Annotated in this window: 38 protein-coding genes and 3 pseudogenes (1 of these 41 cut by a window edge); 15 read left to right on the forward strand and 26 right to left on the reverse strand. The window is 62.9% G+C overall.

The window, feature by feature from the left end; genetic code table 11:
• The 10 genes from entS to ACT53T_RS18525 all read right to left on the reverse strand — a co-directional run.
• A protein-coding gene (gene entS, locus ACT53T_RS18480) for an enterobactin transporter EntS (protein WP_476162340.1) crosses the window boundary here: on the reverse strand, positions 1-288 show its beginning. It extends 1,008 nt beyond the left edge of the window; the window shows 288 of its 1,296 coding nt (coding positions 1-288); the start codon lies at positions 286-288; its stop codon lies off the left edge, out of view.
• A gap of 46 nt (positions 289-334) precedes the next feature.
• The gene (locus ACT53T_RS18485) at positions 335-7,513 is read right to left on the reverse strand and encodes an amino acid adenylation domain-containing protein (RefSeq protein ID WP_476162341.1); all 7,179 of its coding nucleotides are present in this window, start codon (positions 7,511-7,513) and stop codon (positions 335-337) included.
• 56 nt (positions 7,514-7,569) lie between these two features.
• On the reverse strand, positions 7,570-7,779 hold the full coding sequence (locus ACT53T_RS18490; protein WP_024882220.1) for an MbtH family protein: 210 nt from the start codon (positions 7,777-7,779) through the stop codon (positions 7,570-7,572).
• Entirely contained in the window at positions 7,772-9,436 is a 1,665-nt protein-coding gene (locus ACT53T_RS18495; protein WP_476162342.1) for a PepSY-associated TM helix domain-containing protein, read from the reverse strand. The genes ACT53T_RS18490 and ACT53T_RS18495 overlap by 8 nt, the downstream gene beginning before the upstream one ends.
• A 9-nt stretch (positions 9,437-9,445) precedes the next feature.
• Positions 9,446-9,730 carry a hypothetical protein gene (locus ACT53T_RS18500; protein ID WP_476162343.1) on the reverse strand — a complete coding sequence of 95 codons (285 nt, stop codon included), beginning with the start codon at positions 9,728-9,730 and terminating at the stop codon, positions 9,446-9,448.
• 2 nt (positions 9,731-9,732) lie between these two features.
• A complete protein-coding gene (locus tag ACT53T_RS18505) occupies positions 9,733-9,993 on the reverse strand; it encodes a hypothetical protein (RefSeq protein ID WP_476162344.1) in 261 nt (86 codons plus the stop codon).
• Between the two features lie 10 nt (positions 9,994-10,003).
• Entirely contained in the window at positions 10,004-12,214 is a 2,211-nt protein-coding gene (locus ACT53T_RS18510) for a TonB-dependent receptor (RefSeq protein WP_476162345.1), read from the reverse strand.
• 781 nt (positions 12,215-12,995) lie between these two features.
• Entirely contained in the window at positions 12,996-14,120 is a 1,125-nt protein-coding gene (locus tag ACT53T_RS18515; RefSeq protein ID WP_476162346.1) for an AGE family epimerase/isomerase, read from the reverse strand.
• A gap of 185 nt (positions 14,121-14,305) precedes the next feature.
• Positions 14,306-15,535 (reverse strand): HAD-IIIA family hydrolase, encoded by a 1,230-nt coding sequence (locus ACT53T_RS18520; protein ID WP_476162347.1) that lies wholly within the window; start codon positions 15,533-15,535, stop codon positions 14,306-14,308.
• Positions 15,536-15,589: 54 nt separating this feature from the next.
• A complete protein-coding gene (locus ACT53T_RS18525) occupies positions 15,590-16,480 on the reverse strand; it encodes a hypothetical protein (RefSeq protein WP_476162348.1) in 891 nt (296 codons plus the stop codon).
• Between the two features lie 310 nt (positions 16,481-16,790).
• On the opposite strand from ACT53T_RS18525, the gene ACT53T_RS18530 reads away from it, so the two are divergent.
• The 3 genes from ACT53T_RS18530 to ACT53T_RS18540 are packed head-to-tail and all read left to right on the forward strand — an operon-like array spanning position 16,791 to position 20,427.
• Positions 16,791-18,071 carry a glycosyltransferase gene (locus ACT53T_RS18530; RefSeq protein WP_476162369.1) on the forward strand — a complete coding sequence of 427 codons (1,281 nt, stop codon included), beginning with the start codon at positions 16,791-16,793 and terminating at the stop codon, positions 18,069-18,071.
• Positions 18,068-19,333, forward strand: a complete 1,266-nt coding sequence (locus tag ACT53T_RS18535) for a glycosyltransferase family 4 protein (RefSeq protein WP_476162349.1) — start codon at positions 18,068-18,070, stop codon at positions 19,331-19,333. The genes ACT53T_RS18530 and ACT53T_RS18535 overlap by 4 nt, the downstream gene beginning before the upstream one ends.
• Complete coding sequence (locus ACT53T_RS18540; RefSeq protein ID WP_476162350.1) at positions 19,330-20,427, forward strand: GHMP family kinase ATP-binding protein; 1,098 nt, start codon at positions 19,330-19,332, stop codon at positions 20,425-20,427. Before ACT53T_RS18535 ends, ACT53T_RS18540 begins: the two co-directional genes overlap by 4 nt.
• Positions 20,428-20,473: 46 nt before the next feature.
• Here the strand turns inward: ACT53T_RS18540 and ACT53T_RS18545 are convergent, their stop codons facing one another.
• Together ACT53T_RS18545 and ACT53T_RS18550 are read right to left on the reverse strand one after the other, a co-directional pair.
• A complete protein-coding gene (locus ACT53T_RS18545) occupies positions 20,474-21,826 on the reverse strand; it encodes an ATP-binding protein (RefSeq protein ID WP_476162351.1) in 1,353 nt (450 codons plus the stop codon).
• Positions 21,823-22,542 carry a response regulator transcription factor gene (locus tag ACT53T_RS18550; RefSeq protein WP_476162352.1) on the reverse strand — a complete coding sequence of 240 codons (720 nt, stop codon included), beginning with the start codon at positions 22,540-22,542 and terminating at the stop codon, positions 21,823-21,825. Before ACT53T_RS18550 ends, ACT53T_RS18545 begins: the two co-directional genes overlap by 4 nt.
• 1,069 nt (positions 22,543-23,611) lie before the next feature.
• Between ACT53T_RS18550 and ACT53T_RS18555 the strand changes: the two genes are divergently transcribed.
• Complete coding sequence (locus ACT53T_RS18555; RefSeq protein WP_476162353.1) at positions 23,612-25,648, forward strand: hypothetical protein; 2,037 nt, start codon at positions 23,612-23,614, stop codon at positions 25,646-25,648.
• 37 nt (positions 25,649-25,685) lie between these two features.
• Here the strand turns inward: ACT53T_RS18555 and ACT53T_RS18560 are convergent, their stop codons facing one another.
• Positions 25,686-25,940 carry a hypothetical protein gene (locus tag ACT53T_RS18560; RefSeq protein WP_476162354.1) on the reverse strand — a complete coding sequence of 85 codons (255 nt, stop codon included), beginning with the start codon at positions 25,938-25,940 and terminating at the stop codon, positions 25,686-25,688.
• Between the two features lie 382 nt (positions 25,941-26,322).
• Here ACT53T_RS18560 and ACT53T_RS18565 point away from each other — a divergent pair, with 382 nt between their 5' ends.
• Positions 26,323-26,673: a hypothetical protein gene (locus tag ACT53T_RS18565; RefSeq protein WP_476162355.1), complete on the forward strand. Its 351-nt coding sequence runs from the start codon at positions 26,323-26,325 to the stop codon at positions 26,671-26,673.
• A gap of 71 nt (positions 26,674-26,744) precedes the next feature.
• Here ACT53T_RS18565 and ACT53T_RS18570 read toward each other — a convergent pair whose 3' ends face one another.
• Positions 26,745-28,994, reverse strand: a complete 2,250-nt coding sequence (locus ACT53T_RS18570; RefSeq protein ID WP_476162356.1) for a hypothetical protein — start codon at positions 28,992-28,994, stop codon at positions 26,745-26,747.
• Positions 28,995-29,368: 374 nt separating this feature from the next.
• Between ACT53T_RS18570 and ACT53T_RS18575 the strand changes: the two genes are divergently transcribed.
• The gene (locus ACT53T_RS18575) at positions 29,369-30,100 is read left to right on the forward strand and encodes an AraC family transcriptional regulator (RefSeq protein WP_476162357.1); all 732 of its coding nucleotides are present in this window, start codon (positions 29,369-29,371) and stop codon (positions 30,098-30,100) included.
• Here ACT53T_RS18575 and ACT53T_RS18580 read toward each other — a convergent pair.
• Positions 30,097-30,345, reverse strand: coding sequence for a hypothetical protein (locus ACT53T_RS18580; RefSeq protein WP_476162373.1), 249 nt, complete (start codon positions 30,343-30,345; stop codon positions 30,097-30,099). The two genes, ACT53T_RS18575 and ACT53T_RS18580, sit on opposite strands and share 4 nt — an antisense overlap.
• Between ACT53T_RS18580 and ACT53T_RS18585 the strand changes: the two are divergent.
• The 6 genes and pseudogenes from ACT53T_RS18585 to ACT53T_RS18610 form a co-directional block, all read left to right on the forward strand.
• Positions 30,284-30,451: pseudogene (locus ACT53T_RS18585) on the forward strand (IS630 family transposase); the annotation flags it as partial. The gene ACT53T_RS18580 and the pseudogene ACT53T_RS18585 overlap by 62 nt on opposite strands.
• Positions 30,452-30,761: 310 nt before the next feature.
• On the forward strand, positions 30,762-31,601 hold the full coding sequence (locus ACT53T_RS18590; protein WP_472978045.1) for a glycine/sarcosine N-methyltransferase: 840 nt from the start codon (positions 30,762-30,764) through the stop codon (positions 31,599-31,601).
• Positions 31,585-32,466 carry an SAM-dependent methyltransferase gene (locus ACT53T_RS18595; RefSeq protein WP_476162358.1) on the forward strand — a complete coding sequence of 294 codons (882 nt, stop codon included), beginning with the start codon at positions 31,585-31,587 and terminating at the stop codon, positions 32,464-32,466. Before ACT53T_RS18590 ends, ACT53T_RS18595 begins: the two co-directional genes overlap by 17 nt.
• Before the next feature lie 78 nt (positions 32,467-32,544).
• Positions 32,545-33,906, forward strand: coding sequence for an MFS transporter (locus ACT53T_RS18600; protein ID WP_476162359.1), 1,362 nt, complete (start codon positions 32,545-32,547; stop codon positions 33,904-33,906).
• A gap of 174 nt (positions 33,907-34,080) precedes the next feature.
• A pseudogene (locus ACT53T_RS18605) lies at positions 34,081-34,398 on the forward strand (hypothetical protein); the annotation flags it as partial.
• A 249-nt stretch (positions 34,399-34,647) separates the two neighbouring features.
• Positions 34,648-35,058: a hypothetical protein gene (locus ACT53T_RS18610; RefSeq protein ID WP_476162374.1), complete on the forward strand. Its 411-nt coding sequence runs from the start codon at positions 34,648-34,650 to the stop codon at positions 35,056-35,058.
• 247 nt (positions 35,059-35,305) lie between these two features.
• Here ACT53T_RS18610 and mbnM read toward each other — a convergent pair whose 3' ends face one another.
• From mbnM to ACT53T_RS18665, 11 genes and pseudogenes are all read right to left on the reverse strand, one after another.
• Positions 35,306-36,610, reverse strand: a complete 1,305-nt coding sequence (gene mbnM, locus ACT53T_RS18615; protein ID WP_476162360.1) for a methanobactin export MATE transporter MbnM — start codon at positions 36,608-36,610, stop codon at positions 35,306-35,308.
• Positions 36,607-37,197, reverse strand: coding sequence for a methanobactin biosynthesis protein MbnC (gene mbnC, locus ACT53T_RS18620; RefSeq protein WP_400771015.1), 591 nt, complete (start codon positions 37,195-37,197; stop codon positions 36,607-36,609). The genes mbnM and mbnC overlap by 4 nt, the downstream gene beginning before the upstream one ends.
• Entirely contained in the window at positions 37,169-37,999 is an 831-nt protein-coding gene (gene mbnB / locus ACT53T_RS18625; RefSeq protein ID WP_476162361.1) for a methanobactin biosynthesis protein MbnB, read from the reverse strand. Before mbnB ends, mbnC begins: the two co-directional genes overlap by 29 nt.
• A gap of 84 nt (positions 38,000-38,083) precedes the next feature.
• Positions 38,084-38,179: a methanobactin gene (mbnA, locus tag ACT53T_RS18630; protein ID WP_157235562.1), complete on the reverse strand. Its 96-nt coding sequence runs from the start codon at positions 38,177-38,179 to the stop codon at positions 38,084-38,086.
• A 113-nt stretch (positions 38,180-38,292) separates the two neighbouring features.
• Complete coding sequence (locus ACT53T_RS18635; RefSeq protein ID WP_476162370.1) at positions 38,293-39,357, reverse strand: pyridoxal phosphate-dependent aminotransferase; 1,065 nt, start codon at positions 39,355-39,357, stop codon at positions 38,293-38,295.
• Positions 39,358-39,790: 433 nt separating this feature from the next.
• On the reverse strand, positions 39,791-40,384 hold the full coding sequence (locus ACT53T_RS18640; protein WP_476162362.1) for a DUF4189 domain-containing protein: 594 nt from the start codon (positions 40,382-40,384) through the stop codon (positions 39,791-39,793).
• 147 nt (positions 40,385-40,531) lie between these two features.
• A complete protein-coding gene (locus ACT53T_RS18645; protein ID WP_476162363.1) occupies positions 40,532-41,029 on the reverse strand; it encodes an RNA polymerase sigma factor in 498 nt (165 codons plus the stop codon).
• A gap of 910 nt (positions 41,030-41,939) precedes the next feature.
• Complete coding sequence (locus ACT53T_RS18650) at positions 41,940-44,492, reverse strand: TonB-dependent siderophore receptor (protein WP_476162364.1); 2,553 nt, start codon at positions 44,490-44,492, stop codon at positions 41,940-41,942.
• Between the two features lie 401 nt (positions 44,493-44,893).
• Positions 44,894-45,625, reverse strand: a complete 732-nt coding sequence (locus ACT53T_RS18655; protein ID WP_476162371.1) for a FecR family protein — start codon at positions 45,623-45,625, stop codon at positions 44,894-44,896.
• A gap of 60 nt (positions 45,626-45,685) precedes the next feature.
• Positions 45,686-45,841 (reverse strand): annotated as a pseudogene (locus tag ACT53T_RS18660) (FecR/PupR family sigma factor regulator); the annotation flags it as partial.
• A gap of 106 nt (positions 45,842-45,947) precedes the next feature.
• A complete protein-coding gene (locus tag ACT53T_RS18665) occupies positions 45,948-46,448 on the reverse strand; it encodes an RNA polymerase sigma factor (RefSeq protein WP_476162365.1) in 501 nt (166 codons plus the stop codon).
• 1,143 nt (positions 46,449-47,591) lie between these two features.
• Here ACT53T_RS18665 and ACT53T_RS18670 point away from each other — a divergent pair.
• From ACT53T_RS18670 to ACT53T_RS18680, 3 genes are all read left to right on the forward strand, one after another.
• The gene (locus ACT53T_RS18670; protein ID WP_476162366.1) at positions 47,592-48,014 is read left to right on the forward strand and encodes a putative toxin-antitoxin system toxin component, PIN family; all 423 of its coding nucleotides are present in this window, start codon (positions 47,592-47,594) and stop codon (positions 48,012-48,014) included.
• Positions 48,011-48,286 carry a toxin-antitoxin system HicB family antitoxin gene (locus ACT53T_RS18675; protein ID WP_166146063.1) on the forward strand — a complete coding sequence of 92 codons (276 nt, stop codon included), beginning with the start codon at positions 48,011-48,013 and terminating at the stop codon, positions 48,284-48,286. The genes ACT53T_RS18670 and ACT53T_RS18675 overlap by 4 nt, the downstream gene beginning before the upstream one ends.
• A gap of 36 nt (positions 48,287-48,322) precedes the next feature.
• The coding region (locus ACT53T_RS18680) for a recombinase family protein (protein WP_476162372.1) at positions 48,323-48,474 on the forward strand (152 nt) is incomplete at its 3' end.

The following is a 48,474-nucleotide window of genomic DNA, read 5'->3' on the forward strand; positions in this document are numbered from 1 at the left end:
GAAGCCGAGGCCGCAGGTTCCGCGCGCGAAGAGGATGAGCTTGCGGCGGTCGTGGCGATCCGCCAGCACTCCGCCCGCCAGCAGGCCGACGAAAGCCGCGCCGCCGCCGAAAGCGACGACGAATCCGGCGGCGGCGGGCGAGCCTGTCAGCCGCAGCGCCTGCACGGGAACCGCGACGGTTAGCAGGCCGAGCGCGAACAGCGACAGCGTCCGCGCCACGAACACCGCACGGAAGTCGCGATTGTCCCGCAACAGGCTGAAATCGATCAAAACGCGAGATCGGGTCATAGGCGTCCAATCACCGAAATTCGAGGAGAAGAAAGCGCGCGAAAGGTCATCGCGCGCCCCGCGTCGCGTCGATCGCGAGGAGAATCTCGTTCAGCGCCGGGCCGAGCTCCCGCAGCATGCGCGGCGAGATGATCTCGGTATGCGGACAATCGAAGGAGACGACGTTCAGCGCGCCGACATAGCGCCGCCAGGTTTCTCGGACATCCATGCCTTCCGGCAGAGTGCGCAGCGCGACGAAGAGCGTCGCCTCGCCCTCGTAGCGAGGGGTCTTCGCGGAGGCGAGCAGCCGGACCGAGTCCTCGTAATTGGCCATGATATGGCCGAACATCTCGGCCTTCTCGCGCGCGAGGGCGGAATCGAGCGCCTCTTGCGAAGCGTCCATGAACAGCGCCTTCTCGCGCTCGATCTCCTCTTCGCCAGCCGCGTCGAGCGGCTTGCTCCAATCCTGGATTTCCGAAGGGTATGTGTCGAGCAGGCCGAGGAAGGCGATCTCCTCCCCTTCGGCCGAAAGTCGCGCCGCTATGGCCTGCGCCACGACGCCGCCGAGCGAATAGCCGAGCAGCCGATAGGGACCATGCGGCTGATTCTCGCGCAGCGTCGCGAGATGCCGATCGCAGACCTCCTCCATATTGCGGCAGGAGGCGATCGGCCCCGAGGGCCGCGGCGATTGCAAGGCGATCACTGGCCAATCGCCGCGCAGATAGCGGGTGAGCGCGCCGAATTGCCAGGAGAAGCCCGAGGCCGGATGGATGCAGACGAGCGGCGCCCCCTCGCCCGCGCGCAGACGCAGCGTCTCGGCGAAGCCGGCGCGGCGATCCTCCTCGCGCCGCTCCGCGAATAATTCGCGCGCGAGGCTCTCGACGCTCGGCGCGGCCATCAGCTGGCCGACCGAGACCGAAACCTTCATCTCGCGCTGAATATCTGCGGCGAGGCGCATCGCCAGCAGCGAATGTCCGCCGAGCGCGAAGAAATCATCGTCCGCGTCCAGCTGGTCGACGCCGAGCGCGCGGGCGAAGAGCTCGGCGAGCGCCATCTCGACGCCGGGAGTCGGCTTGCGTCCGTGGCGGCGCGGCGCAGCCTCCGGCTCCGGCAGCGCCCTGCGGTCGAGCTTGCCGCTGGCGGAGAGCGGAAATTCCGGCAGGCGCAAAATAGCGCTCGGCGTCATATGCGCAGGAAGCCTCTGCGCCACAGCGCGGCGCAGCGCCTCGACATCGATCTCGGCGCCCGCGACCACATAGCCTATGAGCCGCCGCTCATCGGCGCCGGCGAGGCCGATTGCCGCGGAGGCGCGCGCGACGACAGCCGCCTGCTCCACGCCCGGCTGCTCGCGCAAGACGCTCTCGATCTCGCCGAGCTCTATGCGCTGGCCGCGAATCTTGATCTGATCGTCGCTGCGCCCGAGATAGTCGAGCGCGCCGTCCGGCCGCCGGCGGACGATATCCCCGGTGCGATACATTCGCTCGCCATCGGCCTGCGGATCGGCGACGAAGCGGCTCGCCGTCAGCGACGGCCGCCGCAGATAGCCCTCGGCGAGCTGGACGCCGGTCAGATAGAGGTCGCCCGCGACGCCGATCGGCGTCGCCCGCAACCAGGCGTCGAGAACGCGCGCGCCCGTGTTCCACACCGGCCGGCCGATGGGAACGCCGGCGGTCTCGAGCGTCTCGAGCGCGGCGCCGAAGGCCGGCTGATAGGTCACGTCCACCGCCGCCTCGGTCGGACCGTAGAGATTGTGCAGCGGCGCGCCGAACAGCGCCCCGAAGTGTTCCGCCAGCTCCCGCGACAGCGCCTCGCCGCTGCAAAAGACGCGGCGCAGACTCGCCGCCTCGGCGGCGCGCGCGGCGTCGGTCGCCGCGACGAAGGCGGCGAGCATGGAGGGAACGAAATGCAGCGTGGTGACGCGATGCGCGCGGATGAGCCGCAGAATCTCCGCCGGATCGCGATGCGCCTCCGGCGGCGCCATGACGAGAGCCGCGCCGGCCATCAGCGGCCAGAAGAATTCCCAGACCGAGACGTCGAAGCTCGACGGCGTTTTCTGCAGCACGACGTCGCCGGCGCCGAGGCCATATTCGTGCTGCATCCACAGCAGCCGGTTGACGATGGCGCGATGCGAGACGACGACGCCCTTCGGTCGGCCCGTCGAACCAGAGGTGTAGATCACATAGGCCGGATCATCGGGCGTGGCGGGAGAGGCGAAGCACGGCTCCTCCGCTTCGTCGATCTCGGGCGAGCGGTCGAAGGCGAGCAGCGGCGCGAGCCCCTCGAACCGACCGCGCGACGCCTCCTCCGTGACGATGAGGCGCGGCGCTCCGTCCTCGACCATGTAGCGCAGACGCTCGTCGGGATAGCTCGTGTCGAGCGGCAGATAAGCGGCGCCGGCCTGCTGCGTCGCCATCAGCGCGATCGCCAGCCGGGCCGAGCGTGGCAAAGCGATCGCCACGAGATCGCCGCGCCCGACTCCGGCCGCGGCGAGGCGCCGCGCCAATCGCGCGACCTGCCGACGAAGCTGCGCATAGCTCAGCTCATGATCGGCGTCGATCAGCGCGGGCGCGCGAGGCGTGCGCCGCGCCTGCGCCTCGAGCAAGCCGCAGAGCGTCGTCGCCATCGTCCCGACGCGCGTGTCATTGACGGCCGCGATCGTCTCCCGCTCGTCCAGCGTGAGCAGATCGAGCGAAGCGAGCGGAGCTTCCGGCGCGTCGACGAGCTGCTCGAGCAGTCGGACGATGCGGCGGCCGAGACGTTTAGGCTCGACGACGCCCTCGCGATATTCGAGCCGCAGCTCCAACTCCCGGCCCGGCTGCGCCATCAGCGTCAGCGGATAATGCGAATAGCTGCGATTGCGCGCGCCGACGAGGCGCAGGCCAGCGAAATCCTGCGCATAGAGACCGACGTCCTCTGGATAATTCTCGACGACGAGCAGAGCGTCGAACAGCGTCGAGACGCCGGCGATGCGCTGGATCTCGCCGAGCCCGAGCCCGTCATGCTCCATGAGGGCGATCTGCCGGCTCTGAAGCGCGGCGAGCTGCCCGGCGAGCGGCAGATCGGGCCGCAGCCGCACGCGCACGGGCAGCGTGTTGGTGAAAAGCCCGACATGCGCGTCGAGCCCGGCCTCCGCTTCCGAGCGGCCGGAGACCGGCGCGCCGAAGACGACGTCGCTGCGACCCGTCATCGCGCCGAGAAACGCTGCGAAGACGCCCTGCAGGAGAGTGGCGAGGGTCGATCCGCGCCGGCGTCCGAACGCCTCCAGCTCCTTCGCCAGACCGGGCCGCAGAGCGAGCGGCAATTCACGCGTCTCGCCGAATGCGGCAGTGGGATCGAACAGCAAGGTCGGCGCGGCGCCGTCGAGCGCCGCCCGCCATGCGGCGCGGGCGGGCTCGGGGTCGCGCGCGGCGAGGCGGCGGACGACGCTCGGATAATCGGGAAGGATCGGCGCGACCGCAGCGCCGGCGTAGGCGGCCAGAAGATCGCGCAGCATCACGCCGGAGGACCAGCCGTCGCCGATGAGATGATGGCAGACGAGGAGAAGCGCATAGCGCTCTTCCACCAGCGGAACCAGCACGGCGCGCGCCAGCATGCGGCGGCCGCCGCTCTCTGCGAGGAGGTCGCGGGCCAGCTCCTCGCGCTCGATTTTCTCGAGCGCGGCGGCCTGCTCCCGCGGACCGAGCTCCGTCAGCCGACGCTCGCTCCATGGCCAGCGGCGCAGCGCCTGCGGTCCCTCGACGAGCGGCAGAATCTGGAACGCTTTGCCCTGCTCGACGTCGAAAATCGCGGCGAGCTGCGGATGGCGGCGCAACAGCGCCTCCAACGCGTCGCGCAGCCGACCGACGTCGAGCGGCCCGTCGAGAGTGAAGCGCGAGACGGCGTTGTAGCGGCTCGCGCTGTCCTCGAGCCGGGCGTGGAACAGCAGCCCCTCTTGCAGCGGCAGCGCCGGCAGGACCGCGCCGATCGCGCCATGGCGCGCCCGCAGCGCCTCGAGCGTCGCCGCATCGGCGCCGTCGTCGCGGAGCGTCGTCGCGCTTTCCTCGGCGAGGCGCAGCGCGGCCGCCATCGCGGCGATGTTGCGCCGCTCGAAGACGTCCCGCGGCCGCAGCCTATATTCGCGCCGGCGCAGCGCGGCGCAGAGGCCGATGGCGGAAATGCTGTCGCCGCCGAGAAAGAAGAAATCATCCTGCGCGCCGACCGTCTCGAGGCGCAGAATCTCGATGAAGAGCTCCGCGAGCAAGGTCTCCCGTCCGGGCGCCGGCGGGCGAGCCGTCGGCGCGTCCACGGACGGGTCGGGCAGCGCCTTGCGATCGAGCTTGCCGCTCGCGCCGAGCGGGAAGGCCTCGAGCACGACGATGGCGACCGGCGTCATATAGGCCGGCAGGCGCCGCGCCAGAGCGGCGCGCAGCGCATCCGCGTCGAGCGCGCGCCCAGGCGCATCCGGCGTCGCATAGGCGACGATCTGGCGCGCGTCGCCCTCCCCCGTCGCCGCGCCGAAGAGCCGCGCCACCGCCGCCGCGCCGCCGACGCCGGGCTGCTCGAGCAGCGCGCTCTCGATCTCTCCCAATTCGATGCGCTGGCCGCGGATTTTGAGCTGATCGTCATTGCGGCCGAGAAAATCGAGAACGCCGCCCGGCAGCCAACGGGCGATGTCGCCGGTGCGATACATTCGTTCGCCGTCGCCGTCGGGATCGGCGACGAAGCGGCTCGCCGTGAGCGATGGCCGCCGCCAATAATAGTGGGCGAGCTGCGCGCCGGTCAGATAGAGATCGCCGGCGACGCCGATCGGGACCGGACGCAGCCCCGCGTCCAGCACGCGCAAGCCGCAATTCCAGAGCGGGCGTCCGACTGGCACGCCGACGCCTTCCGCCATCTCCAGCGCCGCGCCGAAAGCCGGCTGATAGGTCACTTCCACCGTCGCCTCGGTCGGGCCGTAGACATTGTGCAACGGCGCATGGAACGTCCGCTCGAAAGCGTCGGCGAGCTCGCGCGACAGCGGCTCGCCGATGCTGAAGACGCGCCGCAAGGTCGTCTTTTCTCGTTCTGCGCCCGGCGTCGCGCGCGCGGCCGCCACAAAAGCGGCGAGCAGCGAGGGCACGAAATTCAGCGTCGTGACGCGATGCGCGCGAATGACGTTCAGAAGCTCCGCCGGATCGCGATCGATATCTGGCGACGCCATCACGAGGCGCGCGCCCGCCATCAGCGGCCAGAAGAATTCGCCGACCGAGACGTCGAAGCTGCAAGGCGTCTTCTGCAGCACGACGTCATCGCTGGCGAGGCGATATTCGTGCTGCAGCCAAAGCAGGAGATTGACCACCGCCCCATGCGGAACGACGACGCCTTTCGGCCGCCCCGTCGAGCCGGACGTGTAGATGACATAGGCCGCGTCTTCCGGCGAAGGCGAGGCGACACGCGCATAGGAGGCATCCGTTTCGATGATGGCCAGCGCATCGAAGATCAGCAGCGGAGCCATCGTCTCGAAGCGCCCGCGCAGAGCGCTATTGGTGATAATGAGCCGCGGCGCCGCATCCTCGACCATGTAAGCGAGCCGCGCGTCGGGATAGCTCGTGTCGAGCGGCAAATAGGCGGCGCCGGCCTCGAGCGCCGCCATCAGCGCCAGGCTCAGATGCACCGAGCGCGGAAGCGCCACGGCGACGCGATCGCCGCGAACCACTCCCGCCGCGGCCAGAGCGAGAGCCAGCCGCGCGACCTGGGCGCGCATCTCGTGATAGGCCAGCGCATGTCGGCGATCGATCAATGCGGGCGCGTCCGGCGTGCGTTCGGCCTGCGCGTCCAAGAGGTCACACACAGAAACCGCCGGCGTTGCGCGCCGCGTGTCATTGACCGCCGCGATCAGCGCTGTTTCGCTCTCCGTCATGAGCTCAATCTCGCCGATCGCCGTTTGCGGGCTTTCGGCCAGCCGACGCGCGAAGCGCGCGAGCCGCTCGGCATGGAGCTCCAGCTCGCGCTCCTCGTAACGCGCGCCATTGGCGACGAGATCGACGATGAGCTCGCGCTCGGCGAGATAGAGGTCAAATTCGATATCCTCGATGGGGCCGGACGCGAGCTGACGCGTGATCCCTTCGACACCCGCGAAATCGAGGCGATAGTCGAACATTTTGAAATTCAGCAGCGGCCCATGGAGCGCGCGTCCAGAGGCCAGGAAGCTAAGATCGCGCCGCAGCAGCTCGGCCTCGTATCGCTGATGGCGCCGCACCCTGTCCAATTCGCGCCCGAGCGCGGCCGCGACGTCGAGGAAGCACATATCCGCGTCTATCGAGATCTGCAGAGGCAGGACATTCACAACCGGCCCAATCGCATGCAATGCGACAGACCCCATGCGCCGCATGAAATGCGCGCCCACCGAGAGACGCGCCGCGCCGGTCATGCGGCGCAGATAGACGGCGACCGCAGCCATCGCCATCACGCCGACGGAAACGCGCCTGGCTGTCGCATGCGCGGACAGAAGCGCGGTCGTTCGCGCGTCGAGCACGATCCGTTTGCGCAATGGGAGCGTGAATTTTCCGTCCGCCGGCGCGCGCCGCGACGACAGAGTGACGGCCTGCGGCAAATCGCGCGCATGCTCCACCCAAAATCGCCGATCTGCGGCTTTCGCCGGCGAGGCGTCATAGGCCGCATATTCCTTCACAACTTCGGCGAAGGAGACGAAAGGTGATGCCGACGGCTCCAGCCCGCGACGCAGCGCGGTGTAGATTTCGCTCACGCGTCGCGCTATCGCCGTGAAACCATATCCATCGACCGAAAGATGGTGATAGCGCTGAAACCAGAACCAGCGTTCGGCGACGGGAGCCGCCCCCTCCCCGCCGAGACGAAACAACATGTGCCGGTAGAGCGGCGCTTCGCCCGCGAGCGTCCGAGGCGTCTCCAGATCATCGCGCATCAGGCGCCACGCGGCGCCGACCGGATCGGCTTCGCCCGTCAGATCGACGAGCTCCGGCTCCGGCAGATCGAACGCCTGCACATTGTTCGGCACGAGCTGCGCAGGCCCCTCCTCCGTCTCGACGAAGCGGGCATGGACGAGATCGGCCTCCGCGAGCCCGAGACGGACCGCGGCGCTGAAGCAGGCGACGTCCAGCCTGCCGCTCAGCTCGACATATTGCGCGACGACATAAGCGTTGGAGGCGACGGCGAGCTGTTCCGCCATCCAAATGCCGGGCTGCGCCGCGACGAGAGGAAGCGTCTGCGCAGCCGCGAGCGGCCGCTCTGGAGCGATGTCTGCGAGCACGATCTGTCCTTTGAAAATCGAAACGTCACGAAGCAAAACAGGCGCGAAAAGGCGCGTCAGCCGGCCTCTGCGCGTGGGCGCATGTCGATCCAATGATCGTCGACATATTGCATGCATTGCAGGCGCGTTCCCGGACCGAAGACACGGCGCCATCCTTTCGGATCGGCGGAAAAATCCGGCCACAGGCTGTATTGCGCGCGTGCGTTGACGAGAACGACGAAGCTCAGCCGCTCGTCGTCGAATGGATTGATCTGCGCGTCATCCATGGATGTCGTCTCCTTCACCGGCGCCGACCGCAGCGGCGCGTCTGCTCGAAGAAACTGGAATTGGGGCGCATGGGGACAGCTGCTGCCGCCGTCGCGCCGACCACACGCTGTCCGTCGGTCCGAGCTCTGCGCGGCGCGCCGTCGCGCGCGCGAGCGACGCAAAGCAGAGCGCTGCGCCCAAAGCGACGATATCGACACCGGCGCTGGTCGGATCGGCGGCCGCCCACGGCCCGAGCCCGGGCGCCGCCACGGCGACTGCGCTGGTGATGGGAAGCGAGAGAGCGGCGATCGCCGCGACATAGGCCAGCTCCACTCCCGCGCGCGCGGCGCCGCGCAGAAACGCAAAGGCGACAGCGCCGAAGAAGACAGCGTGATAGACCCAATGTCGCCACGCCTCGAGGTCCTCGACATGGCCGTAGAGCCATTTGGTGGAGACGATGGCGAAAGAGAGCGCGCAGACGCATCCCAAACACACGCCGATCGACGCCGCCGCCATGAGGCGCGAGGCCGTCGTCTGCACGACCTGCTCCCCATGGCGGCGCGCGGTCCGCCGACGCGATTCGATCCACAAGAGATTGCCGGAATAAAACAGGAAGGCGCCGGCGAGGCCGAGAAAGAAATAGGCCCAGCGCACGGGCTCGCCGCCATAGCTGCCGAAATGCAGCGCGAAGAAAGGCGACACGGCGGCCGTCCAGCCGCTCTGCTTCTCGGGAAGATAGTCGACATTGACGAGCTCCCCGGTCGCGCCACGCACGACGGCGAAACCGCCGCCGCGCGAAAGGAAGCGCGGATCCTCGCCGACGGCGCGCACGAGCGCGCCGCGCGTGCCGGCGTCGCGATATTGCAGGCTCGTGAGCGAGAACTCTGGCGACACGACCGCGACGGCGGCCATCAATTCGGCGACAGCTTTCATCGGCGCCGTCTGCTCGTCGCGCTTCACCCCTGCAAAGGGGCCGGTCGAGCGCATGATCGCCGGCAGCCTGCCATCATAGACGACATGGTCCAACGCGTCATAGATCGGCTCGTGCAGGCCGAACACGACCACCGTCAGCGCGATGACGAGATGGAAGGGGAAGCTCGCGACGCCGACGAGATTATGCACGTCGAGCCACATGCGCTTCAAATTCGAGGTGAGACGCAGCGCGAGAAAATCCTTGGCGAGCGAGGGCAGAACCAGGATGAGGCCGGAGACGAGCGCGACGGCGTAGACCGCACTCACGACGCCCATCACCGTCGTTCCAGTTTCGCGATCGAGAGGAAGGCCAGCAGTGCGATGGATCGCATCGACGAATCCGCCGACGCCAAAAACATTCGAGCGTTCGATGCGCAATTCGCCATCCGCGCCGAGCGTCGCCGACCAGACGACCTCGTCATTGCGGCTCTTGCGCCAAGTCAAACGGGCCGGCTCGTTGGCCGTCGCGAGACGAAGCGTGAAGTCCTTGGTCGCCTCTGGTCGCGCCGCCAATGTCATCTCGATGAGACGATCGGCGTTCTCGGTCGAAATGGAGCCGCCGATCGGCGGCGAGGCCCAATGAGCGAGCGGCTCCTCGAAGACGGTGAGCGCGCCGGCGTAGAAGCAGACGAACAGCAGCATGCCGGTCACGACCCCGGTCCATGTGTGAACGCTCTTGTAGAACCGCAGGATCTCGCCGCGCATGTCCCGTCCTCAGTGCAGAAGCCGCCGACAGAGATAGAGGCCGCCGAAAGCGAGAAGATTGGCGCCGCCGAGCCACAAAAAAGCGGCGCGACCGCTGCGGAAGAGAAAGACGAGGCTCGCGACGCCGAGCCAGATCGGCGCGACGAGCCACATCACGAACTGATATTTGTTGCGCGCCTCGAGGCCGCCGGGGCCGGCGACGGCGAACAGCCCGGCGAACGCGATCGCCAATGTGAAGCCGAGGACCGAGCCGACGAGGCTCTTGCTCAGCCAATCAGGACGATGCTCGGCCACGGCTATTTTCTCCCTCCGAGACCCACGAGGCTCGACCATGCGATCAGCAGCGGCATCAGCGCGGCGAGCGCCGTGAAGAACGCCGTCGACGACTCGAGGCGAATTCGCCAGACCATCCAGGCGGCGAGAAGAAAGGCGGCGGCGAAAAGGCCCGGCCGTCTCCACCGAGCGCGCGTCAGCAATTGCCGCGGCGACGCGACATAGAGGCAGGCGGCGCCTGCGACGACGAGAGCGAGAGCCGCCGAATGGATGAACGCCGCCATTTTTCGCCCCTCAAAAATCGACGGTCGCGGAAAGGAGAACCGTTCGCGGCGCGCTCAAAATGACGATGCCGTCGGCGAAATAGGACCCGGCCCAATAATTGTGATCGAGCAGATTATTCGCATTGGCGCGGAAGGTGACCTTCTTGTCGAGGAGCTGCGTCGAGTAGCGGAGGCCCGCATCGAGACGCGCCCACTCGGGAATTTTTTGCGTATTGGCCGAGTTGACGAATTGCGCGCTCGTGTAGACGACGCGTCCTTCGAGCGTCAGGCCTGGAACGAAGGGCGTGTCCCATTCGCCGCCGACATTGACCTGCCATTTGGGCGTTCCATAGGCGGTCTTGCCGTCGAGCTGTCCATTAGCCGTCTTGGTGAGCACGCCGATCGCGTAGGCCGCGCCGCCGAGAATGCGCACGCCTTCGACGATCTCGCCGAACACATTCCATTCGACGCCTTGATTGCGCTGGCGTCCGTCGGAATTGTAGACATTGCCGCTCTTGATGAGGCTCGGCTTCTCGATCTCGTAGAAGCTCAGCGTGTTGGCGATCTGTCCCGCGTCCCATTTGACGCCCGTCTCGATCTGCCGCGACTTATAGGGCGGAAATATCTGATTATAATTCGCGGCCGCCGTGTCGGTGACGCGGTCGCCCTGGGTCAGACCCTCGATGTAATTGGCGTAGAGCGACATGGGCATCGGCAAAGGCTTGATGATGAGGCCGAAAGCGGGCGTCACTGCGCTCTCGTCGTAATAATTCGTCTCGGCGCCCGTCGTCGTATTGTAGCTCTTCGTCTGAACACGCTGCGCGCGGAGACCGAGAATGAGCTGCGCCCGATCGTCGAAAGCGGAGAGCGTATCGGCGAGAGCGACGCTGGAGAGCGTCGTATCGGTGGACTTCGGCGCTTCTCCCGGATCGCGCGCGATGAGCGGCGTGACCGGAAAGTAGATGCTCGACACATAGGCAGAGCTGCGCTGAAATGCCGAGCCTATCTTCGATTCGAGATTGGCCGCGCTCAAAGACAATCGATGGCCGATGTCGAAAGTGCGGAAATCGGCGCGCAAGCCGCCTTGAAACGAAATCGTGTCTGTATAGCCGCGCAGATCGATCGACGTTCCGCTGTAGCGGCCGAGGACATTGACATTGGTCGCGACGGTCGAGTTCGTCAGCCCGTTGAAGCGCGCGTCGATCGCGCCGGCGCTCGCGAACAGAGTGACATTGTCGGCGAGATCATATTCCACGCGCCCCATGGCGCCGGAATTGTTCATTCGGCCGGAGAGACCGCGGAAAATATTGTTGCTGGAATCCGGCGCGGCGGCGACGCCGGTTCCGGTGAAGCTCGCCATCATCGGCACGCCGCCGCGCGCGATTTCCTGGTTGAAATAGGCGTCGAGCGCGATGCGCAGCTTCTCGCCGCGATAGTCGAGCGCGAGCGCCTCGAGCCCACGTTCGCGCGATTGGTAGTCGAGCGTCGTGTCGCCGCCACGATAGGCGCCATTGAAGCGAACGCCGAAGGCGTTGTCCTGGCCGAAGCGCCTGCCGACGTCGATATGCGTTCCGAATTGCGAGTTCGACGTATAATCGGCGGTGACGCTCGTCACGGGCGTGTCGCCGGCCTGCTTGGTGACGAGATTGATCGATCCGCCGACGGCGCCATAGGGAGCCATGCCGCTCAACAGCGCCGCCGGTCCCTTCAGCACCTCGACTCGCTCCAGAAACTCCGTCGGCACGCGGCCATCCGGCGCGACGCCATAAAGTCCGTTGAGCGCCGTCTCGCTGACGAGGACCGAAAAGCCACGAATGCGGAAATTCTCGCGAACCTGACCGGAAGAGACGGTGAAGCGCACCGAAGGATCATTCTCGAGCACGTCGGAGAGCGTGCGCGCCTGCTGGTTCTCGATGAGCTTCGAGGTGTAGCTCGTCATATTGAAGGGCGTATCGAGAAAATCGCGATTGCCGAGCATGCCGAGACGCGCGCCGCGCGCGGCCTGGCGTCCCGCATATTCCTTCGGCAGATTGCCGAGCTCGGCCTGCGCGGGCGCGGCAAAAAGCGAAGGCGCGGTCGATGGCGTCACGGCGACGGAACGCGAAGGCGCATGCCTCTGCGCCGGCGCCGTCGCGGCGCGTGCGCGCGTCTGCGGGACGCGCGCCGCAGCTGCGCCCTGGCGAACGACAGGCCGCGGCTTCTCCTTGGGCGCGTCGACCGCTACGGCTGGCAAGGAGGTCACGGGCTCTGCATGTGCAGCCGCATCGGCGCCGAGACAAAGCATCGCTGCTGCGCTCAGAAGCTTCGCCTGATGGCTTCTTTTTTCTGAGCTCGTTTTCGATCCGGCGCGCTCTAGTATATCGCCAGCGCAAGTTATTGTCATTTGTCGTCTTCTATATTTGAGTGACGCTATTGGTAGGAACTCTATTTTAAATGTATAATCGCGGTCAATAATCTAAGCGGTCATTTGGATGCATTGTAATAAATGAATAATATCATGTATTTTCATACATTTGGTTTGCCCGCCCGGGTCACAATTTGGATGTTTGGAATTGTTACACTTATAATCTAGCCGCATCGGCGCGCCGCGCTCGACGGACGCCTCCGACGGCACGTCCGCGGCATGCCTCTCAGCTGCCCGTTCAAGGCCAACGGCTCGCTCTGGGCAGGCATGCGGCCGGAACGAAAGGGCTCTCAGCTTTGTGGATGGCAGCTTCCGGGAGCGGACATGGGTCTCCTCCTCACATTGTCTTGCAGCAGTGTTCCGGCCGCGTCATAGCGCGTCGCCTATACGACGCGATGGCGCCGACGCGCCTGTGGAATTCGTAGCACGCGCCCCTCGTGTCACGCCGTCTCATCAGCGATAGAACAACGTTCCAACTATCGACCGCGCCGCGCCTCATTGGCGATTGGTCGTCGCTGTGCAGACGAAATGCCGCCGATCCGCGGTGGGACGTGGTAATGCTCCGACGTCCATGCCACAGCTTCCGCTCGAGCTCTCCTTGCTTGAACCGCGCCCCTATTCAATCGCTGTCTGACGCTCGGATGGCGCAACAAATATGATATAGCGAACTCGCAGGCGCAAAATCCACTTTGGCGGAGCCATAGGCGTCGAACTCGTCGATCCAGCTTCCCGACGTGGCGGGTTCGAGGAATCGAGCACGCATCGCATCCAGAAAATCGCTCGCCATCGGACCATCGCACCTCCGATATTTCGACCGCATTACATGGGCGGCCTTTGCAGCCTCGGCATAGAACCAGAGCCGAGTCGAGCGATCCGCGGCTCCGCCGACCGTCGCGCGAGCGTAAATTCGGCCGTCTGCGCCGACGCCGCTGCGCAGCGCGGTTTCCCATAGCCGCGCCACAGTCGATGTCTGATTGAAATGTCGAAGCTCCTCGTTTTGCTCGAGCAACCATATCCACTCGAAATGATGACCAGGCTCGAACGGAAAATGCGGGCCGTCGAGAGGACGCCAAATTTCGTCGAAAAATTCGACCAGAATGGACTCTTCAGCCTGAACGAATCGACTGAAGAAAATGTCTCGCACCGCAATGGCTCGTTCCAGATACGCCGAGCGCTTCGTCGCATCGAAGAGTGAGAGCAATGCTTCGAACAAATGCATATGCGAGTTCTGACGGCGCGGGCTATCGCTCGCCGGAAGGGTCTCGACATAGCCGCCATGCTCGGAAGCCATGCCGTGATCCAGAAAGCTCAGCGTCGCATCGGCGAGCGCGATATAGATGGAATCTCGCGTCGTCTCATATGCCTTCGCGAGAGCGAGCAGAATGAATGCATGCGTATAGAGATCACGACGACCATCGACGATGGCGCCGTCGCGCGCCACGGAAAAGGCCCAGCCGCGAGCGCCGTCGACTTCATAATAGCGTTCGATCATCGCCGCGCCCGCGCGCGCGACCAACTCCGCTCCCTCCGCGAACCAGCCTGTTCGATGCGCAACGCTGTAAGTATAAATCTGACGCGCTTGCACCATGGCTCGTCTGGGCGTCTCGAGTAGCGGCGCGCCTGTGAGCGAAAGACGTTCGACGAATGAGCTCGTGCGTTCATCCCAGCCATTCGAAGCCCACAGCGGAAGCGCTTTCTCCTTCAGCCACGCACGAACCGAGCTCGGCTCTTCGGCGCCAGTCATATCGTATCCTTTGAGAGTGTGTGTTCGAAGGCAAAGACGTGGCGCAGCCGCGACGCCTCGGCGTAGGTCGACAGAATCACAGGTCGACGCCGGCTCGATGCAAGTCGAATCCGCTCACCGGCGCCGACCTCATCGGGCGCGCCTCGAAAGCGATTTCGCGAGCCGCTCCCGTCGAAGTCCCATCATCATGAGCGCGCGCGAGCGCAATGAGCCGCTATCCGCTCGATCTCCCATCGGATCGACGCATAGAGATCGCCGCCCGGAAACAAGCGCCCACGAATTCCTGCGCGCCGCGCCGCCTCCATGTCGCTTTCCTTGTCGCCGACGAGAAGGCTCGCACCCATGTCGATCGGCCACTCGGACGACGCCCGCAAAATCATGCCGGGATTGGGCTTCCGATCGGGATGATCAGTATGTCGCCATTCAGCGTGGACGGCGTCCGGGTGGTATGGACAGAAATAGAATGCGTCGATGTGAGCCCCCGCCGCAGCGAGTTGCGCGGACATGGCGGCGTGAAATCTGTCGATATCCGCTCCACGAAACAGCCCGCGCGCAACTCCGGCTTGATTGCTGACCACGATGGCGAAAGCTCCCGACTCGTTCACGCATCTGATCGCTTCGACGGCCCCCGGAATCCACTCCAAGTCCTCGACGCGATGGCAATAGCCCGCATCGCGATTCAGCACGCCGTCACGGTCGAAAAAAACCGCAGGTCGGCGCCTGTCGGCGAGATCTCTACGGGCTTTGTCGAGCGATTCCGGCGTTCCGATATCGATAAAATATCCTTCGAGCTCATCCCCGAGAATAGCGCGCGCCGTGGCGAGCCGCGGATAAACGTCCGACTCGATCGAGCAGGGCTCGCTCTCGACAAACGTCAATATCTCTCGCCGAAACACGCCCACTCCGGCATTGATCGACGCCGGTCCCGAGACGCGCTCTTTTTCATGAAAGGCGACGACATAGCCATCTTGCAATTTCACGCTGCCGTAGCGGGTTGCGTTCGACTCTCGTCGCAGCGCGAGCACGCCGAGAACATCCGGCCTCTTCTCCAGACCGGCCGACAGGCGCCGGAGGTTGATGTCGAATAGCGTATCGCCGTTCGCCAACAGAAATACGGGATCGAGCAAGTGCGCGGCATTTTTCAAAGCGCCCGCCGTTCCCGCCGGCGTGGATTCGACCACGATTCGCACGGACGCGCCGCGAATGGAACGCCCTTGATAGCGCTCGAGGACGCTGTCGTGCAAATGTCCAGCGAGCAGAAGAATGTCATCGAAGCCGTGGCGAATGATCTCGAGCAGCAATGCATCGAGAAACACAGTGTCCCCGTCGATCGCCATGAGTGGCTTTGGCGTCGTGGATGCGAGCGCGCCGAGCCGCGTTCCTTTGCCGCCGACCAATATCACAGCCTGCCTCATCGTCATGACCTCATGAACCCCGCATCTAGGCGCCGGTCGGCGAATGGATCCGCTCTATCTGAAAAGCGAATACGAATCCCCGCGCTTGTAGACTCTCGCTCGGGCCGCTCTGGAGAACTCCTTCCAGGCGCCGGCAAACACGTCGTGAGAGGGAAGGGTGATCGCCCCGGCCCAATGGGCGAGATAGATTTCCTTGCCTTCTGGATCGAGCGGCTTACCATTCGAGAAGGTGATCCCCGGGGCCTTGTAGTAGTTCTCGTGGGAGGCGTTCTCGACGCAATGAGGCAGCAGCGCCGTCTTCAGCCCTCGCCGATGCACCACGAAATTCATCAGCGGTTGCGCGAACAATTGGCCTCGCTTGCGAACCTCGTGGAAAATGTCGATGTCGGCACGAATCGTCTCGAGAACGTCGGACAGACTCAGAAAGCGGCTCGACGTAACCCAAAACCCATCATTGAACAGCAGCGCGCCGTCCAAGAACGCGTGCTTCTTTTGGTTCTCGTTGTAAACATAGTCGAAGCTCGGCGACGCGACGATGAATTCTCTCTCGCCGCTTTCGAGGCGACCGAAGACCGTCCGCAAGTCACGAAAAAGAATCACATCGACGTCGACATATGCGACTTCGTCGAGCGCGAGCGCGAGCGCCTGCAGCTTGCGAAGCCGACGCCGATGGGAGTTGAATATTCCAGGATAGAGCTCGTGCGACAGCCGATCGATTTCCGCGGGCTCGCTTTCGACGATTGTCGCGCCATAGACGTCGGCGGCCCGTCTGGTCAGTGAGATATTGTCGTCATAGGGAATGAGATAGAGCGGCAGCGCGGCGTTGGTGTCACGATAGCTTTCCAGAAAGGGAAGCAGCCAGTCGATCACCTTGTCATTGGCGACGATCGCGACTCCATACCGACGCTCGTCGGACGGTGATGAATCGAACCCGGCTCCAGTCATCTATTGTCCCATGTCCGTGCAGTCGTCCGTATCGAAGCTTGCGCGTCGCGAGCGACCTATATTTGTTCGAATCGGCAGCCCTGCGCAACTCGGAGGCATCGCCTTTGGCGCATCGGCTACTATCTATATTCGAACCTGAGCGGAAGCATAAAGTCCAGCATATGGCGAAACAGGGCCTTTTCTTTGAACGGTCTGTATTTCGATAAAATGTCAATTTCAAATCGAATTCGAAATTATTCGGAAATACCTCTCCTCGACAAAACCGCTAGGAGGGGCTGGGCGCTGTCGCGAGAAAGGCTTCTTGAACGGCATGTCGCAATTCGGGCGAATAAAAACTCCCAGCTTCAGTCCGTCGAGCCACCGCCGTCGACTCGATGGGAGAACGGTCGCTATCGTTCATCCGGCTTGGTCCTCGTGCGGCTCTTATCGAGTGATCGTCAGCCAGGCCATGGCGTATCGCGCGCTCGGGGCGCGCGTCGTGTCGATTGCCGTGATGGATGCGCCGACGGCCGACGCACCGTATGGAGAGCGATGGCCGCGGTACATCGCCGAGAGCGCCGATTTGCCTGTCGACAAGCGCTATTTTTCCGGCCCGCCGACGCGCAGCTGGGCGAGCTTCTCCTTGCTCAAAAACGGTTGGTGGCCGCTGATCCATGGCGATCAGGCGTCGTGGCTCATCGAGCTTTGCAAGCGCGCCCCTTTGCCGGAAGGGATCGGCGACGAGAGGATCGATCTCGTCCACGCCAATCACTTTTTCACGCTCCCCTTGGTGCGCCGCATGCTTCGAAACCGTCGAGCGCCCGTGGTCCTGGAAACCCATGACGTCCAGGCGGCGCAATTCATATTGCGCAATCGTGACGGCTTCTTCGTGCCTCCATATGTCCGTTTCCCGGATCTTCTCGCGATCGAGCTCGAGTGGATGCAAAAGGCGGATTATTGCGTGCACCTCAATCGTGAGGAGCACGAGACCTTCCAACGACTGCTTCCGAAAAAACGCCATGCGCTCATATATCCGGCTGTGCCGCCAGCGCGACCGTCGCGCGGAGGCGACAGGATTTTGACGGTCGCCAGCGGGCACTACCCGAACTACCTCGGAATCAAATGGCTGCTGGAGGAGGTGCTTCCTCTCGCGCCCGGCGTTTCGATCGACATCGTCGGGGACGTCGACGAAGCGGTGAGAAAGCGCGACAAGTCACTTTTCGACGCTCATCGGCATCTATTCCGAGGGCGTGTCCCGCAGATCGAGTCGGCATACGAGCAAGCCGGCTGCGTGCTGCTCCCGACATTGGAGGGATACGGGCTTTCGATCAGAACGGCGGAAGCGCTATCTAGCGGCGCTCCCTTGATCGCGACGCCGCTCGCGTTTCGCGGCCTGGACGCCGGCGTGCAAAGGCTTCGCAATGTCACGGTAGCAACGGACGCCCCGAGCTTCGCGGCAGCCCTACGCGCCGCTCACGCCCGCATCGAGGATGGCGTCAGGACGACGGACAGCCGCGCGAGCGACACGCGGCAATTCTTCGACACGGTATTCGGCTTCGACGTCTATGTCGACGCGCTCGCGGAGATCTCTGCAATGATGTTGACCGCATGAACGAGCCAGCTTTCCGACCCCGCATGAGCCCCTCGGCGCTTTTCGGCAAGGAGGTGGCGATCGTGCATCCTGCATGGCATTCTTGTGGGAGCTATCAGTCCATTCTCGGTCAAGTCGAGGCGTATCGCGCGATGGGCGCGAATGTGTCGATGGTCGCCGTCAGCACCGATCCCGGATTCACTCCAGAACGTTCTTGGATCTGGCGATCATATATCGAATCGACGCCCGAGCTCGATCGCGACGCGCGCTTCTACGCCGGAGCGCCGTTGAGCGCTCTTTTCCATCCGAGCTTTCTTCGTAACGCCGTTTGGCCCTATGCGCACGGCAATCAAGCGATTATTCGCAGGGCTCTCGCCGAGCGATCACGGCTTTCGGAGAGGCTCGACAGCCTGTCATTCGACATGGTTCACTGCAATCATTTCTTTCTGATGCCCGTCGCCGAACGTCTCGCGAGAGGCGGCTCGCCGATCCTTCTAGACAGCCATGATCTGCAAGCCCGCCAGTTCATGCTCATGAACCAGAAGATTCCGTGGCTGCGCCCGCATGCGAGCTACGAGGCGATGCTCGCGGTCGAGCTCGAGAGCATGCGAGGCGCCGATCTGCTCTTGCATGTGAACATCGAGGAGCATGAGGTATTTTCAGAACTTTTGCCAGAGAAGCGTCATGCTTTGCTCTATCCGGCGGGGCCGGAGGCGCCTCGCGGACCAGGCGGCGACGACATAGTCGTCGTGGCGAGCAACAACACGGCCAATGTCGAAAGCGTCATGTGGTTCCTTCGGGAAGTTGCGCCAAAGGTCCCGGACATCGATATCAAGATCGTCGGCAACATAGATACTGGAGTGCGCTCGGCGGCGCCGGAGGAATATAGGCGCTATCGTGACTGGTTCGTCGGGCGGGTGGATGATGTGCGGCGCGTATATGAGAATGCGCGACTCGTCTTGCTTCCGATGGTCAATGGCTTTGGCCTTTCGATCAAGACGCTGGAGGCGATGGCGAGCGGCTTGCCGTTGATTGCGACATCCGCCGCGCTGCGTGGCATGCAAGACGACGCGTTGGCTCTACGAGACGTGACGATCGCCGATGATCCGGAGTCGTTCGCGCGCGCGCTGAATCGAAAAGCTCGCGAGCCCCGTCGGACGGAAGCGCAGCGGCGAACGAGCGGCGTGAGAGCCTATTTCGACGCTCATTTTTCACAAGCTGTCTATCGCCGCAACCTCGAGGCGTTGGTCGAATCGCTTCTAGAGAACGGACGTCGGCCATGAAGCCGTTCAGCCTCGGCGCGGACGCCGTTCCACGCGGAACGCGAGTTGGCGGTCTCGCAGCGGGCGCGACGATTCGCTCCCGGGCGCCCTTGCGCCTGGGCTTTGGCGGCGGCGGCACCGACCTTTCGCCTTTTTGCGACCTGCACGGCGGCGCAGTGTTGAATTGCACCATCGATCGTTACGCATATTGCTATTTGAGCGCGCGCGACGATATGAAGCTGGTGCTGGACGCTCGTGATAGAGGCGTTGTCGAGACCCACGCATTCGGGGAGCCGATCGATTGCTCCGGCAAGCTACGGCTGCATCGAGGCGTATATAATCGGTTTCTGCAGGACGGCTTCCTGTCACGATCTCGCGGCGTCACGATCGTGACGACGACGGATGCGCTCGCGGGATCGGGGTTGGGAACGTCGTCGGCCCTCGTTGTCGCCATTTGCGAAGCGATGCGGGAATATGCCGAAGCGCCTTTCGGACTGTATGAGCTGGCGCATCTGGCCTTCGAAATCGAGCGTCGGCAGCTTCGACTGGCGGGCGGCAAGCAAGATCAGTATTCGGCGGCGTTCGGCGGCGTCAATTTCGTCGAGTTTTTCGAGCAAGATCGTGTGATCGTCAATCCGCTCCGCGTTCACAGGAATATTCTGCTGGAGCTCGAAGCGGCGCTCGTCATTTGCTTCACCGGGCTGTCTCGCGAATCGGATACGATCATCCAAGCGCAGATCAACCGGTTGAACTCGAATGACGAGGACGTCATCGCAGCGATGACGGCTATGAAGGCGGCGGCTTACGAGATGAAGGCCGCGTTGCTCGCCGGAGATTTGTTCGCTTTCGGAGATATGTTGAATCGGTCTTGGCGTTTCAAGAAGAGCACGGCGGCGACGATTTCCAATGATCGTGTCGAGCGGCTCTTGCAAGTCGGGCTCGGGGCCGGCGCCTTCGCCTGCAAGGTGTCGGGAGCGGGCGGCGGCGGCTTTCTCATGTTCATGACGGAACCCGAGAGCAAAACGGCCGTCATGCACGCCCTGAACGTCGCGGGCGGCGAGGCGACGCCAGTGCGACTGACTGGAGAAGGAGTGGAGGTCTGGACACGCCCCTGAGGCGCGGCGAGCTCGGCGGCAAATGGCGTTTCATGCTTTCGAGCTTCTAACGCGCGAGGCGCGCGTCTGCCGCTGGCCGCGCAAAGGCGCTGGATGGGAAGATGATTCGGGCGATGAGGCCATTCGGCTCGCGTTGGCGCAGCTCGATCTGCCCTTGATGAGCTTCGACAATTTCTTTGACGATAGAGAGCCCGAGGCCCACGCTTCCCGATCGGGACGAGCGCGAGGCGTCGAGTCGCACGAAAGGTTGGAGGATATCCTCGATACGATGCATGGGCACGCCGGGGCCGTCGTCGGCGACATCGATGACGACGCGGCCGCGCTCGATCGATGCGGAAACAATGACCCGGCCGCCGAAATGAAGGCCGTTGTCGATCAAATTGGTCACGGCGCGGTGGATCGCATTCGGCCGACAAAAGAAGGGAATTCCTTCGCGGCCTTCATATTGAATATTCGCTCCGGTCTCTTCGAATTCGTCGCATAGAGTCGAAAGGAGCGCGCCCAGATCGAGCCATTCCTTTTCTTCCTCGTGGAAGGCGCCGCTGAGAAACGAGACGGCGGACGTCACCATCGAATGCATCAAATCGATGTCACGCAGAAGCTTGGCTCTGACGTTCTCCGCCTGTCCCGCCTGAAGCTGCAGGCGCATGCGCGTGAGCGGGGTCCTGAGGTCGTGGCTCACCGCCGCGAGCACGCGCGTGCGTTCGCGTAGCGACCGCGTGATGCGCTCCTGCATGAGATTGAACGCCCGCGCCACACGTCTTATCTCGATTGGCCCTTCTTCGTCGATCGACTCCATGACGATGTCGCGACCGAAAGCGTCCGCCTTGTGCGCCAGTCGACGCAAGGGGCCGGTCACTCGCCACACCGCCCAGCCGGACATTGCCGCCACGGCCACGCAGAGGAATGAGAGAGCGCTCATGAGCGGAAGGGTCAATTTAAAAAACTGGTCGGCTTTCGGATCGCCGGCCAGAACCTCGAGCATTCTCCCCTCCAACGGCAGCAGAACTTGAATATCTGTCGCCGGAACGTCAGAGCCGCAGGATCGAACCGTGAACGTCCCCATGACGTCGCCGAATTTCGATTGCAGAGCCGATCGAAGCTTCTGCGCGTCTTGGCCGAGGCTATCGCAGGGCCGCGGCGTTTGCGTCATCTCGATGGAGAAGTCGCTTCGTCGGGCGCCTGCGGCGATAGCGGCGCGCGCCTCGTCCGGCGCGCTGCGCATCGTCTCGACGAATGTGGCGATGCGATAAGCGGTCGGCCATGGCCATGGCGGCGGCGGCGGCGTCGGATCGAAGATCGAGAGCAGAAGGATAAAGAGAAGGATGGTCGTCGCCGAGGACAAGGCGATGATGGAAGCGATTTGGCCGAGCGTCGTCGCGAAGAAGCGCCGCATCATTCGATCGAAACCTCGGGCTGAAAGGCGTAGCCGTCCGTGCGAATCGTGCGGATGACCTCGGCGACCGAATCATCATGCGCTAGCTTGCGCCTCAGGCGACTTACAAGAAGATCGACGGATCGCGGCGCTATGGCGAAACCCTCGCCACGCGAAAGATTGATCAGCTCTTCTCGTGAGAGGACGCGGGACGCGTTCTTGCAGAAAACCAGCAGCAGATCGGCTTCGGCGCCGGTCAGAGGCACGCGCAGTCCTGCGGGAGAGCGCAGAAAACGCCGCTGCGGATAGAAAGCGAAGCCTGAAAAGCGCAGAACGAATTCCGCGCCCACAGTGCGAGGCCCTGCGGCGCTCAGCGCAGGTCGCCGGAGCACGGCGCGAATTCGTGCGAGCAGCTCGCGAAGATCGAAGGGCTTGCTGACATAATCGTCGGCCCCGAGCTCCAAGCCGACGACTTTGTCCACCGGCTCGTTGAGCGCAGTCAGCATAATGATGCGCGGCCCCTCCGTCGACCGCAGGCTACGGCAGAGCTCAAATCCATCCATGCCGGGAAGCATGACGTCGAGGAGCACGAGATCCACATCGCCGCCCGACAGAATTGGTTTTGCTTGCTCCGCACTGTCGCACACCGAGGCGACGAAGCCCTTCTCTTCGAGAAACGCTTTCAGCAGATCGCGTATGTCGAGGTCGTCCTCGACGATGAGTATGTGGCTTTTGTTCAATGGTTCATTGCACTCCTGGAACCATGCGTCCTCGAGGAGCCGCCGCATCGGGATAGGCGCTATTTCATCGAACGGCAATGCTCCAGCATGTGTCGATTATGACACATTGCGTTAAGATATAAAAATGACGTTCGCTTAATTGAGACCTGCGGCTGCCCGGCTTCTTACGCCGCCGATGACGGGAGTCGCAGCGACGTGCGGAGAGGCCACGTCGGCTTCAATGTAGAAGGCGCTTCGATGTCGGCCAAGCATCGGGTCGGACGCATGCCGGAAAAGCCCAAAGAAGACCTCTGGAACGACGTCACAAAAATATTGGTAATGGCTGGGCAAAGGGGATGGACATTTCGTGAGGATCGGGCGGCCAGCGCCGCGCTCCAAATTTCGCGCGCAGCGGCTCTAAACTTGCTCAGCGCGAATTGCCACTTCCTCGTGCGATGCACGAGGCGGCAAAATTCGCGCCCATTGAATGACTTCCGAGACGTCTAGCGTCGTGCGGCTTGGCGCGCCGCCGGCGACGCGCGCGTTCGCCCCGGAGCGTCGCGGCGTCGTCGCACGAGCGCCGAATACGCGCTAATCGAATTTCTTTGCGCCAAGCGTGTACCAAAATCCGCCGACGGCTGCCGGGGACACGAACAAGAGCCTCAGATTGTCGGGCGCCGATTGGAACAACGCCACGGCTTCGGCGCAGGAGCTTCGGAGCGCGGGACATTTCGTCTCCACTCCGGCGCTCTTGTCGCACGCCTCCAGATGAATAGTCTCGCCGGGCACAGAGCACTTCAGGATGACGATTTTCGCGGCGCCGGAAGGCGTGTCGGCTATGCCGCTCGAAGAAAGAAGACATAGGAGGCCGAGCGCGGCCAAGCCGCGCATACCGATATGAACACCAATCATTTTTGCCCTCTGGCGCGAAATTCGGGACGCGACGCCGCCCCGGCGGGCAGCCTAGAAAAGTGTCGCGACGTCGACAACGGCTTTTTTGTCCGACACAGCGGCGACACGACCGGTGATTTGCGCCTCGCGCTTTAGCCGCTATCTTGCGGCCGGTCTCACGAGAAACGGGCGCGGTCGCATGTGGCGAGATCGACTTGACGCATTCTGGGATGGACGACGCGGCTTCGCCATTCTCTTTTGCGATGACGAGGAGAGCGGCGCGCCGACCCTGCGGCCAGATATAATCGTTCTTTCGGCGCCCGATCCCGAATTCGCGGGCGCGACGCTGCTCGACCGGCTCGACGCGCGGCGGCTTCGCGGCGGTCATTGCGTGCTCGAGCTGCCGCCAGATCATTCGCATGTCAGCCTGCGCGCGCCGGACGGCGCGGAGCTGCGCGTTGCGCTGCGGGGCGCCGACGCCCCCTTCGCCGGCGGCGAGATGCGTCTGCTGCTCGTCGACGCGCCGGAGACGGCGGGCGACGAGCCGGCGTCCTTCCGCGCCGTCTCGGCGCCGGCGCGCGGCGACGTCGAGCGCGCGACGCGCGGGCCGATCGCCCGCTCCGGCGCGCGGCTCGTCTGGGCGCTCCGCGAGCGCCGTCACGTCGGGCGGCGCGACGGCGTCGCCGCTCTGCTGCAGCTCTGGGCCGCGCAGCGCGTCTTTCCCGCGCAACAGAGCCGCATCGTGCTCGAGGCGCTGGAGCAGCAGACCGTCCGCGGCGCGCCGGCGCTGAAGGCGCCTTTCGCCATAATGGAGAATTGGCTGCGCGAGAACGGCGCGCCCTGCCCCGCCTTGCGCCTGCGCTGTCCGGGCCCCTTCGACCGCGACGTCTCGCTGCTCGCGCGCACCAGCGTCGTGCTGGCAATGCATCAGCGACGACGTTTGCGGGAATGGGCGCACGAGCAGCGCGCCGCGGGCGAGCCCATAATAGAGCCGCTCGATTTCGCCGACATTCGCCGCGCGGTGGGCGCCGCGGACGAGCGTCCCGAGGCGGTGGAATCCGACCAGAGCATCGTCGTCCACAATCTCGCGAGCATTCTCGCCGCCGGCGACGGCGCCGCCTTCGACGGCGTGTCGGCGACGCGATGGGCGGAAGAGGGCGAAAGGGGCCTGGTGCTCGATCTGCACTTCTTCGGCGCCTCGCTCGGCGACGACATCGGAATCGTCGGCGCCGCCGCCGACGCCTGCGATCTCGGCGTCGTTCCAGACGATCCCGGCGGCGCCGCCTTCGCGCGCCTGTTCCGCGTCGAGAGCGACGGGCCGCGGCCGCGACGGGTGGCGGAGGAGGACCGCCTCCTGGACGAGATCCTGCGCCTCGCCGCGGATCGAGAGCAAGACGCCGGCCTCGCCCGCGCGCCGTCCGAGCGAAGGACCAACGCCGAGGGCCGTCGCGAGGGTTTCGTCTCCGGCATGAACGCCGCGCTCGCCGCGGCCGCCTATCCAGGCCGGCTCCATGCCGCGCGGCAATGGGACATGCTCGAGCCGATCGCGATGGCGGCCTTCGCCCGTCTCTGCGCCGAGGCCGACGCGGAAGGGCGGGCGACCGTCTCGCGCCTCGGCGGCTATGACGCCTATCGGGCCGATCCGTCGCTGATGGAGGCCTGCGTGCGCGCTCCGCGGCTCGCGCGGGCGGGCGACGAAGCCGGCTTCCGCGCCTATTGCGGCGGCGCGCGGGCGTTGCCGCCGCGTTTCCTCGCTTTGTGCCGCGCGAGCGGCCTGATGGCGGCGACGGCCGGCGCGGCGGCGCAAAGCCGCCTTCTCGAGTTGTTGCTCGCTCATCCCGCGGTCGCCGCTCACGCCATGGAGACGCGCATCGAGCTCGACGACGCGCGCGATCTGGAGCGCGTCGACGAGATCGCCTTGCTGCTGCGCGACGAGGCGATGTTGGAGCGAGCGGCGATCTATTGCGACGATCTGCAGCTCGACGAAGAGGCGCGCCGACTGCGCGACTATGTCATTCGCCGCCGCGCCGGCGAATGGACGCCATTGGCCGAGACGCAACGCCTCGCAGTGGTCGTCGACGAGGCCAACGCCTATTGGCGCCGGCTCGACATGGAGCGCGCGGCTCCGATCGAGACGGAGCCGCGCGCCGTCGCGGCGGCGCCGAAATCCGACGGCATCCTCGCCACAATGCGGAATTTCCTGCGTTTCGGCGGCGCCAGGGGGCCGGGAGGCTGAAACAGTCAGAAGCGAGCCTATGACGCAGAAGCTCACATTATGCCTGGTCGGACCGCGCGGCGGCGGCAAATCCGCCGCGCTCGCGACCTTCACCGACTGCATCGTACAAAACGCCCATGGCTATCCGGCCGAACTGCGGCCAGCGGCGCAGTCCATCACGCGCGCCGCTTTCCACGGGCTCGATTCCGAAGCGTCGCGGCTCGATATTCTCGATGCCGGCGCCGACGAGTATCAGCGGCTGCGTCGCGATTTCGCCGAAGGCGGCGCGCCGACCGACGCGACGCGCCTGCACGAATATTTCTTCCGCATGACGCTGAACGGCGAAGCGTCGCCGCCGCTCGCCGAGCGAAAGCCGGCTCTGGCCAGGATCATCGACGCGGCGGGCACCGCCTCCATCGCCGACGAAACGGCGCCACAAGAGGCCTCGCGCGAGCTGCGAGACGATTTCGTCAAGAGGCTCGCGGAGGCGGACGCCATCATCCTCGTGCTGCCGATGACGCGCTTCGAGGACAGCGGCTGGGTCGGCAATCTCGCCCGCCTCATCGAGCGGCTGGCCTTCGCCGCCGATTGCCGCGCCAAACGCGTCGTCGTCGCCTTCTCGCACTATGAGCGGCTCTTCGTCCGGCTCGGCCCCAGCGCCTTCACCTACGCCTGCGATCCCGCCGTGGCGCTCCATGTGCTGCGCGGCGCGCTACGCGCCTCGTCATGGAGCGACGGCCTGCGCGCTGGAGGCCTCCGGCCGCGCGGCGGTGCGCTTCACCGTGTTCTCGGCCCATGGATTCGTGAAGGGCTTTCAGAACCCGAACATCGATCCGCACATTCGCGGCGACCAGCGCTTCCGCCGCGCCGGCGTGGACGGAAGACGCGGCTTAAACGAATTCTGGCGGCCCTTTCTGACCGCCGATCCGTTTCTCTACGCGGCCTTCGATCTCGAGAACGCCTTCATGTTCTCCTTCGCGCAGATCGACGCATCGACGCTCGCCGGACGTTCGCCTTCGATGCGAAATTCACCCCCCTCGCCCTGATGCGCTTTTTGAGGCGCGCAAAACGCCTCGAAGGAGACGCGCGGCGAGCGTCTCGCTCGGGGCCGAAGCGTCTATTCGGCGGCCGCTTCCTCGCTCTCGGCCTCGACGGACGAGGCGGCGCGCAGCGTCAGATAGCGGTCGAGCGCGCTGCGCCGGCGGCGCCAGTAGCCACGCCCCGATCCGTCCCCGGCGCCGAGCTCGGCGGTGAGCGCGGCGACCTCCGCCGCGACGGAGCCGCGCGACGCGCGCTTCAGCGCGAGCGAGAGCTTCGCCTCCACCTCGGCCAGCGTGCGATTATCGAGCAGGTAGACGCCCTTGCGGTCGAGGCTCGCCACTCCCTCCCGCACCAGCCGGTTCAGCAGGCCGACGATATTGCTGCGCACGTCGATCGGCAGATCGGCGATCTCGGCCGCGTCGAAGGCGCTGCGGCCGCCCGGGCGCGGCCGCGAGAGCCGCAGCAGCGCCTTCATCAGGCGCAAACTCGCGGCCTCGCCGTCGCTGTCCGCGACATCGAGCGCGGGCAGAGCCGGCGCCGGCGCGCGCGACTGCGATTCGCGCGCCTTGAAGATTTCCGACAGCAGCTTCATCACGAACATGAAGGCGTCCTGCGCCACGGCCACGCCGATCGCCATGGTCGCGTCCGGCGTGAGGCCGACGAAGGCCTCGCGCGCCAGCTCGAAGCGATTGCGCTGCATGCTGTGCGTGCGCAGGAAGATGTCGCTGCGCTCGAGATGGCTTCGCACCTCCGCTTCCGTGAGGCCGGCCGCCTTGGCCATCACGATGCAATCGTCGACGATCTTCTTGGCGTCCTCGAAGCCGCCGGCGGCGGAGGCCGTGTCGGCGTCGGCCGCGTTGCGGATGCGCGCGACGATGGCGCTCATCTCGCCGCGAATCTCGCCGTCGAGCGAGCATTTGCGCTCGAATGCGGCGCGGCCGGCGATCGTCTCGTCCCGCGTCGTGAGCCGGTCGCGCGTCTCGACGCTCGCGGGCTCGCAATCGAATTCGGCGGCGACGCCGCCACGCTCGACGCCTGCGGCCCGCATGGCCTCGACGATCGCCTCGCAGGCCGGCTTGGCCTCACGAATCCGCGCCCAGCTCGGATCGGCGCGAATGAGATCGCGCGCGAGGGCGAGGCGGCGCGCGGCGCTCGCGATATCGGCGGGCTCCTCCCCCGTCACAGCGGCGGCGGCGTGCGCGGAGGGCGCGCTCTCCGCCTTCTGCCGCAGCGTGACGATCTGCGCCGCGAGCATGTCGCGCCGCCGGATCGCCTCGTCGCGACGACCGGTCGGCGCCGCGAGCGTGTCCTGTATCGTCTGAATGCGCTTGCGCGCCGCATTGGCCTTGCCGCGATGCGACTCGCAATTGGCGCCGCAGGCGGCGCCGAGCCCGTCGAGGCCCTTCGACGCGTCGACGGCGAGCTGGTCCTCCTGGCGCGCCGTCGAGGTGAGCGCGACGATCTCGTCCTGCTTGGCGCGGATGATCGGCTCGAGGTCGGCGGCGGCATGCTCGAGCGCGGCGAGCCTTTCGCGCGTCTCCGCCAATTGCCGCGCTGCCGCCTGCGCCTCCTCGATCTCGAAGGCGCGCTTGCGGGCGACCTCGGAGGCCGCGCGCAGGCGCTCCTCACGACCTTTCTCCAGCCCGTCGCGCAGGCGCGCCGTGGCGTCGTTGGCCGCCTGCAGCGCGGCCTCGAGCGAATCCTGATAGGCGCGCATGCCCGCCGTCGCATTGAGGCGCGCCGTCTCGGCGTCGTAATCGGCCGCCGCCGCCTCGGCGGCCGGCAGCAGCACGTCGGCGGCGAGCGCCATGGGCTGCAGCTCGGCCACCATCTTCTTCGACGAGAGCCGGAATATGTTCGTGTAGTAGTAGGTGAAGGAGAAGAAGGCCGAGATGGAGAAGACGAAGAGATAGACGATCGCCGTGACGCTCGTCTTGACGAGCATTCGCTCGCCGAAGATCTGCCGCCGCGCGATCAGCGCGCCGAGATCGGCGCCGAGCGACCAGCTCGTCGCGGCCAGCATGACGAGTATGGCCGATGTGCCGATGATCGCGCCGACGACGCCGACGAGGTCGCTCGACTCGCGGCGCATAATGTCGATCATGCCGCTCGATGTCGTAAAGAACACCCAGCAGAACACTGGAACGACGACGATGGCGGCGACGCGGCCTATGTCGATCGACGGCGGAGCGGCGAAAAACACGCGGATGCGAGCGAGCGCGCGGCGCAGCGGCTTCTGCCGCTCTTCCGTCACGAGCGCTGTTTCATCTGGCTCAGGCGCCGCCGCGACGACGGCGTCCGGTCGAATCGAATTGACGTCGGCCATGCCCGACTCCCTCGCGCGCTCCGCATCTGCATCGAAGCCAGACTTAGCATAGAGCCGGGAATGCTTGAACGCACCGGCGCGCCCGCGCCGTTCGGCGCTGTTTCCACGCCCATTTCGAGCGCGGGATGGTCCTGGGCGCGGCGTCGCCTGCTCGTCGATGTACGAGCAGGATGGCCGACAGCGGATCGCCCATGAGCAGCCGGAGCGCAAGACCGCCGGTCACATACTCGGATAGCGATGCGCGGGGGCGACGCGCGACAACTCCAGGGAGGCGAGGAGCGGATGAATCCAGCCGTTGCCGAGCGAGCGATGGCGAGGCAGGACACAAGGGGCAACCTCATCGGCGCGATGCAATACGATCCTGGCGTATTCGATTGAGCGCCGGCGGCGACGGCTTCGACATCCGCACGCCGGCAGAGACCTATCATGCTGGAATGACGCTTGCCGCGCACCGCCATCGTTGGGGCCAGCTCGTCTTTGCGAACGCAGGCGTGATGCGCGTCATGACGGAGGCCGCCGCTTGGCTCGTTCCGCCGACGCGCGCGATCTGGCTGCCGGCCGGCGTTCAGCACGTCATCGCCGTGCAGGGCGAAGTCGCCATGCGCTCGCTCTATATCGATGCGCCGCGCGCCGCGCCGTTGCCCGAAGCCCCTCGTATGTTGGAGGTCGCTCCATTTCTTCGCAAGCTGATTCTGCATATCCTCACGATCGGGATGCTGGCGCCCGAGCATCCCGAACACCACCGGATCGCGGGCTTGCTGATCGACCTGATGCTGGCTGCGCGGCATGAGGATCTGATGTTGCCCCTGCCGCGCGACGCCCGCGCTATGCGGCTTGCCGAACGCTGGCGGCAAATTCCCGGCGACAGTCAAGATCTGGCGGCGCTGGCCATGGAGGTCGGCGCCAGTCTGCGCACGTTGCGGCTGTTTCCGAACGCAACCGGCTTGACGCTCGAAGAGTGGCGACAGAAAGCGCGGATGATTCATGCGATTGGGCGCCTTGCCGCCGGGGTAAGCGTCACGGATACTGCACTGCATTGCGGCTATCAGAGTCCCGCCGCCTTCACCCGGCAGTTCGGCGTTTCACCGGGTCGATATCGGGTCTAGCGACCCAAGACTGGCTGGTTCTGATCGGTGATCCGCAGGCCTGGCTCGCCGACATCCTCGCGCGCATCGGGCGATCGGCGCGATGAATTGCTGCCGTCGAACTGGCGCCAAAAGGATAAAGACGCGCCGGCGCATACAGCCTGTACATGTACGTCAACAATGTCTTTCACGTCACGACCATAGAGCGCATCGCTGAATGCGGCCGAAAACGTCTGGCAATTTCTGCGCGAGAGCTGGTTGTCCAACCGAGTTTTCAAATCCTACGAGGATATCGTCTATCATTGTTGCGCCGCCAGGAACAAGCTCATCGATCAGCTGTGGCGCATCACGTCCATCGGGTGCCGAGTTTGACCCATGGGCTTTGATTACAGAAATTTGGACTAACAGAATCTCGGTCGCGCTTTTCGATGCACGTTGTCCTCCGAGGATAATCGTCGCCAGCGCTTCGAGTGGCAATTCCAACAATCGGCCGAGTTCGCTATTCGAAGCCTCGTGCGGCGAACACGTCGTCGCCCATATTCAGCCTTACCGTGACCATTACTCCGCGCACAATGGCGCCGTTTTGCCTATCGACACGCGATAGCGCCCGATTCGTTCGAGAGATTGAATATGCCCGATCGCTGCACGATGCGCCGAGGCGGGCGCCGAAAGGAGAGCGACTATGACGCACGTACCCGTCACGGAATCCGCGTTACAGAATTTCGGTCACAATCCGCTGTCAGTGCGTGACACTGACCACTATGAGCAGGAATATATCGAGGCCTTCGTCGAAAAATGGGACGAGCTCATCGATTGGGACGCGCGAGCGCAGAGCGAAGGCGGCTTCTTCATCCAAGTGCTCGCGGCCGAAGGCAAGCGCCGAGTCCTCGATGTTTCTACCGGTACGGGATTTCACTCTGTCCAGCTCTTACGAGCGGGATTCGACGTGACGAGCGTCGACGGCAGCGCGAATATGCTGATCAAGGCATTCGAAAACGCGAAACGCCACAATTTGATTTTGAATACGATTCAGGCCGATTGGCGCTGGCTGAACAAGGCCATTCAGGGCAAATACGACGCCATCGTCTGCCTCGGCAATTCCTTCACCCATTTATTCGACGAGATGGACCGTCGCCGCGTGCTGGCGGAATTCTACGCGGCTCTTAGATACGACGGCATGCTGATTCTCGATCAGCGCAACTATGACGCCATTCTCGACGTCGGTTATGACAGCACGCATAAATACTATTATTGCGGCGATCGCGTTGTGGCGGAGCCCGAACATATCGACGCCGAACTCGCACGGTTCCGATACGCCTTTCCCGACGGGCGCGAATTCCATCTGAACATGTTCCCACTTCGCAAGAACTATGTCCGCAGGCTCATATCGGAAGCGGGATTTGCGCGCGTCCGCACCTACGGCGACTTCCAGGAGCAATATGGTGAGCACGACCCCGATTTCTTCATCCATGTCGCGACCAAAAACGCTCCCCGCGGAAACGGAGATGGCTCAGATGAGTAACGCGCAAAGAGTCACGCGAGCTGTCGAAGCCTACTACGACAGCAAAGACGCCCACGCATTCTATCTCCACATCTGGGGAGGAGAGGACATCCATATCGGTCTCTACGAATCCGCGACCGACACGATCGCGGACGCCAGCCGCAGGACCGTCGCCGCTATGGCGGATAGAATCGTCACGCCGCTCGATGAAACGCATACGGTACTCGATATCGGTTCCGGATTCGGCGGCGCCGCGCGCTATCTCGCGACGCGGTTCGCCTGCCACGTCGTCTGCCTGAATATCAGCGAGGTGGAAAATGAGAGAAACCGGGCGACCAATCACGAAAGAGGCGTCGGCCATCTGATTTCCGTTCGCCACGGCGACTTCGAACACATCCCAGCGGAAGACGCCAGCTTCGACCTCGTCTGGTCACAGGATGCGATTTTGCACAGCGCCGACCGCGAACGCGTGATCGCCGAGGTCTCTCGCGTTCTAAAGCCCGGAGGCGAGTTTCTTTTTACAGATCCGCTGCAGGCAGACGACATTCCGCCGAATGCCCTGCGAGCGGTCTATGACCGCATCCATCTCGACTCCCTCGCGTCGGCCGAATTCTATCGAGCGACAGCAATGCGGCACGGGTTAGCCGAAATCTCGATCCAGTTGTCGCCGCATCATCTTCTCAGCCACTACGGAGCCGTGCAAGCAGAGCTGAAGGCGCGCTATCGAGAGATGATCGATGTTGCGTCGCGAGAGTATGTCGATCGCATGCTCGTCGGCTTACGGAACTGGGTCGAGGCGGCGGAGATCGGTTACCTCGATTGGGGAATTCTGCACTTCCAGAAGCGGCGCGCAGCGCGGACCGCCTCTGCCGATCCGATTTCCTGAAAGCGCTGATGGCCATCGTCGTCTGTCTGTTGCGAGGCGGAGATCGGATTGCGCGAAAACGACAGGAGCGTCGGGACTATGCAAGCAATTTTTCGCACAGGAGACGCTGCGACCGATCCCGCCTCGACAGGGGTCGACCCGGAAGATGCGCCGCTCAATCGCTTCCATTGGCGCCTGACTTTTTATTCGGGAGGCGGCCCGTTTCTGGACGGCTATATATTGAGCATCATTGGCGTAGCAATGGTCCAAGCCACTCCCGAATTGGGATTGTCGACGTCCTGGCAGGGCCTGATAGGGGCGTCCGCTTTGATCGGCATTTTCTTCGGAGGATGTCTCGGCGGGTGGCTGACCGACAAATTCGGCCGCCAAGTTTTATACACTTTGGATCTGATCCTCATCATCGCTTGTTCGGTCGCGCAATTTTGGGCGCAAACCGCATTCACGCTTTTCATCCTGCGTTTGTTGATTGGCGTCGCGGTGGGCGCCGATTATCCTATCGCGACAGCTCTATTGGCCGAGTTCGTCCCGAGGCGCTACAGGGGCCCTTTGCTCGGCGGCTTGATCGCCATTTGGTTCGCGGGCGCGGCGGTCGCCTATGTGGTCGGAGAGCTGCTGCTCAATTTCGGTCCCGATGGATGGCGCTGGATGCTGGCGAGCGCTGCTCTTCCGGCGACTGCCTTCGTCATCATGCGACACGGCACGCCCGAGTCGCCGCGTTGGCTGTCGCGACAAGGCCGCCACGCGGAGGCGACGATGGTGATCCGACAAATTTACGGGACGAATGCGAATTCGAAGCCGATTTCGTCGAGCTCTGGCCATGAACGCCTCGACGGATGGGCGCTTTTTCGTTCTGGGTATGGCGATCGCCTGTTTTTCGTGACCGCTTTCTGGACCTGCTCGATCATTCCGCTGTTTGCCGTCTATGCGTTCGGCCCGACGATCCTCGCGTCTCTCGGGCTGGATGAAGCGATGACGAACATCGGGTCGGCATTCATCACGACCCTTCTCTTGGCGGGGTGCCTCGTCGCGATGGCCATCGTGAACAGGCTGGGGCGACGCAAGCTGATGCTCCACAGCTTTCTATGGTCGGGCATAGCGCTTTTGCTGCTGAGCACTTCGACGGGAAGCGCGCCGATCATCGCGTTATCCTGCTTTTCGGCATATGCGCTATTCATTGGCGGCGCACAGGTGCTCACGTGGGTTTACCCGAACGAATTGTTCCCTACGGAGATCCGAGGCACAGCGATCGGGTTGGCTTCGTCTTTGAGCCGGATCGGCGCAGCGGCGGGAACTTATTTGGCGCCGATTTCGCTCGACACTCTCGGAATAGGCGCAACAATGTCGATCGCAGCTTTCATCACCTTCGTCGGGTTTGTGGTGAGCTGGCGGTGGGCGCCTGAAACCACGAACTTTGGTCTCGATCAAAGTGCGTCCCTTTGAGTTTCGTGGCGGCCGATGTGCGCCAATCGAGCTTGGTGCAGGGATACCCCGTGATCCGGGATTTTAAGGAATGCTGGGGCCGAACATGCTTCCGGTTTTGACAACGGGAACGGACCATGCCTTTCAAGTTTCCGGTCTTCTGCGCCTATCGGACATGCCGCAGATTTCCCGGCCATGCGGGCGTCTCGTTCGCGTTGGTTGAGTGGACAGCCCGCATCGCTTCTCGGAGCTTGCGCGCATAGGCTTCGTGAGGGCGCGGCACGGATTGTCATAGACTTCCAGCGCGACGCCTCCGAAACATTGGCCTATCGCTACGACAAGCTGCACTTCATCGGACCGGACGGGAGATCGATGCCACAGCCGCCGCCATCGGCGGTCGTCACCACTCAGATGACAATGTACGGGCTGCATCTCGGTCGCTTCGCCGACGCGACTCTGCGGGCATGCCTGTTCATTTGCGGATCGGCAGGGACAGCGATGATCGGAACGGGTCTCGTGCTGTGGTCGGTCAGCGCGCGCCGACGCGCGACGTCGCGCATGGGAATGTTTCTCGTCGAGAGGCTGAATATTGGCGTGATCGTCGGATTGCCGATCGCTGTGACGGCGTATTTCTGGGCTAACAGGCTGCTCCCTTCCGCCTATCCCGGTCGCCTGCTAGGCGAGCCTATGATCTTTTTCTCGACCTGGCTCGCCGTGTTCCTCGCCTCGCTTCTCCCTTGGCGCCGCGCGCCCTGGGGGCCGATGCTGCTCGTCGCCGCGGTAGCCTTCGCCGCTTTGCCGCTCGCCGACGCGGCGGCCTATCGCAATGGAGAGATCGCATCCAATGATCGAGTCTTTCTGGGATTCGACGTCGCTATGGCGACAATCGGATATGCGTTCGCAGCGATCGCGGAAAAGCTGCGTGAAGAACACACAAACGAGAAAATCCTCGATCAGACGCCCGAGAGAGAGCTCTACTTTCATTTCCGCGACATTGGCGCGAAGCGGCTCGATCGGCGTCGTCGCATTCGTCATTGCAGCCTCCGTCGGAGCGCTGCTGGCCACCGTCCTGCTCGCCTACGCTCCCCGATTTGCGGCGGCCGTCGGCTCGTTCGCGGGTCTGATCGCAATTCTCGAGATGATCTTGGACACAGCGTGATGTCATTGAAGTGATCGCCCAACCTTGCTCGAACGTGTGTGTCCCTCTCCTCGGCGCGTTCGTCCGGCCTTCGAGATAGCAACGGCCGAAGGGGACGAAAGCATTTTTTCTGTTGCAGAGCCGCAATACGAAAGGAGCAGCAAGGGATATTGTCCTGGCGGCCGTTGCATGACGCCCTGCGAAGCGAACACATAGACCGCTTCGAGCGAAGCGGGCGGCCATTTCGCCGTATTGCGAGCCCATGCGACCCGGTACGCGGCGTCAGATCGCCGTTGATGTTTCGGCGCTGGACCGCGGCGGCGCGGCCCGCGAGACGAAAGGCGCCTGCTTCCAAAAGCGCAATGCGCTGAGACCCTCCGGGACGATCAGCGACAAATAAGCGACGAAAGGCGAATCGATATAAAGTCCGAGCGCGACAAGCGGCAAGGCGACGAACCAAAACACCGAGCTATCCGTTTTCGCGACCGCCCCGAACGACCCTCGAGCCTGCAAGACGGCTCTGAAGATCGACGTCATATAGCGCAGCGGTATCGACGCAGCCAAAATTTCGACCAAGGTCGTCCACCAAGGACCATGCTGACCATATAATCGCCCAAGCGCATCGGTTCCGGCCAAGAGCAAGATCGCGACGCCCACGGCGAAGGGAGCGCCCTTCAGCGAGATCGTTCTGATCGACTCTATGAGGCGTTCGTCGGTGAGCCCTGCAAGGCGAAATGCGAGAAAGCGCATCAATGTGACGAGCGGCGTGAAAACGATCAACATCAATGTCTGACCCGCGGCGAAGCAATTCAGCCGCCCGACGTGATAATTGCCGAGTCCGGGCGCCGCGAACATGGTGAGGCATGCGAGCATAGCGAGATGCATGGCGACGCCCCGCTCGGACTCCCAGAGCGCCGCTTTGCCGAAGCGACGCGCCCATGAGGCGCCCGGCAAGGTACGCCAATCGACGCCATGCCGCGATAGAGCCCAAATTCCCCAGATCGACGAGCCGACGCAGATGACGGCCCCTATCTGGAAGCAGCTGGAAAACCCCAGTCCGAAAATCTCCATGGCCAAAAAATTGCCGATGGCTTTGGCGGCGAACTCCCACAGCTTCCATTTCACGACGCCAGAGCCTTGGTCGAGCGCATGGAGCATGAAGGCCGAAGTGCTGCTGACGAAGCGGAACGGCGCGGCGAACGAATACCAGAGCACTCCGTCGCAGATCAGTCCAGCGATCACATCATCATCGACGAGCAGCCTCGCAAATCGGGGATAGCTCGCCGAGCCGAACGCCGCGCAGCACAGGCCTGCAAACAGCGAGAGCCATAGGATCGCGCCGATGACGCGCGGACTTGCGCCGCTTCGCCGCGCCTCGCCGATCGCGGTCGAAGCGACGGCGCCCAGCGCGCTCAGCAAGATCACATCGACGACGACCAGACGTGTCGTCATCGCATAAGCCCCCGGCGCGCCACCGCCCAAATGGCCGACCATTATGACATCGGCTTGCTGTGCGAGCTGCCCCGCCACGATCACGAGAAGCAGGGGCCAATAGCCTCGCCAAAAGCCCTTGTCGCTCTCGATCATAGAGGTATGGGCCGCCATCCCGGGAAATGATCGAGCTCGTAGCCCGGCGTCCGAAAGCATCCAAAATTGCCTTCGGGCGCCGGAAGCTCGCATTCGAACTCGACCTGTTCGACTTCGATGAAGCGCGTCTCTATGCTGCTGAGCTTCCAGCCGGCGACCGCCTTCGTCGGTCCGATCAGACGGCTCGCAATGACGATCCCGCAATAATCGAGATCACGGTCGCGTCCCGACCACCGCGATGCGGCCGCAGCCATGAGCTTCAGAGCGAGGTCTGCTCCGACACGTTCGCGAAACTCCGATTGCAGCAGCCATTCCGCGGCCCAGATATGATAGGCCCAATCGAATGTGAGGTTCTTCTCCTGCGCCCATTGCATGAACGGCAGGAAAATCGCGCGCCCGTCGGGGCCCGAAAGCTCCAACAATTGCGGAACGGCGTCGAACAGCACATGCCAATAGGCCCGATAGCTGATGTCGAGACGAACATGACTTCGTGACTCTCGCGCGAACGCGTCGAGCCGGGAAGGGTTCATCATGTCCTGATAGAGATCGGCGTCGATTCTAGCCGGCGCAGGCGACAAAAGACTCATTGGTCGTGTCCTCGGCGTGGGGGAATATCTCGCGCAGACGTTCGAGATCGATCGCGATCGAATCATATTCGATCTCGAAATCGCGCTCATATGTGATCGTCGAGCCCGGCTTGTCGAATGCCGCGCGCATGGAGCGAAGGAACTCCAACGTGTCCGGCGCCATTTCCCTATCATGCGAATCGACGATGACTCGCGGGTCCAGAAACGAAGGCCCATATCCCGCGACATGAAAATGTCGCGTCGACGAGATGACATCGTTCCAAGCGTCCAGCGGCGCACCGCAATTGTGTCGGGCGACCACCGCATTGGAGGCGTCGAAGAGGATCCCTGCTCCAGTTTCCCGGCAGAGCCTCCGAAAAAACTCGGGCTGCTCCCATCCGCCGTCCATGATGGATGGATAGTTTTCGAGATGGAGCTGGACGCCGAGCATATCCTGCCATTGCTCCACACGATTCCGCACGGGGGCATATTGGGCGTAATCGATTTCGCCGAGATAGAAGAGATTCCGTCCGTTCGGCGCAAAACGCAGAAGATGGTCGGACACGTATGCCGGCTGAAGCGCATCGATGAGAATACGGATCTGCTTGGCGAGCTTCTCGAGCGTCTCTCTATCATTCTCGAGAAACTTCGACAGCATGATATGGAACCCGACCGGACACTCGAACGCGTCCGCCAGCTCTTTGAGCGGAACATTCAGGAAATTGTCGATGAGCAACTCGCAATAGTCGATTTGCCGCTCTCTGAGCATGCGCCGAACCATGTCCAGCGTGCCGTTCAAGGTGAAGTTGAATCCGATTTGCATCTGGAAAGCTTTCGACGATGTCCGCATGGAAGCTGGAAAGCCGTCCCCGGCCGTATGAACCGGGGACGGCGCTGCCGAATAAAATCAGCAGGTGCCGCACCACGGCGGGTTGCACGCGCACATGGCCTGAACGCGGCCGATCACGGGGAGGATTTCCTTCTTGACGACTTTGATGGTCATTGCTTTCTCCATTCGGCGTTTGATCTGTCGTCACGCCGTCGCAACCGGCGGCGTGACGACTCGCTCTTCCGCAACGCCCCAGCGGAAGACGATTCCGTGTCGCGTTTCGCTCTTTATGTCGAAAGAGATTCGCGGCTCTCGACGGGCGACAGTGATGCGAGCGCTTCGAGGAGCGCATCGTTTTCCGACGGCGTCCCGACAGTGATGCGCAAATGTTTTCCGATCCGAGAGGTCGGAGGAAACGCTTTGACGAAGATGCGAAATCTCTCTCTCAATTCCTCCGCGACGCTCGCGCCGGTCCGTGGCGTCGCGCAAAAGAGGAAATTGCCCTCCGAGCGAAAGGGGGAAAAGCCCGGCATCCTCGCCAGTTCCTCACGCAAGCGCTCACGCTCGCGCTTCACCTGGTCGATGAGCGGTTGGAACAGAGCGGCTTCTTCGAGAAAGATTCGCGCGACGCATGCGGTCATCGCATTCACGCGGTAAGGGAGCGAGGCGCGTTCCAATTCGCCAATGAGCGGCTCCGATGCGACGAGATATCCCAATCGGCACCCCGCGAGTCCGATCTTCGAAAATGATTGCGCGACGATTACATTGTGGCGATCGATCGCATCCGTCGCATAGGAGACGTCGGCATAGGCAGAATATGCCTCGTCCAGGCACAGCAGGTCGCTCGTGGACGCCGCGAGCCGCTCGAATACGCCGCGATCCAGGGCGCGTCCGGTCGGATTATTGGGATTGCCGACATAAAATATCTTTGCGCCGTCCACCGCTGTCATTTTGTCGACGACCTCGGTCGACAGGACAAATGCGTCGTCGAGCGGAACAGTGACGAAGCCTTTGTCGTTGAGAGCGGCGAAATGCCCGTAGAGCGGGAATGTCGGCGTCGGAACGACCACCGCTTCGAAGGGGCCCCCGAAAGCACGACAAACAAGATCGAGCATTTCCGTCGAGCCGACGCCGAGAAGAATATTTTTGGCTCGCACGCCGATATTCGCAGCGATCGCGGCCTCGAGCGCATCGATCTCCATCGCATCTGGATAGCGTCGAAAGTCGATCGTCGAAATCTCTCGCGCGACACGCGCCAGGAATTCGTCCGGGAGAGGAAAACGCATCTCATTGGCGTCGAGACAAAGGCCGTCGCTCCGCGGAATCGAGCCGTATATCGGCGTCGCTCCCAAGCGCTTCTTGGCTTGCGGCCGAGGCGTCGCAGAGTGTGGCGCTGTTTGCGCGAGAACATCGATCAGGACCGACAAGGCGCGCCTCCTGTTCTACCGATGGTGAAAGCTATCGTGGCCATGCCTACGCTCGCTCTGTGTGCTTCATCGAGACATGGGACGATGGCGCCTCGCGTATCTGCGAGTCATTCACGAAACATGTCGGATCATTCACTCGTCATGAGAGACGCGCCGATGCGATCGAAACCGACATGGGCGAAAAAAAATTTCTCGTGATACAGAAAAATTCGCTCGATCGATCTATGTCGCGATGATCGACTAGAAGGAGACATACGTCGACGCCGGAACTTATGCGCAAACCTCGAACGAACGCCCGCTCGAGCCGCAGACGTGGAAGCGAACGGCCTCACAGCAGTGACGCCGTTCGTCATGTTTCTTATCGGGCGGTCATGTCGGGGAGGCTCAGCTCCAGCGCTTTCGACAATCGCGCGCGATGCGCCTTGATCTTATCGCTTTCGGAGCGAGAAATTTGCGGAAATGCGAGCGCCTGCGCGCAAGCATCGGTCGCGGCGGCGATCGATGTCGGCGAATTCGGCCTTTTGAAGCACCTGCGCCAGCTTTCGATATATCTCGCCATGCTCGGATCGAAGGGCGTCGCCGATCCGGCGCGATGCGCATCCGCGTCGGCGCCCTCGTCATTTTCGCAGACTGTTTCGATGATCTTGCAGGGACCTTTCGCGCCGCATTCGGCGTCGGCTTTGTCTCGTGCGTGAGCGAGGCTGTCGCCGAGCGCCGCTGCATAGCGAGATCCGTCGAGACTCACCGCGACGGCGGCGCAGCCGTCGTGAAGCGACTGCGCGACCGTGCAGGCGCTTCTCTCGCCGCCGCAGACATAGACGGCGAATCGCGCGGCCCCGCGCGGGTCTGAAAAGCCGCGAGCGGAGCCCGTCAGCCATTCGCCATTGTCGCGTCGCCCGAGCGCGAGAGCCGACTCCGCCCGAGAGCCCGAAGAGGCTCCCGATATGAGCAAAATCCACGTCGATAAGACGTATGCGGCGCCGCGTCCGAGGCGCCCGCTCTTCGGCCTATGGGCATGAGCGTGAAATAGAGAGATTGGTTCGGTCATGAACAAGCTCGACTTTTGATGAGTCGACGAATGCGCGCGCCTGCCGAAAAGTCATGCGGGATTCGACGATTGAAACGCCATGCTGTGGCGTAAATCGCCACGGGCTTTGGTCAAATGCCTTTCCACCGTTCGTGTCGATACGCCGCAACGGTCGGCGATTTCGATGTTGGTGGCGCCGTCGACCACTTTCAAGAGGATGATCTGCTTGCGCAATGGCGACAGCTGTTCGAATGTCGAGGAATAGTCGTGGGGCTCGGCGACATTCGGCATGTCGGAATGAACGGATTCGTCGAAGGGCGTCGCGGCGTCGGTAAAGGCGGAGCGGAGCTTTCGCCGCCTGTGCATGTCGGTGACGAGATTGGCGGTGATGCGATATAGATAGGCGCGCGGGCAGGTTAGCTTTTCGGCTCCTTCCTTTACCAATCGCAGATAGGCCTCCTGAACGATGTCTTCAGATTCTTCCCAACCGAGTCGCCGGCTGGCGAATTGACGTAATCTGGGCGCATAATCCCGGTAGAGCTGTTGGACCGACTTCTCCTTCGCTGTCATGCGCATCTCCATAGCTTCGCTCGGAAGTGGTGAAACAGGCGTTTGGTGGGCTCTAGCGTCTATGGCGCGATCGATCGCGCTTCTTCATGGATTCGGCCGACGACCGAATATGAGAATGGCTTCGGTTCAAAGCGATCTGATTCATCGGCACGACCAAGACGGTGGGGGCGATCGACGCATCCGCGAGCGCGATCCGGCACATGAGTCCGAACCCTTCGCAGCGTCGAAGACTTCGATCGCCGTGGGGCGGGGCGAGCGTCGGTCATCGACCGAACGGCTACGCAAGAACGGTAATAGCGCGGGGCGGCCCTGCGCCGCGAAAGGCGGTTCACGTCGTAGGCGAGCGACGAGGTCTCTTTCTCTTTGCATGCCAATTCGCCTCGAATGAGATTGCGAGAAGCTAAAAAGGCGGGAACGACGTCGCGACAAATCAATCGCTCTTCACCGAATGGAAGAGGCGTTGAAATTTGGGTCGGGTCCGCTCGTCGTCTCAGACGTGAGCTGCTTCGGCTTTCCCGGGTCGCCTGGTCAGTTGTCCATCGGCGGCGTCCGTCGCCACGCTTGGTTAGAGGCGGCTTCGCTCGGTGCGCGCTGGATGTGCCGCGTCATGCGGTGTCGATGCGACGAGCGCGCCACGCCAAATCGGTCGCGCTCGCGCCTATGACGCGCGTTCGATGTGATGTCGGCGCGGCGAATGTGGCCGTTCGAGCGCCGAGACAATTTATATGTGACAGAGCGCTTCGCGCCCTCATTTCCTTCGAAAATCGCAATAGCCGCATTTTGTTTCCTCTGACGATCGGTTTCAGTCGCCTCGCTTTCATCGATGCAATAGTGGGCGTCGTCTCGTGAGACGAACGCCTTCGAGATGAGGCCTTCCGCTCGAGGCGGGAGGCGTCCGCTTTTTCAGCCGTCAGAACTCCCATCGGAGCGAGCCGAGGAAGCTGCGCGGCGTTCCCGTTTGAATCGTCGTCCTGCTGCTCGCCGTAGGATAATAGATGGCGTCGGTTATGTTCTTGACATTGAGCTGCGCGGTCACCTTGTAGCCCGCGATCTCGGTCGTATAGGCGACCATGCCATTGAGCAGCGCATAGCTCGGCAGGATCAATGTGTTGGCGTTATCGCCAAAGGAATCGTCGACGACGGTGACGCCGGCTCCGAGGCTCAGACCGCGCAATTCGCCATCGGCTGCATATTTGACCCAGAGGTTCCCGTAGTTGCGCGGGCTGCCGGGCAGCTTATAGCCGGCGGCCGCGAGTTGCGTCGTCATCAGCGTGGCCGGATTATAGGTGAGCGCGCCTTGCATCGTGCGCACATCGTCATGCGTGTAATTGGCGATGACGCTCCAATTGTCGTCGATGCGGCCCATGAGATCGAATTCGACGCCGCGGCTGCGCGCTTTTCCGATGACCAGCGAATTGCTCGCATTGGTGGGGTCCGGCGTCGGAATATTCGTCTTTGTGATGCCGAAATAGGCGAGCGTCGCCGTCAGCCGACCGTCCAGAAGCTCCGCTTTGACTCCGCCTTCGAACTGCTCGCCTTTTTGCGGCGGAAGCGCCGCTCCGAGGCTAGTTGTATTGTTCAAGCCGAAGGAACGCGTGAAATTGCCGTAGAGCGAGAGCCATGGCGTCGGCTGATAGACGAGGCCGACTCTGGGGCTGAACGCCTTATTATAGACCGTGGTGTAGGAAGCGAGAGCGCCGGCGAGCGAGGTGACGGTCTTATTGCTGCCCGTTTCCGCCCAATCATAGCGCCCGCCCAGCAGCACATGAACCGAGTCGTCGAAGAAGGAGACCATGTCCTGCGCGTAGACGCCGGTCCAGCGTTGATCCTGCGTGATATATTGTGGGGCGGCGAAGGGATTGTCGAGCGTCCAATAATTGGGAGCATAGATGTTTATCGAGCTCGTCGCTGCGAATATATTCTTGTACATCGGCATATGAGTGCTGAGATAATCATAGCCGACGAGGGTCGAATGCGATAGCGGGCCCGTCTCGAACTTGCCTTTGAGGTCCAAATTGGTCGCGAAGTCGAATTCGTGGAATCCGCCGCCGAGCGTGGAGTTCGTCAATGTGCGCGTGAGAACGCCGGTCGCTTGATTGACGGTCAAGCCGAGCGCATTGATCTGGCTGTCGTCGAATGTCGAATAGCTCATCCGATTGGTGAGGCTCCAACCGGGGAAGAAATCATAGGTCCAGTCATAGGCGACGCGCTTCTTGTCGTATTCGTGCGGAGAGGTCGTCGTCAGAAGCGGAGTCTGAAGATAGCGCGAGATCGGTATCGGCGCAGGATAGGAGCCGATCGCCGGCAGCACGGGATAGTCGTCGACCCAAGTGCGATGCTGATATTCGAAATCTATGTTCATCCGAAATTGCTCGGTCGGACGAAAGCTCAGCGTCGGCGCCAGAAAAATATTCTGGTCCTTCACGAAATCCCGATAGGAATAAGTGTGGTAGAATTCGCCGTTGATCCGATATCCGAATACATTGTCCGGCGTCAGCGGACCGGTGGCGTCGACCGTCGTTCGGGTAAGTCCATAAGAGCCGTTCTGCTGCTGAACGGAATAATAAGGCGTCTCCAACGGGCGCTTCACCACGAGGTCGATGAGGCCGCCGGGCTCCACGCGGCCATAGAGAATCGCCGCCGGACCTTTCAGCACCTCGACCGATTGCAGATTGGCGGTGTCGAGATAGCGCATTCGGTATTCCATCAGGCCGTTCTTATAAGAGTTGCCATTGCTGGAAAATCCACGAATCTTATAAGATTCGGAAAAGCCCGGAGTCGTTTGCACGGAGCTGACATTGGTGACGATCGCGTCCTTGACGCTGATCGCTTGCTGATCGTCCATCAGCTGCCGCGTCACCACCTGAACAGCGATCGGCGTTTTTAGCAGCGGCATGTCCATCTTCATGGCGCTGGACGCGTTTTCGGCCTTATATCCGGTCATGCGATCGCCGGGGCCCTGGGGAGCGCCGCCAATGCGACGACCCGCGCGATCGGCGTTCGATTCGTGTCCGATGTCGATCGTCGGCAGCGGCGTCGCGCCCTCCGGGCTCGCGTCATTGCGCACTTCGGTCGCCTGGGCGAGAACGATCACCACGGATTTTCCGTTGGGCGACAGCTCATATTTCAAGCCGGTTCCGGACAGAACTTCCGACAGCGCTTCGGCGAGGCTGTGCTGGCCGGTCAGTCCTCTGGTCCGATGGGAACGGGTGAGGCGTGAATCATAGACGATGCGAACGCCGCTCGCATCGGCGACGCTGTTCAACGCGGTCGACATGGGGCCGGCCGGAATATCGTAGCTGCGGACGATCTCGGAGATTTCCTGCTGCGACATCTGCGCATGCGCTTCGGCGCGATCCGCGTTCGAGCCGAACGCTATGGCGCTCATCACGGACGCGATCGCCGTGGCGCTCATCATCCCACCCTTCGCCGACTTGCTTCCATTGGGAATCCGATCCGACATCGATTTGGTTCCGTCCCGTCTCCTAGCGGCAGGCACAGCGCCTCCCACTCTGACAAGGACGAAGCTCTCCTCCTCCGGGGAGGTCGACGAGTTAAAAAATTCTCCTTTCTCTATGCCGCGAGCGCGATGCGGTAGCCGAGGCCGCCGCCTTCGCCCGACGGCGAAGACGGCCCGCTATACAACAAGACGAACGGCGGCGGCGATAGGGGACGCGGCCACGCGGAAAAAGGCGTGGTCGAGCGCGGCTGGTCCGCGCGCCGGTTGCGGTGCAAATGGATACTCGACTTGGCGGAAAGCCGAGATGAGAGCCTGCCCGGCCCCCCACGAATCGAGAAGCCTCCTGAATGAAAATCCTTCGCCCCCTCGTCCGGGGAGGTCGAAGAGCAAAACTTTCTTCTTTTTTATCCCGTGAGCACGACGAGATAGCCGAGATCGAGAGCGCGAAGGCCGAGGGCCTTCTCGATCGCGGAAATCGCAGCCATTGGCTCTGCCGCATCGAACACGCCGCTCACACGCCTCTCGCGGATCGAGGGATCGAGAACCAAAATATATCCGCGCAGATAATGTCCGAGGACGGAGACAACCTCGGTGAGCGGCCTGTCGTCGAAAATCAGCTTTCCGCGCCGCCATGCGGTCACATGGTCGACCTGCACCCGATATGGATCAACCGCGGCGGCGCCAGGCCCAAAAGCGCTCTGTTCGCCTTCATCGACGATGATCGCCGGGCCGCCCGCCATGACGCGCACGCGATGCTGCGCGACCGTGACCTCGGTTCGTTCCCCTGTGGTCGAAATGTCGAAACTGGTGCCGAGAGCCGTCACCGAGCCGCGGGCGACCAGAACAGAGAAAGGCCTACCGGCGTCCGGCGCGACCTCGAACCACGCCTGCCCCCTCAGGAGCGTCACGTTCCTCTTGCCTTCATCGAAATCCAGCGAGATGGCGGAGCGAGGGCCGAGTTCGATCCGAGAGCCGTCCATGAGCGGGACCATCCGCGTCTCCGCGACGCCGGTGCTGGCCTGCGCCCGTAGCATGATCCAGACGTCGTCGAAGAAGACATAGGACAGCAGCGCGAAAGCGAGCCCCACGAGGCCGGCGGCGACGCGAGCATGCGGCGTCCGGCGCGGCGGGGCCACCTCGAATTCGTCGATGAATGGCCGGAGGCCTTCGAGATCGCCCCAGATGCGGCAAACCTTTTCGAATGCTTCGCGGTTCGACGGGTCACATGTCAGCCAAAGGACGAACGCCTCGCGCTCCTGCGGCGTCGGGGCTTGGCAATCGAGGCGCGTCCACCATTCGATGGCCGCTCTACGACGGCTCGATCGATCAAAAAGAGCGTCGTCATCCTCCATACGTCGCGCCAATCTGCCTCTTATCGGGCGTCACCGCCGCCACTGATCCCTTACTGTAAGAGGACGTATGTCGACAGTCGCAAGGAGCTTGTCTCGAGGAAAAATTTTAGTCGAGCGCCGCATGGCACCGCTCTAGCGCCAATCGTAGATGTTTGAGGACCATGTTTCGGGAAATGCCTAATCTATGAGCAATCTCGTCCGGCGAGAGATCATGGAAGCGGCGCAAGATGAACACCTCCCGGCACTTGGGGGGTAGACTCGTCAACGCGGCGTAGAACAAGCGGACGCTTTCCTTCGCCTCGCAAATCTGTGATGGGTCGAGCCCAGCCTCGGCGATCTCGGTCGGGATATCGCCCGGCGCGACGTGCTTGGCCATGCTCTTACGGTGACGGGATAAGTCGCGTGCGAGATTGATCGCTGTCGTTCGCAGATAGGCGTCCTCGTCGACGATCGGCTCGATCTCCCGACGGCGCATGAGTCGCATAAAGGTCTCTTGTAGAAGATCAAAAGCATCTTCGTGGCCCACGCGCCGCGTCAGGCAACCGAGAAGATCGCGCTTATTGCGCTCGAAGAGTTCGCCGATCAAACGGCCTTTGGTCTTGGACATGGGCGGGCTTCCGCTGGAGCCTCGAATTCGCGATGACAGCGAAGCGAGAAGCCGCCACGAGCGGTTCCCGCCTCGAACGATCTCCCCGCTCTAGATCAGGGAGACACGCGTTCAGGACAGAGACGGCGGAGCGCGAGCGAGGTGAGAATTTGCCCAAGGTTCGAGGCTGCGGTCGAAGTCGTCGACCGCGGCGAGGGGGACGCCGGTCGAGGCTGGACGGACGAAAAAATCGCCAACAACTGCAAGGAATGAAAGCAGAGTGGCCGGATCGCCCCGTCCACCGGCCCCACAGAGAAGGCAGCACTGATCGGTCGTGTGGCGTTCATCAATAGGGGCGCCTCGATCCGACTCTGAGCCGATTCGACAAATCTCATAATTTGCCGCCGCGACTGAGGCGGAGGCATGAAATCGAAACGCCGCAGCGGTGCGTGCAGAGAAAATAATTCCCTGCAACGCGACCAAGCAAATCAAAGCGCCAAAGAGGGCGCTCGCTGCTCGTTTCCGCTGAGATCCCCAATCCGCCATAAGCGATTTGTAAGCTCGGTCTCCGGCGTCGGTCAAGGCTCTGGGACATCCAACGCTTGTCCAGGCGGTAGTGAGGGGCGCGGTGGAATGAGACGAGGCTTCGCGATCTGGACGAATTCGCCCACGCGCCACAAGGCGGCAGGCGTCGAGGAAATACGCGCGAAGAACGAACGCTTCAGCGACGAGACTGGAGCGAAGCCGCTCGTCGAAACGTGCGAGGGCGTCCGACGCTCTTTCGAATGGAGCCTGCAGGCGCTCGAATGAAAGAGAGCCGGGAAGATCTAATTCCATGTTAATTCCGTGTGAATCGAGACAATTATCATGTTATCGCGACTTTTACTTGAGTGATAGAAGATACCTATTTCTCTTTCGACGCCTGGATCGAAATGCGGTGCCGCGGCCGCCGAAAGCAAGCCTCGGACTGGCTCCGAAGGCGCATTGTCAGCCAGCAAATCGACGAAAAAGGCTGTTTTCTGGGCTTTTCTCCTGCTGTCCCCTGGGTGGCGGCTTCGAACCTCGGCCTTCGGCTGCATTTTCAAACGACCGTTTACTAATATTCATAATAATTGAAATTACACCTATTGATCACATCATGGGCGATATGATACTGTCGCTGCAATGAGATTGGTTCTGGATACGAACGCCCTGATCGCAGCGCTCCGAAGCCCAGGCGGAGCATCCGCCGAGCTTCTCAAGCTCGCGCGTCGCGGCCAGGTTCGGCTTTTGGCCAGCGCCGCTCTCGCAATCGAATATGAGGCCGTGTGTCTGCGCGACGAACATCGAAAAGCGGCCGGCCTATCGACGAAAGAGGTCGGTCAGTTTCTCGACTCGATCATCGACCTGATCGAGCCAGTCGAAATCTGGTTCCTTTGGCGGCCGCAATTGCGCGATCCGGGCGACGAGCTGGTCCTCGAGGCGGCTGTGAACGGGCGGGCCGCGACGATCGTTACGTTCAATTTGCGTGACTTCGGACTTGTGCGAGAGCGCTTTGGCGTCGACGTTCTCACGCCGAGAGATACGCTGATGAGGATGGTGCGATGAAAACGAAAACTGCCGCTTATGCTCTTCGGCTCCCCGCTTCGATGAAGGCGGAAGCCGAAAAGATCGCCGCCGAGGATGGCACGAGCCTCAACCAGTTCGTCGCTTCGGCGGTGGCCGAAAAGGTTTCGGCGCTGCGCACGGCGCGTTATTTCGCGGAAAAGAAAGGTCGGACCGATTGGAGCGCCTTCGACCAGATCATGCGCCGCGAGGGTGGCGCGCCGCCGGTTGCGGACGACGAGATTCCTGAGGCTTATCGAGCGGCTCGCAAATAGTCCGTCGCGGATTTCGTCGGAAGGAGACCAGCGCGAATGCCCCTGATCGGCTACGCTCGCGTCTCGACCGAGGAGCAGGTCACGGACGCCCAGACCGATGTGCTGAAGGCCGCCGGCTGCGTCGAGATTTTTCGTGAGCATATGTCGGGGGCGAAAGCCTCGCGGCCGGAACTCGCCAAGGCCCTTTC

The sequence above is a fragment of the Methylosinus sp. DMC45 genome, from assembly GCF_056313885.1.

What these genes read in the sequence shown, in the direction of transcription:
- ACT53T_RS18490 (WP_024882220.1), bottom strand. Translation starts at nt 7,779, where the DNA reads ATGGATGACGCGCAGATCAATCCATTCGACGACGAGCGGCTGAGCTTC.
- ACT53T_RS18495 (WP_476162342.1), bottom strand. Translation starts at nt 9,436, where the DNA reads ATGCGCGGCGAGATCCTGCGGTTCTACAAGAGCGTTCACACATGGACC.
- ACT53T_RS18505 (WP_476162344.1), bottom strand. Translation starts at nt 9,993, where the DNA reads ATGGCGGCGTTCATCCATTCGGCGGCTCTCGCTCTCGTCGTCGCAGGC.
- ACT53T_RS18515 (WP_476162346.1), bottom strand. Translation starts at nt 14,120, where the DNA reads ATGACTGGCGCCGAAGAGCCGAGCTCGGTTCGTGCGTGGCTGAAGGAG.
- ACT53T_RS18520 (WP_476162347.1), bottom strand. Translation starts at nt 15,535, where the DNA reads ATGAGGCAGGCTGTGATATTGGTCGGCGGCAAAGGAACGCGGCTCGGC.
- ACT53T_RS18525 (WP_476162348.1), bottom strand. Translation starts at nt 16,480, where the DNA reads ATGACTGGAGCCGGGTTCGATTCATCACCGTCCGACGAGCGTCGGTAT.
- ACT53T_RS18530 (WP_476162369.1), top strand. Translation starts at nt 16,791, where the DNA reads ATGTCGCAATTCGGGCGAATAAAAACTCCCAGCTTCAGTCCGTCGAGC.
- ACT53T_RS18535 (WP_476162349.1), top strand. Translation starts at nt 18,068, where the DNA reads ATGAACGAGCCAGCTTTCCGACCCCGCATGAGCCCCTCGGCGCTTTTC.
- ACT53T_RS18540 (WP_476162350.1), top strand. Translation starts at nt 19,330, where the DNA reads ATGAAGCCGTTCAGCCTCGGCGCGGACGCCGTTCCACGCGGAACGCGA.
- ACT53T_RS18545 (WP_476162351.1), bottom strand. Translation starts at nt 21,826, where the DNA reads ATGATGCGGCGCTTCTTCGCGACGACGCTCGGCCAAATCGCTTCCATC.
- ACT53T_RS18555 (WP_476162353.1), top strand. Translation starts at nt 23,612, where the DNA reads ATGTGGCGAGATCGACTTGACGCATTCTGGGATGGACGACGCGGCTTC.
- ACT53T_RS18565 (WP_476162355.1), top strand. Translation starts at nt 26,323, where the DNA reads ATGTGCTGCGCGGCGCGCTACGCGCCTCGTCATGGAGCGACGGCCTGC.
- ACT53T_RS18570 (WP_476162356.1), bottom strand. Translation starts at nt 28,994, where the DNA reads ATGGCCGACGTCAATTCGATTCGACCGGACGCCGTCGTCGCGGCGGCG.
- ACT53T_RS18590 (WP_472978045.1), top strand. Translation starts at nt 30,762, where the DNA reads ATGACGCACGTACCCGTCACGGAATCCGCGTTACAGAATTTCGGTCAC.
- ACT53T_RS18595 (WP_476162358.1), top strand. Translation starts at nt 31,585, where the DNA reads ATGGCTCAGATGAGTAACGCGCAAAGAGTCACGCGAGCTGTCGAAGCC.
- ACT53T_RS18600 (WP_476162359.1), top strand. Translation starts at nt 32,545, where the DNA reads ATGCAAGCAATTTTTCGCACAGGAGACGCTGCGACCGATCCCGCCTCG.
- ACT53T_RS18610 (WP_476162374.1), top strand. Translation starts at nt 34,648, where the DNA reads ATGCTGCTCGTCGCCGCGGTAGCCTTCGCCGCTTTGCCGCTCGCCGAC.
- mbnM (WP_476162360.1), bottom strand. Translation starts at nt 36,610, where the DNA reads ATGATCGAGAGCGACAAGGGCTTTTGGCGAGGCTATTGGCCCCTGCTT.
- mbnC (WP_400771015.1), bottom strand. Translation starts at nt 37,197, where the DNA reads ATGAGTCTTTTGTCGCCTGCGCCGGCTAGAATCGACGCCGATCTCTAT.
- mbnB (WP_476162361.1), bottom strand. Translation starts at nt 37,999, where the DNA reads ATGCAAATCGGATTCAACTTCACCTTGAACGGCACGCTGGACATGGTT.
- mbnA (WP_157235562.1), bottom strand. Translation starts at nt 38,179, where the DNA reads ATGACCATCAAAGTCGTCAAGAAGGAAATCCTCCCCGTGATCGGCCGC.
- ACT53T_RS18645 (WP_476162363.1), bottom strand. Translation starts at nt 41,029, where the DNA reads ATGACAGCGAAGGAGAAGTCGGTCCAACAGCTCTACCGGGATTATGCG.
- ACT53T_RS18650 (WP_476162364.1), bottom strand. Translation starts at nt 44,492, where the DNA reads ATGTCGGATCGGATTCCCAATGGAAGCAAGTCGGCGAAGGGTGGGATG.
- ACT53T_RS18665 (WP_476162365.1), bottom strand. Translation starts at nt 46,448, where the DNA reads ATGTCCAAGACCAAAGGCCGTTTGATCGGCGAACTCTTCGAGCGCAAT.
- ACT53T_RS18670 (WP_476162366.1), top strand. Translation starts at nt 47,592, where the DNA reads ATGAGATTGGTTCTGGATACGAACGCCCTGATCGCAGCGCTCCGAAGC.
- ACT53T_RS18675 (WP_166146063.1), top strand. Translation starts at nt 48,011, where the DNA reads ATGAAAACGAAAACTGCCGCTTATGCTCTTCGGCTCCCCGCTTCGATG.